We start from the raw sequence: 57671 nt of genomic DNA on the forward strand, positions 1-57671 counted from the left end.
ATTCAACATCAGTGACAGTTTTTGCATTGCTAATGGCAGTCTTGGCACTATCTGCAACTGTCTTAGCTTGACCCTTCACAGCTTTCTTTTCTTCATCAGTCAGGTTAGGAGCAGTATCAATTGAATTATTCTTTTCAGCCAGTGCTCCATCAATTGCGGCATTTGCACTTACCTTGTCGATTGCGAGCTTACCTGCAGCCTTTGCAGCTGCAACACCTGTGTCATCAGAAGCCTTCTTGATGTTGTCTTTAGCAGCAGTAACAGCTTGGTCAATTTGATCCTTTGCTGTTTTCTTTTGATCCTCAGTTAAACCTGAAGTTTCATCGATGGCATTCTTAGCAGCAGCTGCTGTGGTATCGAGATCACTATTAGCGTCATTCTTGGTCTTAGAAGATGTTGGAATTGGCATGTTCTTAATGTTTTCAACACCAGTGTTCTTAGCTGATTCAACATCAGTGCCAGTTTTTGCATTGCTAATGGCGGTCTTGGCACTATCTGCAACTGTCTTAGCTTGACCCTTCACAGCTTTCTTTTCTTCATCAGTCAGGTTAGGAGCAGTATCAATTGAATTATTCTTTTCAGCCAGTGCTCCATCAATTGCGGCATTTGCACTTACCTTGTCGATTGCGAGCTTACCTGCAGCCTTTGCAGCTGCAACACCTGTGTCATCAGAAGCCTTCTTGATGTTGTCTTTAGCAGCAGTAACAGCTTGGTCAATTTGATCCTTTGCTGTTTTCTTTTGATCCTCAGTTAAACCTGAAGTTTCATCGATGGCATTCTTAGCAGCAGCTGCTGTGGTATCGAGATCACTATTAGCGTCATTCTTGGTCTTAGAAGATGTTGGAATTGTCATGTTCTTAATAGCTTGAACACCATTTTCCTTAGCAATGTTTACTGCATCGTTAGTTGTTGCTTTATTGATGTTAGTAATTGCGTCATCAGCAAGTTTTTGTGCTTGGTTAACTAACGCGGATTTTTCTTCATTAGTTAAGATAGCAGAGTTATTAATGCTTGCTTTCTTAGCTGTTGCAGCATCATTAATAGCCTTTATTGCATCCGTAGCGTTCTTCTTGACACCATTAAGTTCGTTCCAAGCATTATTTTCAGCATCAGTAAGCGCTTTTACCGTCTTTAGATCTGCATAGGTACCATTACTTTTGTTAACTGTACCCTTTTCTACAGAAATTATATTACTTACTGCTTTTGTCGCATTGTCATAAGCTAATTTTTTATCTGAATCAGCATATTTATAACTATCTGAAGCCTTAGTTGTATCGACTTTATGATTAGTAAACTTGCCATCAGAATCATACTGTCCGATACTATTACCAAGCTTTTTCATAGCATCGTTTAAGGAATTTCCTTCACTAACAATGTTATTTAAAGCAGCAGGGTCTGTAATGTTATTTAGAATTTTATTCCGCAAAACATTAATTTGAGCATTATTTAAATAGTCTTGCTTAATCTTATCAATATAAGGCTTGACATCACCCCAATGAGGAATAATTTTGTTAGCTTCTACTGTTGCACCAGCTGGATCCAGTGCTCTCTGCTCACCATATAAGCGAGAAAACATGTTATAGTAGCCATTCTGATAAGAATAAATATTAGCTGAGATTCCTGAGAATTGTTGATTTTTCGAACCTGTAGATAAATCTACTTCATGAGAGTCTGTGTGTTGCGTAGTAAAGGAAATAACATAAGAAGAATGTTGTGATAGATCAACCCCAGCCCACGCAAGTTTACTTTGGTAACCATGTGACTTAAATTCCATTGCTTGGTTAAAGTTAACACTGTTAAATACGCCATTAGAATTAAATTCATTCCGTGTGTCATAAATGATTGGGATTTGGGCATTAGGGTCATTAAGGTCCTTAGAATCTAAACCGTCAACTCCAGTTTTATTTTTAATTATAAAATTATTAAAATGAAAGTCATGAACGTCACCTAGATAAGGGGTCGTCCCATCATATGCATTATTATAATAAACCTCATTACCATTATTGAAAAAGTAAGTCTGCCATAAGTTCGTTTTACCAGAACTAGTATCAGTAGTGAAATAGTATGAGGGTTGCAAATATCTATTGTCATAAGCTGGCAAGGTTTTACTATTATTAATTAAACCAGTATTTGGATCAACATCTGTCTTAGGATTAAATGAAAAGTCTACTTCAGCTGGTGGATTTTTTATTGTAATGTCAGTAGCGCTATTGCTACCGGGCTCAAATTTATAATATGTATATTTTTGATTAGGATCATTAATTACTTCCATATCAACATTATCAACGATTTGGTAGTCATTAGTGAGAGCAATACCAAATTTTGCAGAAACTAACCCACTTAGGCTACTGCCAACATTTTGTAATCCCTGATGAGGGAAGAAAACAACAGTCCAACGGGTCTTACCATTTCCTAAATCTTCTTTAGAAATATTGATATTATTTTTAGTATCTTCAGCTGTCGTTGCCGTTTGCCCACGAGCAGTACCATTAGCTTGAATATCAGCAGCATGGTAAACGTAGTCATTACCATAAATAGTTACAACCTTGTAATACTTTCCATCTTTACCTTGATAGATATTAGAACTGTAGTTATCTGAAGAAGTTAGATTAGTCTTATTGGCCAATTCTTGATTTTCTTTAGCTGGCTGATCATTAATGTTATTTTGATCTACATCTGCTCCACTTCTGTCAGTACCAGTACCATTATCAGTACCAGTACCAGTATCAGAAGCTGCCATTAAGTTCATAAATGCTAATTTTGCTGCTGATTTAGCTGCTAATGATTTAATATCAGTGTGAGCGCTGCCTTGCGTCTTTGGTGCAGATTGTGAGGTTGTCGCAGCTTCTGCAGAATTATTAGCTGTTACATCGTTACTTGCACTATTTTGTTGAACTTTTTCTGTTACATCGTTACTTGCACCATTTTGTTGAACTTTTTCTGTTGCACTAGTTGTTTTCTGAGTATTAGTGTTATTTTGATCTACTGTAGCTGCTGATTTTGCTGCTGATGATTTAATATCAGTGTCAACGCTACCTTGCGTCTTTGGTGCAGATTGTAAGGTTGTCGCAGCTGCTAAAGTTTGTTGCGAATTACTGTTTGGTGAACTATTGGTAACGCTTTCTGTGGTTGCTGCCTTTACAGAATGATTTGTAAAGTTAATTCCAAAAATGGTTACTCCTAATAATACCGAAGCCACACCAACGTTAAGCTTACGTAAACTATAACGCGGTGTCCGCTTAGTTTCTAAAAATTTAAATCGCTTCATCGTTATTCTTACTCCCCAATTTAATAACTAGTGGTGTATTGCAGTACACCAGAACAAGAGTGCTACCGTTAAGTTATCAGCCTAATTGTTGAATATAATATTTCTTCAATCTGATAATATTATAACACCGTTTAGCGACTTTGATGACCGCTTGGCCCTCGAGCCGGGCGGCTTTTCTGTTTGCAGTCAACTTACCAGATAGTAAAAGAGACTAACCGCAAAGGCTAATCTCTTTTCAAACACTAAAATTATTCAAGTTCGCGATTGAGAGTAGTGAGACGCAATCTCACTGCTCTCTTTTCATATATTGTGGTACTAGAAATAATGTTTAAATTTAAATTATAACTCTAAGTCGTTTCCTTCATGAAGTACTGACTTTTTAGCTTGAATCTTTGATACAGAGATGGTTCTTCATTGCCTTTTCCGCTTAATTTCGGTTTCCTTATCCCGTTCTAGTTGTTGACGGTGTAACTGAAGTTGATGAATCCTTTAACGGCTTCATCGTGCAATGACCCCCTCATGTTTGCCGTCCCGGCAAAATAAATTTTCAGCCTTCGGTTGCGACCGAAAACGGCTGACTAAATTTATGAATCGTCGGGTTAGTTTCTGCTCAGCATTAATTGGTATATACTAATTTGTTTATTATATTATATACTGCTTGAAAGGGCGGCCTGATGGTCTTCCCTTTATCCTAGCGACCGATCAGATATTGCATTCGAGAATGAGTACCTTGAGATTTCATTCAAGGTCATTTCGAGATTTCATATCTGATTTACTTATATTTTCGTCATAAGTAACAACAACGATCAAACAGACTGCTCCGTTTGGATTTCAGCATTTCTTTTGTGGCAACAAAGAGAAACAAAAATGCCCCACTTATCAAATGACAATAAGTAGGACAACAATCACTTACTTTTCAACAAAAGTAAGCAAAATATTCAATTTTCGGTAGACAACTTACTTTTAACCCGTGTTTTTTACTAATATTGACCCTCTTCAAATGCTGTCATATTGGGATTCCCTCTTCATGTTAATATATTAAATTACTCCCATTCAATCGTTGAAGGTGGCTTACTCGTCACATCGTAAACTACGCGATTAACGTTATCTACTTCATTGACGATTCTATCTGAAATGTGACCAAGTACATCCCATGGAATTTGGGCAAAATCTGCAGTCATCCCATCAATTGAGGTTACGGCACGAATACCAATCGTATAGTCATAAGTACGTCCATCGCCCATTACTCCAACGGAGCGAATACCTGGAAGAACAGTGAAGTATTGCCAGATCTTTTCTTGTAAACCTGCCTTCTTGATTTCTTCTCGTAAAATCGCATCAGAATCACGCACAATCTTAAGCTTGTCTTCAGTCACTTCACCAAGAACACGGATACCAAGACCAGGGCCTGGGAATGGCTGACGCCATACCAAGTCATGTGGAATGCCCAGCTTTTCACCAAGTTCACGTACTTCGTCCTTGAACAACTTACGCAGTGGTTCAATCAGCTTGAAATGCATGTCCTTAGGAAGACCACCAACGTTGTGATGGGACTTAATCGTTTGGGCAGTGTTGGTACCTGACTCGATAACATCAGTATAAAGCGTACCTTGAGCTAAGAAATCTACATCCTTTAACTTCTTAGCTTCTTCGTTAAAGACCTCGATGAATTCCTTACCGATAATCTTACGCTTCTTTTCAGGATCAGTTACACCTTTCAACTTATCTAAGAATCTCTTTTGGGCATTAACCCGAATGATGTTAACACCAAGATCCTTGTTCAAGGCTTGCATTACTTGATTGCCTTCGTCTTTACGCAGCATTCCGTGATCAACAAAAATTGCAGTTAATTGATCGCCGATTGCTTTGTGTAAAAGAGTAGCAGTAACGCTAGAATCTACACCACCCGAAAGACCTAAGATGACTTTCTTGTCGCCAACTTCCTTACGGATCTCATCAACCTTCATGTCGATGAAGTCGTTCATGGTCCAGTTAGCCTCAGCACCACAAACGTCAAAGGCAAAGTGCTTCAAGATGTCTAAACCGTATTCTGAATTGCGCACTTCTGCGTGGAATTGGATACCATAAAACTTTTTATCTGGATTAGCAATTGCCGCAATTGGACAGTTTTTGCTTGAGGCAGTTACTTCGAAGCCTTTTGGAGCTTCAGTTACTAAGTCGCCGTGGCTCATCCAAACGTATTGCTTTGAAGGCAAGCCATTGAACAAAATACTGTCTGGATCTTCAACCGTAATGTTGGCGCGGCCATATTCCTTGTTTTCAGCTTGTTCAACTTTACCGCCTAAGTCATGAGACATTAATTGCATCCCGTAACAAATACCCAAAATTGGAATACCCAACTTAAAGATTGCAGGATCAACCTTTAATGCACCATTATCGTAAACACTGTTAGGACCACCTGAGAAAATGATTCCCTTAGGATTGATCTGTTTAATCTTCTCCATGGAAAGATCGTGTGGTAAAAGTTCAGAATAGATGCCAAAATCACGAATGCGTCGAGTGATTAATTGATTGTATTGACTACCAAAGTCAAGAACAATAATCTTGTCAAAATCGTCTAGATTTTTAGCCACAAAAATTCTCCCTCTTTTCACTAAACATTTTTAACTAACTCTACTAGGAAAAATTAAAAAGGTCAATTAAAAAATCAGAAAACAAGACGTGATTGTTCGTCTTTAGCGACCGCAACTACTAGTTGCGCTAAATGCAATTAAAAAGTGGTGGTCTGCAACCGCAAATTTTCGTTAAATCAAATTATTTCAAAACGAAAGGACGATCAATCATGAGATTAGGTCAAAAAATTGCGGCATTACACAAGAAAAATCATCTTTTTCAAGAAGCACTAGCTGAAAAGATGAATGTCAGTCGGCAAGCTGTATCCAATCGGTGTGTTCTTCTTTGTCAAAAGTAATATCATTATGGACAGCTACAACATTTTATTACAAACAGATGATTACACTCCTAAGAAAAACTTGGTCGCAAAATTATGAACAAATACGCCACACTCTATTGGTTAATAGCAGTCTTACTTTATCTAGGATATAGCTTCATTACCAATGATTGGGAACGCAGCTGGATCATCTGGCCAATCGCGGGGATCTTATATGGCATTATCGAAAAGATCATCAGTCTGTGCCATAACGATATCGCAGCTGAATAATTTTTACTATAATCGAACATTAATCCTTAATTTTCCACTTGTGTTCGGCAATATATTCTGTTAAGATTAAGCCAACACAAATATCTATATATCGTCGAAATAAGGTCGACAGTCTCTACCCGGTACCGTAAATACCGGACTATAGGTGAATGAAAGTTAAGAATAATCTTAAGGACTTCTTTTACCTGCTCTAGGTAGAGGAAGTCCTTATTTCTTTCTTGAGGAGGATAATATTGAGGGAATTAGTAGATCGAATTAAACAAGATGGTGAAGTTTTACCCGGAAATGTGCTTAAAATTAATTCATTTTTGAATCACCAAGTTGATCCGCAACTAATGATGCATGTTGGTGAAGAATTTGCCCGCCTTTTTAAAGATGAAAAAGTCGATAAGGTCTTAACTTGTGAAGCATCTGGAATTGCCCCTGGCGTAATGGCAGCCTACCAACTGCACGTGCCAATGATCTTTGCCAGAAAGAAAAAGCCGTCTACTTTGAATGATGCAGTTTATTGGGCTGACGTCTTTTCTTACACCAAGAAGGTCAACAATAAGATCTGCGTTGAAGAAAAATTTTTGCACCCAGGCGAACATATCTTAATCATTGATGACTTCGTTGCCCACGGTGAAGCCGTAAAAGGCATGGTTAACATCGCCAAGCAAGCCGGCTGCGACATTGTTGGAGTTGGTGCCGTTGTTGCCAAAACTTTCCAGGGTGGTAGCGAATGGGTAGAAAAAGAAGGTCTACGTTTTGAAGCCCTAGCAAAAATCGATAGCTTTGAAAATGATCAAGTACACTTCGAGGGAGAAGAATAATTAAAAATGGCACAAAAAGAAGTTAGTCACAAAAAAGCTGCTGTCCTAGGTTTGCAACATTTGCTGGCAATGTACTCCGGTGCAGTTGCCGTTCCCCTTTTAATTGGTACGGCACTACACTTCAATAGCACACAGATGACTTACCTAGTTTCGATTGATATCTTCATGTGTGGTTTAGCCACTTTAATTCAACTATTCCGTAATAAATATTTCGGCATTGGCTTGCCAGTCGTTTTGGGCTGTGCAATTCAGGCTGTTGCTCCTCTAGAAATGATTGGGCAAAAATTTTCAATTAACACCATGTACGGTGCGATTATCGTTGCTGGAATCTTTGTTTTCTTAATTGCCGGATGGTTTTCAAAAATCAAAAAACTCTTCCCGCCGGTAGTTACGGGAACCTTAATTACAGTTATTGGACTAACTTTGATTCCCGTGGCCTTTCAAAACATGGGTGGCGGAAACGCACAAGCCAAAGACTTCGGTGATGCGAAAAATTTAATCGCTGCCTTTATTACCATCCTCATCATCATTGCCATCGAAGTCTGGGCTAAGGGATTTCTCCGCTCCATCTCTGTTTTAATTGGATTAATTGCTGGGACTATCATTGCTGGTTGCATGGGGCTTGTTTCATTAAAGCCAGTTGCCGAAGCTTCTTGGTTCCATTTGCCTCAATTTTTCTACTTCGGGGTGCCAGAATTCGAATGGTCATCTTGTTTGACCATGATCATCATTGCCTTAGTTTCCTTGGTCGAATCCACTGGCGTCTTCTTTGCCATTGGCGACCTACTTCATCAAGATATCACCGAAGAAGACCTCAAAAAAGGTTATCGTGCAGAAGGATTAGCACAAATCTTCGGTGGGCTTTTCAACACCTTCCCTTACACTACTTTTTCTCAAAATGTCGGCTTGCTTCAATTATCCGGCATTAAGACTAAGCGTCCGATTTACTGGGCTGCTGGCTTATTAATGGCCATGGGCTTACTTCCTAAAATCGGTGCTCTAGTTACCATCATTCCTGACTCAGTTTTAGGCGGAGCCATGTTGGTCATGTTCACAATGATTGCCGTGCAAGGAATCAAAATGTTAACCAAAGTTAATTTTGAGAACAACCGCAATATTCTAATTGTCGCCATTTCAATTGGTATGGGACTGGGCGTAACTGTCTATCCGCAAATCTTCCAAACTCTCCCCCAAACCATTCAATTGTTCTTAGGCAACGGTATCGTCGTAGCCAGCATTTGTGCAACTCTGCTTAACCTATTATTCAACGGAAGAAGTGGTGCCCATAAGTAAAATACCTTTTCATTTCATAATTCCATATCATAATTTTCTATAAATATTCACGAACGACCGCTTAATGTGGTCGTTTTTCATTCTTCACCTTTTAAGCAAATCTCTTCTATAATAGAAGTAACATAATTTTTCAACAGTGAGGAAGTCTATGCCTAACTTAAATAACCAAAATCTTGATAGCTACATCATGTTTTACGGCCGGCAAAAATGTCAGCCCGATGAATTCTTTCAAGGTGACAATCTTCGTAAGAACGATATTTTTTATTACATTATTAGCGGAACTGGTACCTTTACTTCTAGTAGACACCACGCAGTCAAATTAAAAGCTGGCGATCTTTTTTACGTCCCGCGCAATCAAACTTGTTCTTTCCAAGCTGACCATGATGAACCCTGGGAATACTTCTGGATTGGCCTAGCTGGCAACGGCGTTAATGAAAGCATCAAGGCATCAAATTTACCTAATAAAAATTTCTTGCGTCAAATTCAAAAAACTGCCTTTTATCAAACCCTAGATGACCTTTATCAATGTTTGGCGAAGAAAAAGACCTTATTAAACAATTTAAAAATTTCAGCTTTAACTTATCAACTTTTTTATCATCTAGTAAAAGACTTTCCTAACCATCCACCAGTCCGCAAAACACCTAAAAATGATCAATATCAAATCGCTATTAATTATCTTAATCAAAATTACACTGATCCTACCTGCAATATTGTTGAACTTTGTCATAGGCTAGGTGTATCACGCAGCTTTTTATATGCTTTGTTCAGAAAAAACACTAAATTATCACCTCAAAAGTACCTCATGCAATTGCGCATGGAAGCCGCTAAGAAAGAATTAACTAATACCACACACAATCTAAAGCAAATTGCCAAAAAAGTCGGCTACGGCGATGAATTTACCTTCTCCAAGGCATTTAAACGCTATAGCGGTGTTAGTCCAAATGCCTTTCGGGGAAATTAATTATATTCTTTGGCTTATCGGATTATTTTTGCATACAATATTATTAGGAAATAATTTAAACATAATAAAAGTAAAGGACTGATCCAATGAAACAAACAGAATGTACTACTATTTTAGTTGGTAAAAAAGCAACTATTGATGGCTCTACGATGATCGCTCGTAGTGAAGACGGTGGTCGCGTCATCATCCCTGAAGGCTTTAAAGCTGTTAACCCAGCTGACCAACCTAAGCACTACACTAGTGTTATTTCAAAGCAAAAGATTGATGACGCTGATTTAGCAGAAACACCATTACGCTATACTTCAGCACCTGATGTTTCAGGCAAAAATGGTATTTGGGGCGCAGCCGGAATTAACGCTGAAAACGTAGCTATGACCGCTACTGAAACTATTACTACTAATTCACGTATTCAAGGCGTAGACCCATTGCTTGACCCAAGTGAAGGTGGTCTTGGTGAAGAAGATTTCGTTACTTTGACCTTGCCATACTTGCACTCAGCTTTTGACGGTGTTAAACGTGTCGGCTATTTAGTTGAAAAATACGGTACTTATGAAATGAACGGTATGGCCTTTTCTGACAAGGACAATATTTGGTACCTCGAAACTATCGGTGGCCACCACTGGATCGCACGCCGTATTCCAGATGATGCTTATGTCATTGCACCAAACCGTTTGAACATTGATACTTTCGACTTCAACGATTCTGATAATTTTGCTTGTTCAGCAGACCTAAAGGATTTAATCGAAGAATATCACTTGAATCCAGACCGTGAAGGCTACAACATGCGCCACATCTTTGGTTCTTCAACTATTAAGGATGCTCACTACAATAATCCTCGTGCTTGGTATATTCACAACTATTTCGATCCAGACTTTGGTGGCACTCCAGCAGATCAAGATCAACCTTTTATCTGCCATGCTAATCGTTTAATCTCAATTGAAGATATTAAATGGGCCGAAAGCTCACACTACCAAGACACTCCTTACGATGCTTATGGCGATCAAGGTACTCCTGAACAGAAGAAGACCTTCCGTCCTATCGGTATTAACAGAAACTTTGAAACCCATATTTTGCAAATTCGTAATGATGTTCCTGCAGAAATTGCAGGTGTACAATGGTTAGCCTTTGGTCCTAACACCTTTAACTCAATGGTGCCATTCTATACTAATGTCACTACTACCCCTGAAGCTTGGCAAACCACTCCTAAATTTAACTTGAGCAAGATTTTCTGGCTTAACAAGTTAACTGCTCAATTAGGCGATACCAACTACCGTGTTTACGGCGAACTTGAAGATGCCTTTGAACAAAAGAGCTTGGCTCAATGCCACAAGATTCAACATGACACTGATAAGGAAGTCGCAAATCTTTCAGGCAAGGAATTGCAAGACAAGTTAATTGCGGCCAACCAAAAGATGTCTGACACTGTTTACAACAACACTGTTGAACTTCTTGGTCAAATGGTTGACGAAGGTCACGGTTTAATGACTTTGAAGTACGACTTGCTTGATTAATTAAAAAGGCAAAAATAATCCACATGGAATTCACACCCATGTGGATTTTTCATTACCTTAAATTCAACTCGTAAGCTATTCTACTTGAATCAACCGGATCTTCAGTTACTTGAATAATCCCTCGTTCAATAAAATTATGACTAACTGCAATGTGCTGGACAATTTTATTTTTCCGGCTTGTATCAATTCTAAAATTGTGAATTCCTTGTGCATAAGTTAGAGAAATAATATTGCTCAAGAAAAATTGACTCAAATGCATTCCTCTAAACTTACTAGAAACTGCAATGCGGTGAATTGTCGCATAGGTGTCCACATTATTTTCCCACTTACCTTCAATATCCGCATAAGTTGGCTCACGGCCAATTACCACTGCCGCATACCCTGCAACTTCATTATCCACAGTTAATACCCAAGCACACCCATTTTTAATATCATCTTCTACAGTTGCTCGATTAGGGTAGCCACTTTGCCACTGCGATGAGCCACTTTCCTTTAAAAAAGAAATCGCATCATTTAAAATTTGCACAATTTTATCCACATCTGAATTTTGTGCACGTCTTGTAAAAATTAAACTCATTTGTTCACCTACAAATCGACATATCATTACAAAAACCACACGGAGATTTTCCATGTGGTTTTTATTTACTAAATATTATCTAAAATACCCGGTACAGCAGGATCATCCTTGATAGTTACATCAGCTCCAAGTTGACGCAGCTTTTCTTGGACCCGATCATAACCACGCAAGATATTACCAGCCTTGTCGATCGTTGTTGTACCATCAGCCATCAGGCCTGCAATCATCAGACAGGCACCTGCCCGAATCTCACCTGCAGTTACTTCCGCACCATGAAACTGCTTAGTTGGATGGGCCAAAATAATATTATCTTCAACTTTAATATTGGCTCCCATCTTTTGCAACTGAGCAATATGACCAATCCGTTTAGGATAAATATTATCGATTACTACACCTTCACCGCTTTTAGCAGTTAATAAAAGTGGTGTAATTGGTTGCTGTAAATCTGTCGCAAAACCAGGATAAACATCTGTCTTCACCTGGACCATTTTTAGGTCGCCCGCTGGGTAAACATACAAAGAATCTTCATCTGAATCGATTACTACACCCATTTCTTCAACTTTAGCCAGGTATGAATCAAGGTGTTCTTCGATAATATTATGAATGCGAATGCCATTACCAATACAGGCAGCTAAAGCAACATAAGTCCCTGCTTCAATTCTGTCTGGAATAATCGTATGAGGAATCTGTGCTTTAAGCTGCTCCACCCCTTCAATTCGAATAGAGTCAGTACCAGCACCACGAATAACTGCCCCCATATTGTTCAAGAAGGTAGCTAAATCAATAATTTCCGGTTCCTTTGCGGCATTTTCGATTATAGTCTGGCCCTGTGCTGTCACACTAGCCATAATAATATTCATCGTTGCCCCAACTGATGGCATCTTTAAATGAATTTTTGCTCCATGCAAACCATCTTCTGGTGCAGTAATTATAATTTGATCATTTTCATTTTTTACGCTAGCGCCTAAGGCTTCAAAGCCCTTAATATGTTGGTCAATCGGACGTGGCCCAATATCGTCACCACCAGGGAAGCCCACTACTGCCTTGCCAAAGCGACCAAGTAGCGCACCCATAAAGTAATATGAAGCGCGCAAACTCTTAATCTTACCAGCTGGCAACGGACTCATTTTGATATCAGTTGGATCTATCCGCAAAGTGGTTTCACCGAAATCACAATGTACATCCATCTCACTCAATAAGTCCATCAAGTTAACCACATCAGCTATTCTTGGGACGCCTTCCAAGGTCACTGGTGTTCTTGATAAAATTGATGCCGGAATAAGAGCAACTGTTGAGTTCTTAGCTCCACCGATCCAAACATCACCCTGCAGGGGCTTTCCACCATGAATTATCATCTGCTTCATTGGCGAAAACAAATCCTTTTCTACTTTCAATTAATCATAATAATGTTAAAGGATATTTACAAAAAAAACAAGAGCTGAGGTCTCTCAGTTCTTGTTTTCTTAAGATTTTGTATAATCAAACTTTAATTACTTTAAAATTCTTGTGCTGGAAGACCACTAGCTGCACCAATAAATGACTTAAATAAGCCTTCTGGACGTTGTGGACGACTCAAAAATTCTGGGTGATATTGAGCTGCAACAAAGAATTTCTTCTTTGGTAATTCGATAATTTCAACTAAGCGGTTATCTGGTGAAACGCCTGAGAAGACCATACCAGCCTTTTCAAAGGCTTCACGGTATTCATTATTGAATTCAAAACGGTGACGGTGACGTTCTTGAATAACATCTTGATCATCGTAAGCCGCACGAGTCTTAGTTCCCTTCTTAAGAGTAGCAGGGTAAATACCTAACCGCAAAGTACCACCAATATTTTCTTCATCACGCTTATCAGCCATAATGTCGATAATATTATTCTTGCAGTTTGGCTCTGCTTCTGCAGAATTAGCATCCTCAAGGTTTAATACATCGCGTGCAAATTCAACACTAGCCATTTGCATCCCCAAACAAATACCTAAGAATGGGATGTCATGTTCACGAGCATACTTAATTGCAGTAATCATTCCTTCAAGACCACGAGTACCAAAACCACCAGGGACAATCAAACCATCTGAATCCTTCATGATTTCTGCAATATTATCTTCAGTTACGTCTTCAGCTTGTACCTTATCAACATCAATCTTAGTGTTGTAAAGATAACCAGCATGTTGCAAAGCATCAGTAACTGAAATATAAGCGTCTTCAAGCTCTACATACTTACCAACCAAGGTAATCTTAGTGTGATGTTTCAAAGTCTTAGCACGTTCATCAAGCTTCTTCCAAGCTTCCATGTCAGCTTCTGGCTTTGGACTCTCTAAGTGTAAGAAATCACAGACTTTTTGATCCATGCCTTGCTTTTGGAAGTTCAAAGGCACATCGAATAATGAAGGAGCATCAATTGATTCAATGATTCGATCAACAGGAACATCTGTAAAAGTAGAAATCTTATCCTTATGTTCTTGGTCGATTGGTTGCTCAGCACGAAGCACTAACATATTTGGTTGAATACCAATACTACGAAGCTCAGCAACTGAGTGTTGTGTTGGCTTAGTCTTCATTTCATGAGCAGCGTGAAGAAGTGGAACCAAAGTACAGTGAATGTACATTACATTTTCTGGACCAACTTCACGGCGCATTTGACGAATAGCTTCCATGAATGGAGTTGATTCGATATCCCCAACAGTACCACCAATTTCAGAAATAATTACATCTGAATCAGTAGTCAAAGCTGCACGCATGATCTTCTTTTTGATCATGTCAGTAATATGAGGAATTACTTGTACAGTAGCACCATGGTAGTCACCACGACGTTCTTTTTCCAAAACTTCTTGGTAAATCTTACCAGTAGTTACGTTAGAATACTTGCTAGTTCTAACATCTACGATTCTTTCATAGTGACCTAAGTCAAGGTCAGCTTCTGTACCATCGTCGGTAACATAAACTTCACCGTGTTGGTATGGATTCATTGTACCTGGGTCAATATTAATATATGGGTCAAACTTTTGCATAGTGACCTTCAAGCCACGATTCTTAAGAAGTCGACCTAAACTTGATGCAGTAATCCCTTTACCAAGTGAAGATACGACACCGCCAGTTACGAAGATGTATTTTGTCATGTTCTGCTCCTTTTAACTTATCCTTTAAACAAAAAAGCTCCCACTAACGGGGAGCTAAACGCACATAGGGTGCCCAACAAAAATATTATCTGCTTTTTCTTCTTAAGTCAAGCAAATTAATTATCTTCGTCGTCATCATCATCATCATTTAATTGTGACAATTGACCTTCAATGCCATCTGGCAATACATCATCAGTATCGTCGTTGTCTTCATCATAATCAGAATCTTCGTCGCCATAATCGTCATCAGTATCATCGTCTGTGGCGTCTAAGTCGTCATCTTCTGGATCATCGTTATCGTAGTCGATAATGTCATCATCACCAGTTGCACTAGCTAAGAAGGCATTAACCTTCTTATGGTGCTTACGTGAATCGTCTTCTTCTTCATCTTCAGGGTGGTTGACTTCTTCATCAACTGATTCATATGGGAACCATGAACGAAGTGCCCAAACATTTTCACCCATTGAGATAAATTCACCATCAGTGTTCATATTAGTATAAAATTGTGGTAAACGTTCACGAATTTCTTCGTCACTCTTATTCAAGTATTTTTGTACGGCATTAACAATATCGGCAAATGCCATTCTCTTGCCATTGTCTTCCAAAATTGCGCGAGCAACTTCGATCATTGACAATTCATCGCGATTTTTGTCTTTAAATTTGTCTAATCCCACAGCTGTACGTCCTCTCTTATACAATCTTTACTATTTTACTAGGCCTTTAAGTAAAAATCAACGTGACTGCATAGTTACCTATTAAGTATAGTCCATTAAAGAGGTCATATTCAACCCGAAGTTTACGTGAACCATCATCTTGACTCTGATATTCAAGCAAGTTAGTCACGCTGGTCATGTCCATGCGGCGCCCTTCAACTACATAGCGGCAGTTGCCTTTTTCACCCGGAATAAATTTCATTAAAGAATAATTATTGCTGTCAACGCCGCGGCGCATCAACAATTCATTCTCCTTTAGAAGCATCTTCACTGGAATTTGCCCTTCTTCGGCATAAGAAATTCGTGTGACGTCGCCTTCCTCAGTCAATTGCCCTTGCGCATGTCGCGTAAAAGTCTCTGTCTCATTGTCTTGAGTAATTTTACTAGTCAAATCAATCGTAATTGCTGTCAAACAAGCGCCCCCTTTAAACATTATTACTATATCTCTGATATAATTTTAGTTAGATATAATCTATTTTATTATATATAGTTCAAAAAATTAATAAATTAAACTTGGTGGATTTTTATGGCAAGATTTCAAAGCGAAAAATTAAAACAAGAGGTTGTTCTCCGTGATCCGGTTCACGGCTATATTCATATTGAAGATAAAGTTGTTTTGGACATACTGAAGTCTAAAGAATTTCAACGCATGCGTCGCATTAAACAGTTAGGTCCGGTTAGCTATGTTTTTCCAGGTGCAACTCACACTAGATTTGAGCACAACTTAGGCGTTTATGAATTAACGAGAAGAATTTGCGATATCTTTAGCAAAAAATATCCCTCAATTACGCCAGGAGACGGTCTTTGGAACGATGATAATCGATTACTGGTAGAATGTGCCGGATTGCTTCATGACATCGGTCACGGACCCTATTCGCACACATTCGAGCACCTTTTTGGCACCAATCATGAAAAAATTGGACAAAAGATCATTACTGACCCTAATACAGAAATTAACCATGCATTAAAACAAGTTGCACCTAACTTTCCTGAATTAGTCGCCAGCGTAATCGCTAAGACTTATCCTAATCCGCAAGTGGTTAAAATGATCTCAAGTCAAGCTGACGCTGACCGGATGGATTATTTGCAGCGGGATGCTTATTTCACCGGAGTTAACTATGGTAGGTTCGATTTATCAAGAATTTTACGGGTAATCCGTCCTTATCAAAATGGTATTTGTTTTACCAACAATGGGATGCATGCCGTTGAAGACTATATCGTGTCACGCTATCAGATGTACCAACAGGTCTACTTCCACCGCGTAGGACGCTCAATGGAAGTCATCTTGCATCACCTTTTAGAGCGCGCTCAAGCTGTTTATAAAAAGGGAAATCTGCAAGTTACACCTAGCTTGACTAAATTCCTTGAAGGCAATTGGACTTTAGACGATTATTTAAAGCTTGATGATGGAGTAATGGAAACTAATTTTTCTATGTGGACCCAGGCACAAGATCCAATCTTATCTGACCTAGCCAAGCGTTACTTGTACAGAAAACCGCTAGCTAGTGTCCGAATCGATGAAGAAACCAAAAATCTTTTACCTAAGCTCAAGAGCCTAATCAAGCAAGCTGGCTTTAATCCTGATTACTATACCGCTACCAATTCCGCATTCGATGAACCATATGATGCTTATAAGCCAACGGGGAAAAATGCTAATAGTCAAATTGAAATTATGCAAGACGACAGCAGCATGATTGAGTTATCCCAACTCAGCCCATTGGTTCGCGCATTAAATGGTACTTTCCAAGGAGATGAACGCTTCTTCTTCCCTAAAACTATGCTCAGTCACGATGAAGATCAGCCGCAAATTTTCGATCCACTTTATGAGCAATTTCAAAAATATATTAAGAATGGTGCCTTAAGATATTTGAGAAGACCAAAACGTGAGCAAAAGAAGTAAAATTAAGGTAAATCCTAGAATCGAGGTATTTATGATGAACAGACATGATTTAAATACAGATGTAAGAACTCAAATTAATCCAGAACTTGAAGAAAAAACTGCTAAGAGTGGTTATACTCAAGTAAAAGATTTAATGAACACAGTCCATGGTTACTGCATGGATTATACTAAGATGTCCTTTGACTTTATCCATGAAAATAAGGATTTAGTCAAAGATGTAGTTAAGATTAGCTGTAAAACCGCAATGGTTGCCTGTGTTGCTAGTGCCAGCGTGGCAATTGCCAAAGCTATTTCCAGCAAAGACTAGTTAATTAATCATTTCACACAAATAGGGATGCAGTAAATTAGCATCCCTATTTTTTTCGTCTAAAAAAACTAATTATTTTCTTTTTCCTTTAACTGCAACAATAAGGCATAAAGTGCACCATATAAGTTAGACTCATTCCCATGTTTAGCAGCAACAATCACTGGCTTGATCACCTGATTATTCAACATGGAGTTATTTTGTAAAATCTTATCGAATTGATTGTTAATTTCTTCAATCAAAATTGGTTGTGCACTAATCCCGCCACCAATAACCACCTTGGAACCATTAATAACCGTCTGAATATTAAGAATCATGATTGCCACATTACGGCAATAATGTTTAAAGACAGCCATTGCTCTTAAATCACCATTATTAATCGCCTCAAATGCAGTTACTCCATCATCCAAGTCAATGTTGCCGAGAGCTAAATTAACTTTTTTGATCATATTAACTGCTGAGCAGCTAAAACCAGTATAAGCCGCCATATTTTTGACTCCAATACTTGAATTAGTGATCATCCAGCTAAGTTCGCCAGCTTGAAAAGTCCAGCCATGTAAAATACGATTATCAACTATGACACCGCCGCCAACAGCAGTGCCTAAGGTAATTGCGATCCCAGTATTGACGTCATGCAATTCGCCTAGCCATTGCTCTGACAAAGCAGCTGCTTTACCATCATTTTCTACGCCAACTGGTACATTATATTTTTTACCTAAAGTCTCTTCTAAATTCAAGCCATCTAAGAATGGCAAGGCTCCACCAAAATAGATAATTTTATTCTTGGTATCAATCTTACCAGGAGCACAGACTGCAATGCCAGCGAACTTTCCTTGATACTTGTCGGCGACTTCATACATCGTCTGCATGAATGCATCTAGGTTTTCAGTATTAGTCTTTACCCGGTCTTTTTCAAGAATATGCCCTTCTTGATCAATTAATGCATATTTCAAGTTAGTCCCGCCAATATCGAATGATAAATATTGTGTCATAATTTTGTCCTCTTTAAATGAAAAACATCTATCTCTAATTATAGATGTTTCTCATGTGTATTTTAATACACTCTTATTTATTATAAATGGTGATGATTTTTTCCAAAAAAAATAAAATGACTAACCTCTCGGCTAGCCATTTTTTATTATCAAATTTTATCTTACTTGTTCTTGTCAGCTTCGTATCTGGTGTTGAACAATGGGCTAAGTGCTTCATGGTTTTGGATACACTTAATAGCATCGCCCATCAATGGACCAACTGATACCAAAAGCATCTTGTCAAGCTTCTTCTCTGCTGGTTGATTGATTGAATCAGTCAAAACCAAATTCTTGATTGGTGAATCGTTCAATCTCTTAATAGCTGGACCAGATAGAACAGCATGAGTTGCACTAGCATAAACTTCAGTAGCACCTGCATCAATTAAGGCTTGAGCAGCTAAAGTAATAGTACCAGCAGTATCAATCATGTCATCAATGATGATAGCACGCTTACCCTTAACGTTACCGATAATGTTCATAACTTCAGCAACATTAGCCTTTGGACGACGCTTATCAACGATGGCAATTGGGCAACCTAAGAATTCAGCAAGCTTTCTAGCACGAGTAACACCACCGTGGTCTGGTGAAACTACAACAGCGTCCTTCTCTAAGCCGTTACGCAAGAAGTAGTCTGCCAAAAGTGGAGCACCCATTAAGTTATCAACTGGAATATCAAAGAAACCTTGAATTTGTGGTGCATGTAAGTCAAGTGAAAGAATGCGATCAGCACCTGCAGCTTGAAGCATGTCTGCAACCAATTTAGCAGTAATTGGTTCACGAGCACGAGTCTTACGATCTTGACGAGCATAACCGTAGTAAGGCATCACAATGTTAATTGTACGAGCACTTGCACGACGTACAGCGTCAATCATAATCAACAATTCCATTAAATTGTCATTAACTGGCTTACTGGTTGATTGTACAAGGTAGACATCTTTACCACGCACAGTTTCATCAATATTAATTTGAATTTCGCCATCACTGAAACGTTCAACACTAGACTTGGAAAGTGGAACACCCACACGATCCGCAATCTTTTGTGCTAATGGTACATTTGAGTTAAGGGCGAAGATCATCATATCGTCTTTATAGGACATAATTTCCTCCGTAAAAATATTTAACCAGCTCTATTTTAGCAAAAGTTGCTCTAAAAAGAACCACATTCTCCTTAATTATAGCAAGAATTTTGCCGCAACCATAAAAAAGCACTAACTATTAATCGCTAAAAAAGTTAGAATATATTTGTACTTTCTAGTACAACGAAAATATCCTAAAAAATAAGACGTAGTGTCATTTTAGATACTACGTCTTATTTTATATATTTTTAGTTGTTTGCAACTGCAGCTTGTGTTACATAATCGCCTAAGTTCAAAATTTGTGCAGCTCCGTTAACACTAATTGATAAACTACCGTTAGTAGTTAATTGAACAGAACTTTCTGCTACATTATTAGCATTAGCTACAACCTTAATAATAGCTGCCATTTCATCTGAAGTTAAATTGGTCATGTTAGCAACAGCAACTCTCTTGCCATCAAGTTTAGCCTTTGCACTAACAATAGCAGCATCTGCTTCGTTAACTTGAGCAATAGTAGCTGTAGCATCGTTGTTAACAGTTGTACCATCACTGATTGCCTTGTCATATGCAGCCTTTACATCACTTGAAGCGAGCTTGTAAGCTTCTGAATTCTTAACGCTAGTTGCTTCATTAATGTCTTGGAGCAACTTAGCCTTGTTAGCTGCCGTGGCAACAGTAACGTCTTCTCTAGCTTGTTCTGGAGTGTTAACAGGAGTTAAAATCTTACCACTTACAGCAACGTCTGACCGCTTTAAATAGCCTCTACCGCTTGATAATTTATAGAATAATTCTGGAGTAGCAGTTGCAGAAGTTGCAATATATCTCAATTCTGAAACTTGTTGACTTTGACCTTCGCCAAATGCTCTAACGTTATCTGGTTGTCCCTTAATGTTGTAAAGTGGAGCAACATTAATCGTAGTTACCTTGGTTACGTTTGGATCTACAGTATTATCACCAGTATCAACAGTAGCAGCACCATCTGGTTCGTTAACTGGTTCTAGTTCTGGGCCTGAAATTTTACCTACATTAGCAGCCTTAACGAATTGATTATCACTAATCTTGTAGTAAAGCTTAGTACCAATGTATCTTGCTTCAGTAGCTTTAACAGTCTTACCCTTCTTAACTGTCTTCTTCTTGGTGTCACCGTTACCATTGTAGATGTAAGCATTCTTCTTCATGGTAATTGAAGTTGCCTTAACGGTTCTAGTTACATTACTTGCCTTAACAAAAGCAGTGCCTTTCTTGTCAAGTTGGTAGTAATCCTTACCCTTAATGGTTTCAATGCCATAAACATCAATTGCGGCACCCTTTAAAAGCTTAGACTTGCCTTGGTACTTGTTGATGCGCTTACCATTCTTATCATAAATATAAGCATTCTTCTTTAATGAGTAGTCATATTTTTTAGTTGATTCTGCATCATTTGAAACAGATGATTCTTGGTTTGAAGTGGTTTTACCATCAATGTTAACAGTTCGTACAAAAGCAGTACCCTTCTTGTCAAGTTGGTAATACTTCTTACCGTTAATGGTTTGAATACCGTAAGTAGTGACTGAATCACCCTTAACAAACTTAGATTTGCCTTGGTACTTGCTGATACGTTTACCGTTCTTGTCATAAATGTATGAGTTAGAAACAAACTTAGCCTTAGTACCCTTTGACAGTGATGAAGTTGATGACGCAGCTTTACCATCTACGTTAACAGCCTTGATATAAGCACCACCACCAAGATCGTAGTACTTTACACCATTGATAGTCTTAGTGCCAGTTGAAGTAACAGTTACGCCTTTAGCAATAGTAGTGTATTTTGCACTGCCCATGTACTTATCAAGACGCTTACCATTCTTATCGTACACATAAGCATTACGTACCAAAGTGATCTTGTTGCTTGCTGCCTTCTTTGAAGTAGTCTTCTTAGGAGCAGCTTGAACAGTGTTGACGTTTTCTGCAGTACCCAAAAGTGGAGCAACACTCATCAATGCAGCTGCTGAGACCATAACTAATTTATGACTTAATTTCATCGATAAATACCTCATTCTTACTAAACTTAAAGTTCATTTATATATTGTAGATCTAAAATATTTTTTTGCCAATTTAGAAACGAAAAAGACATCTTTTCATAACGAAAAAGTGTCTTTTTCCTATCAATTATTACTTAACAGTTACATCTGAAGCTTTAATGTAATAATGATTTGGTTGCAAAGCATAATACTTAACACCATTAATGGTCTTAGTACCTAAACCTTTAACAGTGATCTTTTTACCAATGTAACTAGTGCCTAAATAGTTTTTTACACGCTTACCATTCTTGTCGTAAACGTAAGCCTTATTCTTAGTAGTTATCTTAACTGCCTTAGCCACTGGCGTCTTCTTTGATGAAGTTTTCTTAGTAGTCTTTTCTGAGTTGCTTTTTTTAGTAGTCTTAGTGGCAGTTTTCTTAGTTGATTCTTTAACTACTTTTTTAGTGTTTTTATTTGAATTAGTCTTCTTAACAGCCTTCTTAGTTGAAGTAGAAGTTGTTACCTTCTTGCCATCACTCTTTAAAGTATAAGTAGTATTGCCTGACTTATAAGTTACTGTACCTTCAGTTGCAGTTGCAGGAATCCAGTACTTCAAATCAGTTTGAATACTGTAGTAAACTTGACCGTCGATATTCTTGACGTTCCAAATAGTGTAGCTACCACCCTTAGGAGCAGTCTTAGAAGTTTTCTTACCATTACGGTCGACAAACTTCATAGTCTTAGTTACTTTAACTTTGCTGTTTTTACCGTAAGTATTATGTACGCCATTAGTACTCTTAGTAGCAGCTTGAACAGATACAGTATTTTCTGCCATGCCTAATACTGGGCTAACACCCATCAAAACAGCTGCTGAAACCATAACTAACTTATGACTTAATTTCATAGTATTACCTACCTCATGTAAAAATTATTATTAGTACACCTTATTGTAGGTCTCAATTATTATTTTGCAATAAGTATTTAGCAATTCTTAACAAAAAAGCACTAGCTTGATACACTAGTGCCTTATTCTTAATCCCATTCTTCATCTTGAGAAAGAGGAAGCTTATGCCAATAATCTGGCTTATTAACTTGACGGCCACGGCCAATTGCCATGTCATATTTATTAACGTCCTTAGTAACAGTGGTATCAGCTGCAATAAAGGCATGGTCTGCCACATTAATTGGAGCGATTAGCGTTGAGCCAGCGCCAATAAAGGCATGATCACCAACATTAGTATGGAACTTCTTTACACCATCGTAATTAGAGAAGATCGTACCACAGCCAATGTTAATGTCTTTACCTAAGGTAGCGTCTCCAACATAAGTCAAGTGACCTACTTTAGTATTTTCACCAATCTCAGCCTTCTTAATTTCCACAAAGTTACCAATATGTGCACCTTTGCGAATAATTGCCTTAGGACGAAGGTGTGAATTAGGACCGATGTCAGTATTATCGTCCATTTCAGCTTCTTCAACAGTTGAAGAAGTAACAGTGACATTATTACCAATCTTAGAATCAACGATTCTTGAACCACTAGTAATGTAGCAATCACTACCGATTTCGGTGTTTCCTTTAATCACAACATTACCTTCAATTACAGTGTCGTTGCCAATCTTAACATCTGCATCAATATAAGCAGTATCAGGGTCGATAAATGAAACACCATCACGCATATGCTGTTCATTAATTCTTCTTTGCATAGTCTTAGTAGCTTGAGCTAATGCAATACGGTCATTAACGCCAAGGCTTTCACTAAAGTCAGGCATCTTGTAAGCACCAACGCGTTCACCACTATTGCGCAAGATTTCTAAAACATCAGTTAAGTAATATTCACCTTGAGCATTGTCATTATTAACGTGCTTCAATGCTTCAAATAATTTTTTATTGTCAAAGCAAAATACACCAGTATTGATTTCTTTTACTTTTAATTCTTCTGGTTTACCATCTTTTTGTTCTACAATTCGTAAAACATTGCCTTGATCATCACGAATAATTCGACCATAGCCAAATGGATTTGGAGCTTTCGCGGTCAATACAGTTGCAGCATTGCCTTTTTCTGCATGATACTTGAATAGTTCATTAAATGTATTAGTTGTGAAAAGTGGTGTATCACCAGTAACTACTAAAGTAGCACCATCTTTGTCACCCAATTCTTCACGCGCAGTCATTACGGCGTCACCAGTACCTAATTGCTTTTCTTGGAAAGCAAACTTAGACTTGTCTGCCAGTACTTTTTCTACATCGCCAGCACCTGTACCAACGATTGTAACGATTTCTGCAGGATTAACGCCTTGAGCTGCATCAACAACATGCTCAACCATGGTTTTACCACAAACTTTGTGTAAAACCTTGTACAACTTTGACTTCATTCGTGTGCCCTTACCTGCGGCAAGAACGACTACATATTTTTCCATTAATATTAACCTCTTAATAATCAAAACTTGATTCTAGTATACCATTTTAGAAACGGTCAAAATCAGTTTCAGTTAAGAAGTTACCAGGTTCTGCTACAATCAGCTTTTGGGCAGTATCAATTTCACTAATTTTTATTAATGAAAGATAGTTCTTAATCAGCTTTTCTTTGTCAAAATCGGCTTCACAGAGTACACAAACGCCGGCAATAGTACCATCGAATTCCTTAACTAATTCTTCCATTCCGGTTAGGGTACCGCCACCCTTCATAAAATCATCGACAATTAAAACTTTAGCTTCTTTTTTAAGAGCACGAGTCGGTAATTCCATCTTCGATACTCGAGACAACGATGAAGAAATATAGTTAACAGAAACAGTAGCACCTTCTGTTACCTTTGATCGCTTTCTAGCTGTAACAAATGGTACATCTAAAAAACGAGCAACTGCTTGGGCTAAAGCAATCCCTTTTGTTTCAACTGTCATGACAGCATCGATTTCTTCATAAGCATAATGAGTAGCTACTAATTCACCAATTTTACGTAAATCTTGCGTATTGCCTAAAATATCTGACAGATACACAAAACCACCGGCTAAAATTCTACTTGGATCCTTAATCCTAGTTGATAAATCTGACAAATATACTTCCGCGTGTTTTTTACCTAAAAATGGAATATAGCGCACGCCACCAGCTGCACCGGCTACAGTCTCCAAAATACCATCTTGATTGCTGGCAAGAGTGTGCTTCAAAATAGCTAAATCTTCTGAAATAGATGACTTAGCAGCGCCGTAACGCTTAGCAAAGAATGGTAGTGCAATTAAAGTATGGGGACGCTCCATTAAATATTTGGTCATGTCCACCAATCTTTCTGAACGTTTCATGAAATTTCCTTTCTAATGTTTGGTTTATACTTAATTAATATACTCTAAAGGGCAAAAAAAAGCACTAACATTTTAAATAAATGCTAGTGACAATTTCAAAAATTGTGTTTAAGCTTCAGCCTCTTCAGCTTCATCATCAAACTCTAATGCAATATTCTTAGTTAGTAAATCGGTATAACTGTAAGAAACATGTTTAAAATTATTTTGATGTTGGTCTAAATCAACCACAAACACTGCAGGGAAAGTCTCTCTTAGAATCCCCCGTCTCTTAGTAACTTTCTTACGACCCGCTTGAGCTACTACTGTTAAAGCATCACCTAAGTGAGAATCCAACTTATGTTTAATTGTGATAATTGATGTTGGCACTAAACAACAGCTCCTTTACGTAAATTATATCACAAATATATAATAAATTCAATATTAGGCATTACTTTGCAGGAATAAATTTAGCAATCTTAATGAATTGTTCAATTGTTAGGTCTTCAGGCCGAATTCGTGGGTCTACACCTAATTCTGTAATCAATTCATCTCGTTTGGTTTTATCTGGCAATAATGACTTTAAGTTATTGTTCAGTGTCTTTCTTCTTTGTGAAAAGCACATTTTCACAACCCAAATAAAGTGCTTGCGATCTTCAATAGCAGGCTTTTCTTTTAGCGGAGTCAAAACAACTACACTAGAATCAACTTTAGGTCGTGGCATAAAGGAATTACGCCCCACTTGTAAAGCAAGCTTAACTTTCATTTCTGTTTGAACAGAAATCGTTAATGGGCCATAATCCTTGCTACCTGATTGAGCTTCTAATCGCTCTGCCACTTCTTTTTGCATCATCAAGGTCAGTGAAGTAAAGTGCAAGTCAGATTCAGCTAAAGCAAAAATAATCGGTGTCGTAATGTAGTATGGTAAATTGGCTACAACTTTGATCGGTTTAGTGAAGTCAAAAAAGTCACCAATATCTTCTTTAAAATTAGCCTTTAATACATCCTTAAGCAAAATCTTAAAGCGACTAGCCAAAGGCTGATCATCAATTTTCTTAGGCAGTTCATTCTGTAAAATCGTAGGTAAGCTATCATCAACTTCATAAGCAAAAACTTTAGCGCCTGCCAACAGTAGTTGCTCAGTCAAAGAGCCAATACCTGGTCCAATTTCAATGACTTGATCATCTTTTTTTATCCCAGCAGCTTCAACAATACCTAAAATAGCAGTCTGATCAACTAAGAAATTTTGCCCTAAGTTCTTTTTAGCTTTGACAAAGTAACGGTTAACAATTGCTTGTGTTCTAACTGGAGAGCCAATTGGAATATTATTTGTCATTTTCTACCTCCTTGACAGCTGCCTTTAATTCAGCTAATGAAACGCCAAAAGTATGCAAGCGATTATAAAACTGCTTGGAATTGCCATAGCCAACTCGTAATTTAATGCCTACTTGTTCACGTAATTTTCGTGAGCCGCTACCACCAGCTAAACCTAATTGCCGATAAATTGCTGGAGTTAAATCACTTTTTTGCGGTTCAACCTCATGCAAATCACTTAGTGCATGCTCAAGTGCTTCTTTTGAAGCATGTTCTACACCTAGACTCCCCTTTTTATGAGGTTCGCCTTCCTTACGGGTAATAAAAGCTTGCTTTGCATCAGGAACAGCTTTAGTTACAATGCGCCGGATTCTTTCGCCATTAAAGTCAGGATCAGTAAAGACAATAATTTGCCGACTCTCACTTAATTTTTGGATTTGCTTCAATACTTCATCTGAAACGGCTGATCCATTAGTCTCAATTGTCTCGATTCCTGGGAAAAATTGTTTTAAACGGATGGTATCGTCTTTCCCCTCAACAACGATTACCGCATCAAAATTCTTTTTATTTAAGCCCATAAACTCTCACTGTGTTCTTATAAGTAGCATCCGCCACTTTCTCTAGTGGAATATCCTTCAACTTAGCAATTGCTTCTGCCACATAACATACGTAGCCAGTTTCATTTTGATGACCACGATATGGCTTAGGCGTTAAATATGGCGCGTCGGTTTCAACTAAAATTCGGTCAAGTGGCGCAGCTTTTGCACTCTCGTGTACTTCCGTAGCCTTAGTGAAAGAAACAACACCTGAATATGAAAAGTAAACATTCAAATCCAAAAACTTATTTAACCAGTCAACACCACCGTTAAAACTATGCAAAACAGCACCATATTCCAGATTGCTATTTTTCAAGATGTTATAACAATCTCCAAATGCATCCCTAGTATGGATATCAACCGGCATCTTCAAGTCATGTGCTACTTCAATTTGCCGCGCAAAAACATTACGCTGTACGTCGCGCGGCGATTCATCCCAATAATAATCTAGCCCGATTTCGCCCATTGCAACTACCTTAGGCTGCTTCAATTGTTCAATTAGTTTATCTTCAGCCTGTTGATCATAGTCTTTAGCCACATCGGGACAGTAACCGACCATCGCATAGACATTATCAAACTTTTGTGCTAAGTCAACCGCTCTTTGATTAAAGTCGGGATCTTGCCCCGCACAAATAACCTTGGTTACATCAAGTGCTTTTGCTCGTTCTAAATAATATTGTTCCTTGCCGCGAAACGGCTCGTCATTCAAATGAGTATGATTATCAATGATCTCCATTAGCCGAGTTCAGCCCCAACTGCATGTTCATCACCAACAAGAGCTAACTTAATTTTGCCATGCTTTTCACTTGATAAGAGCATCCCTTCACTAAGGTGACCCAGCATCTTACGTGGCTTTAAGTTAGTAACAGCTAAAACCTTTTTGTCTAACAGCTCACTTGCATCTGGATAAAACTTGCGGATACCACTCAAAATTTGGGTTTCCTTGCCATTACCAAAGTCCAGCTTGAACATGAGCAACTTGCTTGAGCCTTTAACTGGCTCAACTGACAAAATTTGGCCTACTTGGATCTTAACCTTGTCAAAATCGTCAATGGTGATTTCGTCATTCTTCTTTTGTTCACTTCTAGTGGTCTTCTTTGGCTTAGCCTTAGCCATTTCATCCTTAATGTACTTAACTTCTTCGTCCATCTTAAGTCTTGGGAAGATTGGTTGTGGCTTTTCAATTACCTTAACATCCCAATCAAAGTCACCAAAGGCCAAATGCTTAGCGTCTTCATTGTCCCAATTTAAACCAAGTTGCTTGAACATAATTGGTGCAGTTTCGGTCATTACTGGTTCAATCATAATAGCAATTAAGCGCAAACTTTCAGCCAAATTGCTCATTACCTTGCTAAGTTCTTCTTTTTTACCTTCTTTATTCAAAGCCCATGGAGTAGTTTCATCAATATACTTGTTAGCACGAGAAACCAACTTCCAAATATTGTCTAATGCCTTAGAGAAGTGAAGTGAATTCATATTTTCTCTGTAATCATTAATGACACTAGCAGCTGTATCTTGCAAGTCTTTGCCAAATTCAGCTTGAGCAACAGGAACTGCATCAACATGACCAGCTTGATATTGATTAATCATTGACACGGTTCTGTTAAGTAAGTTACCCAAATCGTTGGCCAAGTCATAATTAATTCTTTCAACAAAGTCTTCTGGTGTAAAAATACCATCATCACCAAATGGCAAGGCACGCATCAAGTAGTAACGAAGTGGATCAACGCCATAACGACTAGTAAGTGATTCTGGATAAACGGCATTTCCCTTTGACTTAGACATCTTGCCATTTTTCATTAATACCCAACCATGGCCGATAATGTGCTTAGGAAGTGGCAAATCAAGAGCCATTAACATAATTGGCCAATAAATAGTGTGGAAACGAACGATTTCCTTACCTACCAAGTGAACGTCTGCAGGCCAATATTTCTTAAACAATGAATCATCGTCTGAACCATAGCCCAAAGCAGTAATATAGTTAGACAAAGCATCGATCCAAACGTAAACCACGTGTTTAGGATCACTTGGAACAGGAATTCCCCAGTTAACAGTAGTCCGGGTAACTGATAAATCTTCCAAACCTGGCTTAATGAAGTTATTAAGCATTTCCTTTTCACGTGAATGAGGCAAAATGAAGTCAGGATGTTCCTTGTAGTATTCTACTAAGCGGTCTGCGTACTTACTCATCTTGAAGAAATAAGATGGTTCTTTAACTAGGCGTACTTCATGACCACTTGGAGCCTTACCGCCGATTACATTACCATCATCATCTTTATAGACTTCAGCTAATTGTGATTCAGTGAAGTATTCTTCATCTTCAACTGAATACCAACCAGTATATTCGCCTAAATAAATGTCGCCTTTCTTTAACAGCTTTTCAAAAATCTTTTGGACAGCTTGAACATGTTGTTCATCAGTAGTTCTAATAAACTTGTCATAAGAAATGTTAAGGCTCTTCCATAATTTTTTGTAAGAAGCAGCCATCTTATCAACAAACTCTTGTGGCTTGATTCCTTGTGCTTCAGCCTTTTGTTCGATCTTCAAGCCATGTTCATCAGTACCAGTTAAAAAGAAAGTATCATAGCCTTGACTACGCTTATAGCGAGCCATTGTATCAGCTGCGATAGTAGTATAAGCATTTCCGATCGTTAAACGACCAGATGGATAATAAATTGGGGTTGTAATATAAAAAGTATCTTTATCAGCCATTGATTAATCAAACTCCTTTAATCGTCTAAAATATCTATTTTATTTTAACATGCAAAAAAAGGAATTGGGCTAAAACCACGAATTCCTTTCAATATCAACTAAAATTTTTCTTTTCTCAAATATAAATGTTTTACTAAAGTTGTCAACAAAACATAAATTACTTCTAGCAAGAGGACTACACCCCAAAAGCTAAATGGCAACTGCATTAAGCCCAAACTTGGAGCAATGCTCGAAGATGGCAACATCGTTCCTAAAATTGCCAAACCAAAGGTTACTAAAAAGACAATTGGGGTTGCATGTTGCTTAAAGAATGGAAAACGCTCATCTCTTAAAGTATGAATAATCATTACCCTAGTCCACAGAGATTCCACAAAAATTCCAGAATAGAACAAAGAAATGAAGACCCAGTGGTGGTAATTAGAGCCAACCAAGTAAGGACAAATTACGTAAAACATTAAAGCCATCGCAATAAAGTCAACAATTGCCGGAATTGGACCAAAGTTTAAGACAAATTTTGGCCACATCCTGATTGACCACTTTTGCGGTTTTTTGACATAATTTTCTGAAACACTGTCAAAGGGGATAACTAAACAACTTAGACTAAAAAGCAAATTTAAAATTAGAACCTGCAATGGTAAAAGTGGCAAAAACGGCAACAGTAAGGAAGAAACAGCCATTGCGATAATACTGCCCATATTGGTAACCAAGAATGTTTTAATATACTTCATCGTATTAGAAAAGACTTTTCTGCCGACCATGATCATTTCTTCAAGCAGCTGCAAATCTTTTTGTTCAAATATAATATCAGCAGATTCTTTAGTGATATCAACCGAGCTATTCGAAGTTACCGTCACATCCGCCACTTTCATCGCTAAAGCGTCTTTATTGCCATCGCCCATATAACCGACAGTATGACCGTTGGTCTTCAATGCGTTAATAATCTTTACCCGCAGTTCTGGAGTCAAATGAACAAAAATATCACATTTTTCCACGATTTCTTTTAATTCTTCAGGACTGGCTTCATCGATCTGTTTTCCATCATAAACCGTATCGACGTTTAAACCCACCTGCAATGCGATCGCACGTGTAACTGCTTCGTTATCACCAGTAAAAATTTTCACGTCGACATTATCGTTCTTTAAATCCTCTAAGGCTTCCTTGGTAGTCTCTTTAGGCGGATCCAAGTATGCTAGATAGCCAATGATCGTCAAATCATGCTCATCTTTGGCAGAAAACTCACCTACTGGAGCAGGATTAAGCTTATAGCCGACAAGCAGGACTCGCAAGCCATCATCATTTAATTCATTGATCTGATTTAAAATTCTTTCTTTCCATTCAGAAGTTAAATCTTCAACTTTGCCGTTGAGTTCAACCTTATTAGAAATAGCCAGCATCCCTTCTGCTGCGCCTTTAGTTACTAATAAGTGCTGTCCATGGTGTTCATCATTATCAACGACCACAACGCTCATTCTTTTTCTAGTGTAGTCGAATGGAATTTCATCAATTTTGTTGTAGTCACGTTGAATTTCATTTACGTCTAATTCATCACCAGCGGCATCAATTACTGCCTTGTCAATTAAATCTTTGACCCCAGTTTGATAGTAAGCATTCAGATATGAAAACTTCAAAATCTGTGGCGTTTCTTGCATATCTAAATCGTAGTGGCGCTCTAACACAACTTGGTTTTGCGTTAAGGTGCCTGTTTTATCAATACAAAAAACATCGGTAGAACCTAAATTCTGAATTGCATTCATCTGCTTAACTACAGCACCACTTTTTGACATTTCCAGTGCGCCTTTAGTCAAATTAGAGTTAACAATAATCGGCAGCACCTCTGGTGTCAGGCCAACAGCCGCAGCTAAAGCAAAAATTAAGCTTTCTCCCCAATCGCCTTTAGTCAAGCCATTAATGACAAACAGTAGTGGGATGATAATTGCAGTAGCGACAATCAAGATCTTAGCTAGTTGTTTCATTTCACGATCAAACAATGTAGTTTTTACTTTTTTACGTGAAATGGCTTGGACTTCTTTACCAAAAACGGTGTGATTACCGATAGCAAAAACAATTCCGGTTCCAGAGCCAGACACAATCGTCGTCCCTTCATACAAGATGTTAGGATAGTTTAAATAATCATTGCTCATGCTCGGCTTAATTATTACATTCGCTACTTTTTCAGCTGGTTCAGGGTCACCATCTAAGTAACTTGATGAACAAAAGAGGTCCTTGCTAGTTAGCAATTTCATATCCGCTGGAATCATGTCGCCGGCCGATAAATTAATTACATCCCCAATCACTACTTCATCTGTGGGTAGCTCGACATTGTGTCCATCACGCCGAATATTCGTAGTAACCGATACCCGATTGAGCAACTGATCTGTTACTCTAGCAATCTTAATCTTTTGAATAAAATTAACCAGCACTGACACAATTAACATAATAACCATCACAATAATTGTGATTGAGTCACTATTGCCTTGTGGTATCAAAATATAACTGGTAAAAAGCGTTAGCAAAGTTAATACTAATAACACTACCGTAAATGGTGTCGCAACCGATTCCCAAAGCAAACGCCATTTAGAAGCATTGGTATTAGTAATAATCTCATTCTTACCGTATTCTCTTCTATTTTCTTCGGCCTTATTAGTAGAAAGCCCTTCCGCACTCGCCTGCAATCTGGCTAGTGTTTCGCTACGCGATTCACGTGCAATACGTTGAATACTCTGAATATCAATATTCGATCGCTTCTTGCTAGCTGCTTTTAACATCATTTGCTCCCTTCTTTAATTGGGACAAGCAAAACAAAAAAGCCACCTGTAATTTCTGCAGGTGACTTTTGCCAAACAAGGCTCTGTCATACTCGTCGTTCAGTTTTAACACTACGTGACGTAAGCACATGCTAGCTATCTGGATCTCGCCTTAAGTCGACGACACCTATTTAACCCGTTGGCATCTCTGGATGTTTCTGGGCGATAGCGTGTGTTCACGTAGGAGTCTCACCTAACAGTTTTTCGCTAATTATGTCTACAAAAAGTGTAAGGACAAAATGCAAATAAGTCAAGCCGACTATTTCTTAGAAATTGGATCACGATGACTAAATCTACGCAAGAAATAAGTAATTCCCGCAATTAAAAATGCCAGTGCCAGTGCGATTGGTAAAGCTACACTATGTGGACGCGCGACTTTATTTTGTTCTGCTTGCGTCAAATCATATTTATCAAGTGCATATTGATATTGTTGATCAACTCTAGTCGCACATGCCCGAAAGACGAAGCGAATTCCCTTGTTAAAAGTTGCATTATTTTGACTACGCAATTTATCTACTTCAGCACGCAAGATATTGCCCCGAGCGACCTCGGTGAAGGCACTATGCAAATCTTTAGTTGAATAAATTTGCACATTACGCTTTTTACCTTTCTGTCCTACCACAATAAAGACCGTTCGCTTAGAATGATCTAGCATCTTAGGTGTTAACTTATTCAGCCTTTTAACCGTTATAACGACAATTTGCGGTTGTTCTTTAGTCTGAAAATAGCGATTATTTTTTTCCGTAACCAAAGTGCGAGTTTCTTTATCTAAAATATGAGCATGATCTTCAATATTTGGCTGGACAAATCCTGTCGTTATTAAAAATACAGTTACTAGTCCCATTAACCAAATTAAATTAATTCTCGTCTTCTTCAAGTTTATGGGCCAAGCTTTCCACGTATTTGCGATTAATCTTAATCTGTTCATAAGGCACCTCGCTATCATGAAGTAGTTGCATCGCCAATGGATTATCGCGATAGTCAAAATAATAGTTAATTTTTTTCACGCCTGCCTGCAACAAGGATTTGCAGCAATTATAGCAAGGAAAATGTGTCACATAAATCTCAGTATTTTCTGTAGAAACACCAAACTTAGCACACTGAATGATCGCATTCATTTCTGAATGAATAGTTCTAACGCAGTGACCATCAACCATTTGATGACCCACATCGTCACAATGCGGTTGTCCTGAAACGGAACCATTATAACCAGTGCCAATAATCCGATTATTTTTTACTAAGACGCTACCAACTAATGCGCGATTACAAGTAGAGCGTTGCGCAATTACTAGCGCCTGCATCATAAAATATTGTTTCCAAGGAATTCGATCGTGCATAACTTTACCTCAGCCTTATCTATTCTTGAAATAGTTCAAACCAATTGCGTCACGGACTTGTTCAAGTGTTGCATTAGCCACTTTATTAGCCTTTTTTGAACCTTCCAGAAGCATTTCATAAACCGCATCTTCATCTTGAGCAAACTTTTCGCGACGTTCACGAATTGGTGCAAGCTCTGCTTCAAGGACCTTGTTTAAGTAACGCTTAATCTTAACGTCACCTAAGCCACCCTTTTGGTATTCTGCCTTAAGTTCTGCCACCTTGTCCTTATCTGGATCGAAGACATCAAGATATGTAAAGACAGTGTTACCTTCAACCTTACCAGGGTCTTCAACGTGAATATGGTTAGGATCCGTGTACATTGACATAACTTTCTTTTGAACTGTCTTTGCATCATCAGCAAGATAAATCGCATTGCCAAGTGACTTCGACATCTTCGCATTACCATCAAGTCCTGGCAAACGTCCTTGACCTTTAGGTGGGAAATAACCTTTAGGTTCAACCAAAACATCACAATTATAAACACGGTTAAAAGTCCTAACGATTTCACGTGTTTGTTCCAACATTGGTTCCTGGTCATCTCCAACAGGAATAACGGTTGCTTTAAAAGCGGTGATATCAGCAGCTTGAGAAACTGGATAGTTTAAAAAGCCAATTGGAATAGAGTCTTTGAAATCTTTTTGCTTAATTTCTGTCTTAACAGTTGGATTTCTTTCAAGCCGAGCCACAGTTACTAAATCCATGTAGTAAGCAGTCAATTCAAATAGAGCAGGAATTTGTGATTGAACATAAATAGTTGATTTAGCTGGATCAATACCAACAGCTAAGTAATCTAAAGCTACTTGGATCAAACTATTGCGAATTTTTTCCGGATTACGAGCATTGTCGGTCAAAGCCTGTGTATCCGCAATCATAATATATGGATCATATTTACCTGAATTTTGTAATTTTACTCTATTCTTTAATGAACCGATATAGTGACCAATGTGCAGCTTACCAGTAGGACGGTCACCAGTTAATAAAATTTCTTTCGTCATCTTTTTGCTCTTTTCTAATTTTTAAGTTTATTTTTTTATTAATATTAATTGTTTAATTACCTAATTTTAACAAAAAATAGGCTATGATTAAACTAGCCCTAAAGAAAGGAAATGCGTATGTGCAACCAGTTTCGTTTACCTAATTTAAAACAAATTCAACAATATCTCAAAAGCGATCTTGACCTGCCCTTAGTTACACCAAATTTTGACATTCAAGCACAAGATATTTTTCCTAACCAAGTAGCACCTGTTTTGCTTTATCAAAATGGTCAATTGCAATTAAGCAAAAAAAAATGGGGCTATCCAAGTCCCGTTGATCCAAAAAAGCCATTATTTAACGCTAGAATTGAGCGATTTTATGATTCAGCGCCTTCAATGTGGGACAAATCCTTTGCCAAGCAACGTTGCTTAATCTTAACCGAAAAATTCTTTGAATACGCTAAAACTACCCATATTGCTGAAAACGGTCGTAAATACCATGATCGCTACGCCTTCCGCACTAATCAACCACTTACCTTAATTGCAGGTATTTATGATCAGGATTATTTTTCAATGGTTACTACCGCGCCTAACAAAGATATGGCGCCAATCCATAATAGAATGCCTCTAGTTGTTATGCCCAACGAACTACGCCGCTGGCTTTTTCAAAATTTTACCAGCTTAATTGATCGTAAAAGTGTTGATCTTCAAATAGAAAAAATGCTAAAATAAAAACATATTGCGGGTATAGTTAAATGGTAGAACGACAGCTTCCCAAGCTGTAGATGCGGGTTCGATTCACGCTATCCGCTTTTTTTATACAAAAATAAGGATGAGAATTTTTCTCATCCTTTTGTTTTTAAATCATAATCACTGTAAGTACGCCACTAACTACAGCTAAGTAAATTGGCATCAATAATGTTTGTGTGTACATATAGCTCCAAGCAAACACCATGCCATAAATTGCATCAATAATAAAGAGTACTACTGAATTTTGAAAGTTCAGTAAGCTATAAATCAGACCTGAAACAATGATCCCCATAATTGCAACTTGCTTAGTATTTCGCCGAAAAGCATAATTGAACAAAAAGCCAGTCGCCAAAAATTCTTGTAGGATTGGTAATACAATTCCTTGGACAACGATTAAAAACCAAAACATGTTAACTGATTCACTTTTGGCATATATCAATTGGAAATCATAATGACTAATCCTGCCATATGATTGTAAGTATGAAATCGAAATCTGTGTAACTGTAATCACTAATGTTAATAGAACAACAGTTGACAAACTGCCCAACCATGGAAGTTTAAAATCACGGGCAAAAAAGCGTTGCTCTCGATTGAAACGATAAACATAAAACAACAGAATCATGGCTGCAACTAAGCCGAATAAAATCAAATCCCAAATATGAACCGGAGATTTTCTAGTAACTAGCTTTACTACTGCAAACACAGCGACATAGCCAGCTAAATAAACGGCATAGCGGATCACATTACCCTCTCTTGATTGTGGCGTATTCAAATTCTTCACTCCTACTCTGAATTGTATCCTACAAAACCCATATTATACCAGAAAAAGACAGTTTATTATAGTTCTCAACTTATTTAACTTCCACAATCGTTACTTGATATTCACCTGCTGGTGCAGCCACCGTTGCTGTTGTACCAGCCTCCTTTTTCATGATTGCTTGACCCAATGGAGAATCAAAAGAAACCTTGCCAGCAGCAAGATCCGCTTCCATTCGCCCAACTACTTTGTATTCTTCTGTTTCATCATCGTCATCAAACTTAAGCACAACGGTCTTTCCTAGATCAACCTTACCATCATCTTCAGCTTTAACAATTTCGGCATACTTTAATTGTTTGCCTAGGTAACGCAGACGACTTTGTAAGTGACCTAGATCACGTTTTGCTTCAGTATATTCAGTATTTTCCGAAAGATCACCTAAAGCTCGTGCAGCCTGCAAAATTTTAATTCTACGTGGCCGATCTTTTTTTAATCGAGCAATTTCATCCTCAATTTGTTGATAGCCTTCTGGAGTCATTTTCTGAAAATATACCATTTCTATTTCACAAACTTTCTTTATTTTTTTATACGTAATAATTATCTACAATCTCAGAATGTTATTGTAGCAGCGTTATCAGTCTAAAATTAGCACTATACATTTTTGAGTGCTAATTTGTGTCATTTCTATAAAAAGCGACTACAATAAACAGTGTAAGGAGAAAAGAGATCAAGAAATGAGTTGATCTTTTCCTTATATTCTAATTAAGCAAATACAAAAATGAAAGGAAGTTTTATTTATGGCAAACGATATGATGAATCGGCGCAACGACATGATGGATGCAATGAATGATTGGTTTGGTTTTCCAAGAAACTTCTTTGACGATAATGAAATTGAAAACATTATGCAATCTGATGTTGCAGAAACTGATAAGGACTATCTAGTTAAGATTGACATGCCTGGCATGGATAAGCAGGATATCAACGTTAACTATAATGACGGTACGTTAAATGTCAGCGGCACAAGAAAATCATTTAAGGACACTAGCGATAAAAATAGAAATATCATTCATAAGGAAAGAAGTGAGGGCGGTATTTCTAGAAGCTATAGATTACCAAATGTAGTTGCAAGTGAGATTCATGCAAAGTATGATAATGGTGTATTGACCATCACTTTGCCTAAGGAAACTGCCGGCGATGATGGCAATTCTATAAAAATTGATTAATTTATTAGGTTTATGCAAGAGGTCTAATAAGTTAACGGATTAATAATTCTCTACAAGCGAGTTCTAATTGAACCCGCTTGTATTTTGCTTTAAAATAGAGTTAGTTTAGAAAAAAATTATAAAATTAAAAAGGAGATTTTTTATGGCTCATGAATTAACTGTGCAGGAACTAGAAAAGTTCTCTGCCGAATTTAATAAAAAACCTGAAAATAAAGTCGTTGCTCGTGCAGCTCAACGCAGTGGTGTGCTTGAAGCATCTTATAACGACCGTGTTCAAGGACAATTAACCAGAGTATTCTCAACCGAACTTGACACCAACAACGTTACTAATCAAAAGCATTCAGGTCGTTGCTGGTTGTTCGCAACTTTGAACGTTTTACGTCATGCTTTTGGTAAAAAATACAAGGCTAAAGATTTCACTTTCTCACAAGCTTACAACTTTTTCTGGGACAAGATTGAACGTGCCAACATGTTCTACAACAGAATCTTAGACAGTGCTGATATGCCACTTGATTCACGTCAAGTTAAGGCTGACTTAGACTTTGCTGGTAGTGATGGTGGACAATTCCAAATGGCTGCTGCTTTAGTTGAAAAATATGGTGTTGTTCCTTCATATGCTATGCCAGAAACTTTTAACACCAACGATACAACTGGTTTTGCTACTGCTTTGGGCGATAAGTTAAAGAAGGATGCTTTAGTATTGCGCCATTTGAAGCAATACGGCAAAGATGATGAAATTAAAAAGGTTCGCGAAAAATTTTTAAGCGAAGTTTACCAAATGACTGCTATCGCAGTAGGTGAACCACCTAAGACTTTCGATCTTGAATATCGTGATGATGATAAGAAATATCATTTAGAAAAGAACCTTACTCCACTTGAATTCTTGCATAAGTACATGGGCGATGTCGATTTTGATGACTATGTTGTTTTGACTAATGCTCCAGACCATGACTATAACAAGCTTTATGGTCTACCAGCTGAAGACAACATTGAAGGCTCACTGAGAATCAAGCTTTTGAATGTACCAATGGAATACTTGTCCAGCGCTGCTATCGCTCAATTAAAAGACGGCGAAGCTGTTTGGTTTGGTAACGATGTTTTACGTCAAATGGACCGTAAAACTGGTTACCTTGACACTAATTTGTACAAGTTAGATGACTTATTCGGCGTTGACCTTAAAATGTCTAAAGCAGACAGATTAAAGACCGGCGTCGGTCAAGTGTCACATGCCATGACTTTAGTTGGTGTTGATGAAGACAACGGCGAAGTTCGTCAATGGAAAGTTGAGAACTCATGGGGCGATAAATCTGGTGTTAAAGGCTTCTACGTCATGAATAATGAATGGTTTAAGGACTATGTTTACGAAGTTGTAGTCCACAAGAAGTACTTAACTGAAAACCAAAAGAAGCTCGCTGAAGGTCCAATCACTGACCTACCAGCATGGGATTCATTAGCTTAACGAGCAATGATCATATAAAAAGGCGATCCATATCGGATCGCCTTTTTAGCATAAATATAATATTAATATAGAGAGAGTTGCATTAGATTTGGTATCTAATTTTCGTAGCTTGCCGCTACTTCTTCGTAATGCTTGACTTCATCGTCAGAGCAGCGTACGAAGTGTCCTGGACGAATTTCATGCATTGAGCGTTGCTTTCCGTCCATTTCTTCTTTTTGAGCGTCATAAGGAATCCTTGTCCGGCTCCGCTCAACTTCTGGATCAGGAATTGGCACTGCAGAAATCAAACTCTTCGTGTAATCATGAAGTGGTCGATCATAGACGTCATCGGCTGGACCTACTTCCAGTAGTTTACCGTAGTGCATTACACCAATTCGGTCAGAAATAAACTTAACCATTGATAAATCGTGGGCAATGAACAAGTAAGTTAAACCACGCTTTTTCTGTAATTCAATCATCAAGTTAACTACTTGAGCTTGAATTGATACGTCTAGAGCTGAAATAGGTTCGTCTGCAACAATAAATTTGGGCTCTACGGCTAAGGCGCGAGCAATCCCGATTCTTTGACGCTGACCACCTGAGAATTCATGTGGAAAACGGCTAGCATGACTTGCATTTAAGCCAACAGTTTCCAATAATTCCTCTACTCTCTCAGTTCGTTCATCTTTATTTTTAACCAAATGGTGAATATCTAATCCTTCAGCAATAATGTCCTCAACAGTCATTCTAGGATTAAGTGAAGCATAAGGATCTTGAAAGATCATTTGTGCATCCCGTGTAAAAGCTAGTTTGTCTGCACGACTTTTTAAATCTGCTACATTTTTGCCTTCAAAAATCACTTCGCCACTAGTTGGCTTATACAATTGCAAAATTGAGCGCCCAGTAGTTGTCTTACCAGAACCAGATTCACCTACCAAGCCGAAAGTTTCACCTTCATAGATATTAAAGCTTACATCGTCAACAGCCTTGGTGACATTACGACCATTTTTAAAGTATTGTTTTAGATGTTTTACTTCCAAAATTTTCTTTTTTTCTGGCATAAAAATCTCCTTTACCGCGACTAGTTAACCTCTGGCAGTTTATCTTCTTGTTTCATCAAGTTATATTTTTTCCAGCGACGTGTAATTTCAGCTGGTGGTTCCACTTTAGGTGCACCTGGTGCTAAAAGCCAGGTTGCAGCATAGTGAGTATCAGTTACCTTGAAAAATGGTGGCTTTCTTTCCACATCAATCTTCATGGCATACTTATTTCTTGGTGCAAAAGGATCACCCTTGGGCGGATCAAGCAAGTTAGGAGGCGTACCTGGAATCGACTCCAAAGTATCACTGTTTAAAGTAGGCATTGAATTGATTAAGCCCCAAGTATATGGATGCTGTGGATCATAAAAAATTTCATCAACACCACCGAATTCTAAGAATTCACCAGCGTACATTACAGCTACTCTATCTGCCATACCGGCCACTACGCCCAAATCGTGCGTAATGAAAATAATTGAGGTCTTTACCCGCTTTTGCAAGTCTTTCATCAAATCTAAGATTTCGGCTTGGACAGTTACGTCTAGAGCTGTAGTTGGTTCATCAGCTAGCAAAATCTCTGGTTCACAGATTAAAGCAATCGCAATCACGATTCTTTGTCTCATCCCGCCTGAGAATTGGTGCGGATATTGATTAATTCGTTCTTCTGCATTTGGGATTCCCACGGCCTTCATCATTTCCAAGGCTTTAGCCCAAGCTTCTTTCTTAGAGGCACCCTTATGTTTGATTAATGGCTCCGCAATTTGTTGCCCAATCTTCATAGTTGGGTCAAGCGAAGTCATAGGATCTTGGAAAATCATTGAAATTTCATTCCCACGAATTTTTTGCATTTCTTTTTCAGATAACTCTAGCAAATTTTTGCCGTGGAAATCAATCTCACCGTCTTCAATCTGAGCATTTCGTGCTAACAGACCGATAATACTTCTGGTAGTAACCGACTTACCTGAACCTGATTCTCCTACAATTGCGAGCGTCTCTCCCTTATTTAGGTGAAAGGAAACGTTACGAATAGCTTTAACCTCACCAGCATAAGTGTGGAAATCAATTTTTAAATTTTTAACATCTAAAACTCTTTCTTCTGGCATTTAGGTTAATCCTTTCTATCTTTGTCCCCGTGGATCGAAGGCATCACGCAAACCATCACCTAATAAGTTAAAGGCAATCATCAACACACACAATACGATTGCTGGATACCACATCTGATATGGCAAGAATTGAAAATTCTTTTGTCCTTCGTTCAAAAGTACACCTAGTGAAGTTTCTGGGGCTGAAATACCGATTCCGATGAAACTTAAGAAGGCTTCGAAGAAGATAGCAGTTGGAATAGTATACATCGTTTGAATAATGATGATACTTGAAAGGTTAGGCACTAAGTGTTTCCAAGCAATTTTCCAAGGTGATTCACCTAATGATCTAGCTGCCAAAACATATTCTTCATTCTTCAAACTCAACGTTTCAGCCCGGACCTGCCGCGCCATTGTTGTCCAACTTGAAATAGCAATCGCCAAGATAATTGATTTAATACCCGGCTTTAATACTACTAACATCAAAACTACAATGATTAAATTAGGCACGGAGGAGATAATTTCAATAATCCGCTGCATCACGTTATCGACTCCCCCGCCTTTCCATCCGGACACTATTCCGTACGCGACCCCGATAGTTAAATCGAAGAAGGCAGCCACTAAAGCAACAATTAATGAAATTTTAGTACCATAGATGATTCTCTGCCCCAAAGATCTGCCTAAATAATCTGTACCTGCGATAAAATACTTATCTTTAGGCACGCCATTCTGGGCATAAGCATCAACCCACTTGCCATTTTGCTTAATCTTACCGTTCAAACCATTAATTGCGCTCATTCCTGGCACTTTAGCAGGCAAATTGGCATATTGTGGGTGCGATTTAACTAAAGTAGATTTATTGATGAATGGGGTTGAACCAAAAGCTACTACAATCATCAAAATAACAATAATTGCAGAAATAATAGCTGCTTTTCTCTGCTTGAAGCGAAGCCAAACATTTTGTGCAAACGATAAAGATGGACCTGCAATGTTTTCGTTATCCTGTGCTTCATCTTTTGGTAAGGGTTCAAAGGCATCTACAGGAAGGTTTAATTTTTCTTCAGTCATATTGTCTTCTAGGCCTCGCTTTCATCTAATCTAATTCTTGGATCAATTAATCCATAAACAATATCAGTAATCAACAGAATTACTACTAATCCAATACAGTAAACCATCGTAATTCCCATGATTGTTGGATAGTCGTTAGTCAAAATCGACTTAACAAATTGTTCACCAATCCCAGGAACGTTAAAGATATTTTCAATAACCATTGAACCAGTCATCAAGGCTACAGCATAAGGACCAATCAGAGTTACTAATGGAATCATTGAATTACGCATTGCGTGTTTTCTAATAACTTCCATTCTGCTCAATCCCTTGGCCTTACCTAACTCAATATAGTCACTACTTAAGGTATCAACCATACTGGTTCGGATAAACCGAGCTGTTTCCGCAAATGGTCCAACTGCCAAAGCAATCGTTGGCATAATCGTTTGAGAAAATTGCCCCCAACCAGCAATTGGGAACCAACCTAGCTTTAAACCGATGTAGTATTGAAGCAAAACTGCTAAAACAAAGTTAGGAACTGATTTACCCAAAATAGAAATTACAGTAGCAGTTGAGTCAACCCAAGTACCCTGTCTCATAGCAGCAATTGCCCCAGCGATTACACCAAGGACAACTCCCAAAATTAATGCTTGTAAACCTAATTGTACTGACGCACCCAAACGCGCCCCAATTAATGAAGCTACCGGTTGGTTACTATATTGGAAGGATGTCCCAAAATCACCATGAAGCATCCCCGCAATATAAATCAAATATTGTTGCCAGATAGGTTTATTTAAACCATACTGTTGATCCATAATTTGCCGCTGAGTTAGCGTCATCTTTGCTTCATTAGCATAAGGTGAACCCGGCATCAATTTCATTAAGAAAAAAGTTACCGTAGCCACGACAAGCAAAGTGAGGATCATATAAAATATACGTTTTAATAGGTATCTAGCCATATTAATTGCTCCCTCATTTTATTTTATGCTTTCATTTACTTTTTAATGTTGTTTTAATTATACCAAAAGAAATAAATATATCTAGTGAAAATGTCCAAAAAATTAAAAAAATAAGAGAGAAATTTTGCTTTCTCTCTTATTTTTAACTTTTATTATATCTATTTTGCTTTACTTATAGTTTGGAGCAGCTTTGGTCATTTGAACATCATGTGGATGTGATTCACGTAAACCTGCATTAGTGATTTGAACAAATTGAGCTTTATCAATTAATTCCGGAATATTTGCAGCACCACAATATCCCATACCTGAACGTAATCCGCCATCAATTTGAAAGACTACATCAGATACATCGCCCTTGTATTCTACTCGGGCTTCAACACCTTCTGGAACAAGTTTATTAGCTTCGTTTACGCCACCTTGGAAGTAACGGTCACTTGAACCGTGTGCTTGGGCCATCGCACCAACAGACCCCATTCCGCGATAGCGCTTATACTTCTTGCCATTATCTTCAAAAATTTCGCCAGGTGCTTCAGTAGTACCTGATAGCATTGAGCCAAGCATGACAGCATTGCCACCAGCTGCTAAAGCTTTAACAACATCACCTGAATATTTAATTCCACCATCTGCAATGATTGGCTTGTGATATTCACGTGCAGCTGTAGCAGCATCATAAATAGCCGTGATTTGTGGCACACCAACACCAGCAACAACTCTAGTAGTACAAATTGATCCAGGGCCAATACCAACTTTGACGACATCAACACCAGCATCAAACAGTGCTCTAGTTGCATCCCCAGTCGCAACATTACCAGCAATCAAAGTTGCTTCTGGAAAATGATCGCGGATTTCTTTGATCTTGCGCAATACCCCAGCTGAGTGACCATGAGCAGTATCGATAACGATCGCATCAGCACCAGCTTCAAGCAATGCTTCTGCTCTTTCAAAAGTATCACTGGTTACACCAACTGCTGCAGCACAGAGCAGATGGTTTTGATCATCAGTTGCGGCCTTTGCAGCACTAGTTGGCACGACTACGCTCTTTACATTGGCTACTTCACTAGCCTGAGCTTGAATTGACATATTCTTATGTACAACGCCTAGCCCACCTTGGAGAGCCATTGCAATTGCCATTGCACCTTCAGTTACAGTATCCATCCCTGCACTGATCAATGGAATATTTAATTTAATGTTGTCTGCCAAAGTCGTACTCAAATCAACTTCGTTTGGCAAAACATGACTTTCTGCTGGAATTAATAAAACATCATCAAACGTTAAACCTTTTTTAGCGAATTTTGTATCCCAATTTGACATTTAAGCTCTCCTTTTCTCATTCAAAAAATTATTAGTTTTACTTTACTAGCCTAACTTGCTTTTTTCAAGCGAAAATCAAAAAGCAGACCGATTTTTTCGGTCTACTTTTTGATTACATAGAGGAGTTGTTTATTGTTATAAGTTCTATTATTTAGATATTTAGGATTTTAGTCTACTTTTCAACATAAGCATATTTGAAGTTATAGTTAGCTCCAGCACCATTATATACAACGCCCTTGACAGTTGGACGAACCATCCAAGCTTCTGCTGGCTGGTAAAGTGGTACTACACCTTGCTCAGTTAACAATACACGTTCAGCCTTAGCTAAGTCTTCAAAACGAGTATTTTCGTTTCCAGTAGTTTTAGAAGCTGCTACATACTTATCATATTCCTTATTAGCCCACTTGCCCCAGTTGTATGAAGCATTTGAGGTGTTCAAGTCAAGGAATGAGATTGGATCAGTAAAGTCAGCTTGCCAACCCATCAATAAAGCATCAAAGTTGCCATTTTGGCTACGAACTAAGGCAGTCTTTTTAGGTAAACTATTTACTCTGACATTAACGCCTTTCAAGTTTGACTCAATAGTACTTTGCAAGTATTCACCCGCTTTTTTGGCATCATCATCGTCATAGGTTAGCAAAGTGAAGTTAACTTTGCTCTGGCCTAAAGCCTTTTGTGCTTTCTTCCAATAACTTTTAGCTAAAGTAGGGTTATATGTCATTAACTTATCAGTTTCAGCAGTTTTGACTAATTCAGTATAATCTTTGCCATTTACTTCAGTCATACTATTTGGCGAAAAGGTAGTGACTGGCTTGTTAGCACCACCTACAGCTGAAACTAATGCTTTACGATTAACTGATAATGAAAGTGCACGGCGGAAGTCAGTATTTTGGAAAAGCTTGTTCTTTTCGTTTAATTGTAAATATTGTGTTGAAGAAGCTGGTCTAATTGTATAACCACTCTGGTTCTTCAATTGTTTTGTAGCTTGTGGTGCCAATAATGCTACATCTAATTTTCCAGATTGATACAAGTTGTAGTCGGTTGATGGTGTCTTTTGCACGCTGTAATTAATCTTGCTTAGTTTTACCTTGCTCTTGTCCCAGTAGTCCTTATTCTTAACTAGCTTCCAAGACAAGTTTGAACCGGTCCAGCCTTTTGAGACAAATGGTCCGTTATAAACCATTGTTTTAGATGAGGTACCATAGTTTTTGCCATATTTTTCAACAGCATGTTCATTTTGTGGGAAGAAAACTCCGAAGCCCATCAATAACTTAAAGTATGGAATTCTTCTATCCAAAGTAACGGTTAAATGTTGGTTATCATCTGCTTTAACACCGAGTGTTTCAACCTTCTTCTTTCCTGCTACTACATCATCCGCATTCTTTACTCCTGAGAAAAGATAAGCATATTGTGAGGCAGTCTTTGGATCAACAGTCCTACGCCATGAATAGACGAAATCTTTAGCAGTAACTGGATCACCGTTAGACCATTTGGCATTCTTTCTCAAAGTAAAATGCCACACTTTACCATCTTTTGAAACTTCAGTCTTGGTTGCTAAAGCATTTTCCACCTTAGAATTTTTACCTAAACGATAGAGTCCTTCCATCGAATTATTAATTTGATCTAAACTAGTTGCATCAGTCACCTTGGACAAATCTAAAGTTTGTAATTCTGATTTAGTCATCCAATTCAAGGTTTGCTTGGTACCAGATGACGAACTTTTATTTGAACAGGCTGCCAAAGTTGCAGCTGATACGACGGTTAATAAACTTGCACTAAAATACTTTTTCCACTTTTTCATTTTGATCCTCATTCTTTTTAATTGTTTTCTTAGCTGATGAACTTGACGAATTAGAATTACTACCACATGCTGCCAGCGTTGAACCGGCAATTAAAACGGTTGCTCCTGCAGCAAATAATTTGGTAAACTTCATACACATTGCTCCTCTCGTTTATGAGAAAAATAATAGAACTCTTTAAGTTGTTTATAAGTATAGCTAAATATTTTTTGCTTTGCAAGTTTTTTTAATATTATTTTTAATTTATTTAAAAAACAAGCCTCAATACTGATGTATCAAGGCTTATTCAAAATTAAATTATTCTAAACATTCCATTCTTGCATAAATTCACGTACAAAGTCGCGCATGTATGCAGTTCGTCTTTCCGCTTCTTTTTTGGCAGCAGGAGTATTCATTAAATCTTCTAAATGAAAAAGTTTCTCATAAAAGTGGTTGATTGTGGTTTCGACATGGTTACGATATTGATCATGACTAGTTAAAACGGCTGGCTTAATCTCTGGATCGTAAATCTTATTGCCATGTTTACCACCATACGTAAAGGCACGGGCAATTCCAATCGCACCTAAACTTTCTAGACGATCAGCATCTTGCACATATTGTCCAGATAAAGGCAAATGATAGTGATGCTCAATATTAGCTGAAAATGACATGTGTTGAATGGTGAATAAAATATCCCATGCCTCTAGTTCATTAAACCCTACTTGCGGCAATAACTCTTCAATTTCATCAATCACCTTTTGTGGGTCAGCACAGATTTTTTCATCAATCGTGTCATGCAAATAACCTGCTGTTTTAATAATAGCAACTACCCGGCTATCTTCATGAGCATCAGCATGATCTGCTAAATACATTTGACTAGCCAAATTAGCTACCCGTTCGCCATGATAAAAATCATGACCCGTTTTTTCATTCTTTAAGTGTGTTTGAGTAAAATCGATAACTTGTTTAATTTCCATTATGCCATTGAGTCCCATGCTTCTACCGGCGTTGCTTTGCCTTCCCAAATCTTAACTAGTTTTTCCGGTACATATTGTTTTTTAACAACTACTTTGAAGAGATATTCATCAAACCAGTTATCATCCATCACAAAGTAGCCTTTTTCACCGACCTTGCTTCCCCATGAGTTTTCAATTTTCCATTGACGTGGCTTTCCATTAACAACATCCACACCAACCATCGTCATGGCATGAGTTGAACCCGAAGCACCAGTTTCCAGTCTCTCTTTTTTGCTTAACTTAGTTTCAATATTAAAAATAGTATCAGTTTGATAGAGGTTATGAGCTAAAATTCCCTTTTGACGATCGCTATCTTTACCTACATCACAACCAAACCAAAAAGTTTCGCCTGCTTCAAGTTGCTTAATCGCAGCTTCTTTAAGATTTTCAATTTTAGTGTTTAAGAAATGAACTGGACTTCCGCCCTCTACATTGTCTTCAAATGGCAAAGCATACAGCTTATCAAATTCATGATCTGGTGCATTGAACAAAACAATATAGTCATCCAAGTCATCAGTAAAGTAGTCGTGAAAGAAATCAAGTGGAGCAAGATCACCATCAAAATGATACTTACCTTCATCATCCTTAAACTCAAGGTCAAATTTTTGTACTGGTTGACCGAAAGCAATTACTGCCATACGGTAAACCTCACTCAAAAATTCTTGACGTTTAGCTTCAATTTCATCATTTTTACCTGCTTGAGCTAACTTACGCAACACAAGTCCATCTTCTCGCAACTTATTATTCAAAATACGATTGAAGAAAACAGTATTGTTGGCAGTGAAACTTTCATCTTGAGCATAGGTTGGCACTAAGCCGTACTTCCTAATCAAAGAAACAGCCATAGCCCATTGGCCACCATCAGTATCAGGTCCCTGCATATAAGTATGCACTGTTCTGTCACTAAGTGGACGATCTGCGGTATTCAAAATATTATCAAAGAAAATATTTGCTCGTTCAATTCGATCCCAGAAGAATAAATAATTTTGTGAAAAAGTAAAGTTTTTAGCATTATACTTCTTAGCAAAACCATGACGCAATGTATTCAAGGCCGCAAATAGCCAGCAGCGACCCGATTGCTTTTGATCAGTAACATTATCAGTTGGGATTTCAATTGAAAAAGTGCGGTTCAATTTCCTAACCTTTTCTGAATCCAAACTAGCCTTAGCCACACCATTATTAACAACAGCCAATTCCGCAACCCGATTTTGTGGTTTTTGCTCATATTCTTTTTGAAATTTAGCAATTTCATTCATTGTAAGTTCATGCTTCATAAAATTTTTCCTTTCTTGCCAAAAACAACAACTAAGCCGCTTCCCAGGTTTGAACTGGGGACCTCCTCCTTACCACGGCGGTGCTCTACCTATTGAGCTAAAGCGGCGTCTATATTGTATCAAAAAAGGCGAAGACATTCATTTGAACATCCTCGTCCTTATTTATTCTCTCCAAGTATTTTTAGAAAATAAGTATTCAAAACGGTTATTAAATTTGCTTTTATTTAGTTCTTAACGACGTCTTTAATATTCAACCATTGACTCTTGTTGATTCTGACAATCTTCTTTTTATTAACTTTCTTAACGTCTTTTACGGTATAAGTAGAACCCATTGCAACTTTTTTGCTAGTTTTTTCAGCATTTTTATTGTAAACAGCTACTTTTTGATTTTTGGTGTCTTTAATAACAACAAAGATCTTATCACCCTTTTTAATAGCAGGATTGGTTGGAGCTTGTGTTGCAGTACCCAATTTAGGAGCAGTAAATGAAGTAGCTTGAGCAATAGGAGTAAGAACACAGCCTAAACTCAAACCGATTACCAAACTTGAAATAATCTTAATAGCTTTTTTAGATTCTAACATTTTAATAACCTCTTTTTATTTACTTACTTTCTCTTTACACTATTACTATAACACTGTTTGATTAGAAGTAAAGTAGATAGTGCTGCTTTTCACATATTTTTATTAAAAGTCAGTTTTTTCAATCAAGTGCTTTGCATCAGCATTTGCAAAAGGTATACGCAGCTATTTTATATTGGTATTGCACTTGAAATAACAAATTGTATAGTAATAATGTGAATTTGTGAATAACTTAATAAATAGATTGTAGCAATTGATTTTAGAAAATAAAATAACAATTTAAGAAGTAAAATATTATTTTACACAAATCATTATCTTTATCTTTTACAAATATTAGTTGGTAGTAAATATCTCCGATTATTAGCTAAAAAAATAGAGGAAAAAATCCCTCTATTTTTATATATAAAATGTTAAAATCATATATTTAATTATTTAATTGTAACTAAAGTATACTTTCTCTTTCCTTTACGAATAATAACGTACTTACCATCAAAGTCACTTGATGGATCAACTTCGAAATCAGTACTTTGCTCACGATCGCCATTAACATAAATGGCACCATTCTTTACATCTTCACGAGCTTGACGTTTAGAAGGTTCAATCTTAGTGTCAACTAAAAAATCAACAATATTCTTCTTTTCATTGCCAGCTTCCGCACTTGGAGCATTCTTCAAGCCTTGTTCAATTTGAGCAACTGATAAGTTCTTGATATTGCCCGAGAACAAGGCATCAGTAATCATTTTAGCTTCTTCAAGACCTGCTTCGCCATGAACAAACTTGGTAACTTCTTCAGCCAGCTTCTTTTGTGCAGCACGTTTCCAAGGTTCTTTCTCAGTCTTTTCAGCTAAATCTTCGATTTCTTCACGGCTAAGGAAAGTGAAATACTTCAAGTATTTCACCACATCACGGTCATCTTGATTAATCCAGAATTGGTAAAATTCATAAGGGCTAGTCTTTTCTGGATCAAGCCAAACAGCACCACCAGCAGATTTACCAAACTTAGTACCATCAGCCTTAAGCATCAATGGAATAGTTAAACCAAAGGCTGGACGATCTGCGCCTTCAAGCTTATGGATTAAATCAATACCAGCAGTAATGTTGCCCCATTGATCACTACCACCAATTTGAAGTTGAACACCATCATCTTTATTCAAGTGGTAGAAGTCAATTGCTTGCAAAATTTGATAAGTAAATTCAGTAAATGAAATACCATTTTCAAGACGGCTAGCTACAACATCCTTGTTAATCATATTGTTAACTTGGAAGAACTTGCCATAATCACGCAAGAAGTCGATCAAGTTAAGCTTGCTTAGCCATTCAGCATTGTTTCTAATTTCAAAATTTTCAGTACCAAATAACTTCTTCATTTGATTAGTTAAGCTTTCTTCATTGTGCTTAACTTGTTCCGCAGTTTGTAAAGTACGTTCAGTCTTACGGCCTGATGGGTCACCAATCGCACCAGTACCACCACCAATTAAAATTACTGGATGGTAGCCCGCCATTTGGAATCTCTTCAAGATCATGAACGGAATAAGGTGTCCAATGTGAAGGGAATCACCAGTTGGGTCAGTACCACAGTACAATGCCAAATCGTCATGTTCTGCTAAGTACTTTCTCAAACCTTCCTCATCAGTTTCTTGATTAATGGCACCACGCCATTTTAAATCTTCCAAAATATCAAATTTTGCCATAGTTTTTCCTCCAATAAAAAACGTCCCCTGGTCAAAAGACCAAGGGACGACTAAATTACATTATTAGCCGTGGTACCACCCACGTTTGCGCGTATCGCGCCTCTTAATAGTCTTTATGGAAACTACCCCATTAGTACTTCGTCAAAATCAGCCTGCCTAGCTCACACCACACCGCTAGTTCTCTGAACGCTGAGCTGATTTGCTACTTAGATAAGGATATCTTAACGTGAAGACCATCTTTCGTCAACTCTTTTTGCCACAAAAAAAGCCTGAGATTTCTCTCAAGCTTTCTTCTAGCTAGTCACCGATCTTGTAAAAGCCCTTAGCTTTTAGGCCATAAGCTTGACCAGCGGTCATATCATATTGAACCATTTCGTAATCATTCAATATAGCTTGTTGTTCTGAAGTCAACTTCTTAGGATCTACAAAGTGACCCTTTTGGTCAACCAATTGGAAGCCTTTGTCACCATTAAAGTTAATGGTAATTGCAGGAAGCTTCTCGTGAACTTCAGTCAAAAGTGCTTGGTAAGGAGTTACCTTAGTGTTAGTTTGTTCAAGCATCATAGCAGTGAAGTCACTAGTGTTGACGAAGTTAGTGTTGTGAGTCAACTTGTTCTTAGCACCGTGTTGTCTTGCGTACTTGTTTGAGTAAATGAAGTAGCGAGTTGAGTGCATTTGAACAGGATATTTGCCAGTGTAGTTTTGTGACAAGATACTTGGGTAGTGGTCACCGTAGAAGACAATGGTAATTGGCTTCTTGATCTTATCAATTTGACCAATAAACTTCTTAACAGCTTGGTCGGTGTATTGCGTACCCTTGATGTAAGTTGCCATTTGCTCACGAACAGCGGCAGTGTTGAAGAGTTCACCAGATACCTTGCCCATGTATTCATTGTTTGGATACCAGTTGTTGTAAGGCATGTGGTTTTGAATTGAGATCAAGTTAATAAATTGACCACCCTTCATGCTGTTGATTTGTCTCAAACCGTTAGCATAAGCAGTGAAGTCAGAGTTGTAAGTACTCTTACCAAGTTTCTTTTGATCAATGATCTTGTATTTAGAACCAAGGTAAACGAACTTGTTAAACTTAAATCTCTTGTAGTCTTCTACTCTTGAGTAGTAAGTACCAATGAATGGGTGAACAGCTGACTTGTAGTTGAAGTCCATACCAATGGTTGGGTAGAAGTCGTAGTTTGGTACGATTTGTACATATGGAGTCAAGGTTGACTTGAACATACCCATGTTGAATCCGGTCAAAGTTTCCCATTCCATGTTGGCAGTACCACCACCGTAACCGGCACTAAGCATGCTACCGTATGTGGCACGTTTCTTCATTGATTGGATAAACTTAACTGGGTTTGGAGTTTTTGGATCAATCTTAATTGTTGGGAAAGTATATGGATCAACAAAACTTTCACTCAAGTTGTAAACAATAGTTTGATTCTTTAGAGTATTCTTTCTTGTTTTGTTAATTTCATTAGCGATCTTGCTGTACTTCTCATTCAAATGTTGAATTGTAGATTTTGAATAGTTAGTTGGCTTATTCATAATCTGCAGGTCAAAGTAATTCAAGAAGTTCAATAATGGACCGTTAATTTGAATATCACGTTCAGGGTTTCTAAACGATTGCTTATTATCAAAGCCACGGTTAATGTGATAAATAATTCCGCCATCGTGGTTAAAGCGCACTGGTGTCATGAACAAAAGCAAACTCAACAATGCCCAAATACCACGGCGTTTCCATGAGCCCTTTTTCTTAATTGGAAACTTAATTTCAAGAAAGACAGTCAATGCAATGATAATTACTAAGGCAATAGCGATCATAATTATCTTTTGTTGGCCGACCATTGGCATCAAGGTCTTCCAGTTAACAATTTCGTCTAATTCAGTTGGATAAATTGGTTCCCCACGAAGATCTAATTTAATCTTGTTGGCAATAGCCCAACCAATTGTAATTACAGTTACTAAAACTGTTGAAGTCCAGTAACGCGTAGTAATGAAGTAGAAAATTGCAAACATTGCATCAAGGAAGATTGCTGTCAAAATAATAGCGAAGAATCTAGTCCCGAGCAAGAAAATTACGGCATTGATATCAGTTGCAGTCGTAATTTGGATCCGCAGATTATCTGATTCAATTAAGAATGAAGCAAAACTTAATACATAGAACCAGCCCCATGTAAGTAGTCGTACTCGATTTTCAACTATCCAAGCAGTGAAGTTAGTCCAAGCATCTTCAACAATTTCTGCTAAGTTATTATGTTGCTTGAAAAAAACAACCGTCCGTTTAACCGGCTTCACCTTGAATAAATAGCGCTCATATAGCCAGCTTAAGCCCCAGGCAGCTAGCATCATGATGACAATCATCAAGAACTTGTTAAATCCAGCGCTATTGGTAAAGCGGAACGATTTAACAAAACCACCAATAATTGGAGCGTCCATAAAAATAATTACTGGAATAAAGAAGTGCATCTGCTTAGCACTATAGCTAACAATCACTTTTCTAAAGATTAAGAAGGCTGCTAAAACCATTAAGAACAAAAATGGTGAAGCAATATTACTTAAAAATTTAGGATTCCAAGAATAAACGCCACTTCGACCAGATAATCGTTGGTACCAGTAAACCCCATTAAATCCGGGAACACCGATAAACATTACGAAGAAAGACATTACTCCAGCTGCAATTGACCAGCCAAAGACCTTTTTAGGAATTTTAACGTTAGCTAAAAACATCCCCCAAGCAAAGTACAAGATCAAATAAATGCCATAAATTGACTTGTTAAAGATCATTGTACCTGCACTAGTCGCAAAACCAGTCAAAGTTAATGCGCTAAGCAATAATACATTTTGCTTAGTAGTAATGCGATGTTGTAATTCATACAAGTATGGTTGAACTAGCATACTAAAAATCAAGCCAGCCAACAATACTGATGTACTAGTCAAAACTGGGAAAAATACTCCCCAGAGCTTCCACATATTAAAGGTACCTGGTCGTTTAAAGAAGTTCACCAAGTATAAAAGCACTAGTGTAACAACCGCTATAATCCAAAACTTAAAAGCTTCAGTTGGATGAACCTTTCTTTTGCTATAAACAGCACCAAAGACCATTGGTACTAGTACCATCGTACTGTGACCAAGTAGTCCTGGAATAAATCTCATTAGGGTACTTAATGGTAATCTACCAAAAGTGCTCCCCCAAGAATACATCTGCACTAGCATGAAAAATGCTGCGACAATCAAACAAATGATTTGAAGAGCATTTAGTGATTTTTTCTTGTTAATCTCACTCATTTTCTCTAGTCTGTGTCCTCACTAAAAATTTCTGTCATTACTTAATGATCCCTAGCTTCTTTTTAATTGAAAGCAGAATATCCACCTTTTTGCCATGACCGGTGAAAAAGTCTACGATATCATGCCAGAACTTAAAGCACATGATCAAAGTAATCACGATAAAAACAAATCCTGCTTCTTGATTATGCAAGAATGTATTTATACTGAATAAAAGCATAAACACTAAAGGCGGAATCGTCAAATTTTGCATAATTGCTGTTAATACCAAAGCCACTAATAAAGTAGCAAAGCCAACTTTCCAATTATAAAAAACTGCTACCTGAGCTGCAACCGCAACTCCTTTGCCACCTCGAAAATGATCCCAGATTGGAAAACAATGTCCTAAGATCAGGCCTAGCCCTGTATAAGCAATATTAATATGAGCTGGAAAAGCAAAATATACAATAAACAAGGCAATTAAACTTTTAAGCAAATCGCCTAAACAGGTTAAAATACCCCATTTTTTACCAAAAACAGCACCCATGTTAGCCGTTCCTGGATTATGTGAACCGTATTCAGTAGGATTTATTTTTAAAAAGATTTTGCCAACGATCATCGCCGTTAAGAAATTTCCAAAAACGTAGCCAATCAGAGTAGCCCAAATGCGCGCCATTAATTATCACCTTCTTCGGTGTAATCATAGATATGATAGTGCTGCGTTTTTTCGCTCTTAAAGCTAAAGCCATTTGCAATATTCTTTTCGTTTTGGAAAGTTTCATTATTTGAAATCGTTTCCTTAGGTAAACCTAATTCTTTGCGCACCAGGTTAGAAATCCGTTGCAATTCACTAGTTGGCTGTACTTGATAAGCCGCATCGTCGATCATTGCATTGTAACCATGTAGATAATCACTAGATGACGAATTGGCACAACTACGATAATTCATCGCAATCTGCTGCATCGCACTAAATGGCAAGTTAGTCCGAACATTGCTTGACACAGAAGTCAAAATTGAATCCAGATTTGATAATGAACTAATTGAAACTGCCTTCTTGATCAAGGTGGTAATTACCTGCCGCTGTCGTTCTTGACGACCATAATCTCCACGCGGATCATCATAACGCATTCTAGAATATGCTAGCGCACCTGCACCACCCATATGGGTCAGCTTGCCCTTTCTAAAAATATAACCGCCATATTCAAAGCTAAGCGTTGGTCTAATATTAATTCCGCCAACATAGCGAATCATCTTCATGATTCCACCCATGTTAACCACGGCATAATACTTGATTGGCACATTGATTAACTTAGAAACTGAATCCATTGACATCTTAGCCCCGCCTAATTCATAAGCGGCGTTAATCTTTTCTGTCTTGAAGCTCTCGCTTCCAACCATCTGTGCCATCGTATCACGCGGTGTTGAGACCAATGTGTAACGCTTCTTAGCAGGGTTAACTACAGCTAAAATCATGGTATCAGTCCGGCCGCGCTTTTCAGTTCGATCAAGGGCACCTGTATCAGTCCCCATCAGTAAAACAGCGAACTTCTTCTTTCCATCAAATTCACCTGTAGTTTTCACTGCAGTCTTAGGATCATAGGTCTTATCAACCGCTGACTTAGTACGGAAATAAACTGAGGCAAAGTACGCCGCTCCAGCAACCGCAAGCAAGGCTACGATACTAATAACCCAGACCCAAATATGACGATTTTTATAACTGTGTGTGTCTACCCGACTATTATGCGAGTGATTAGATCTTTGTTTTCTATCTTTCATAAAATATACCTATTATGATGTAAATTCACATTGAATGTATTATAACAAAAAAAGCAAATCATCGCTGACTTGCTTAGTATATCTTATTAAAATCGTTACTAATTTTTACTTCAAAGTCAAGCTTAACGCAAAATTATGGCTACTTTTTGCCTCTAATTCAATTTTATCCGTAAAAGCTGTAACGCTTCCTTCTTTTGCACTCAACTTAAAATCAGTTGAAGTAAGATCAATGCCATGTTCTTTGCCAGTCAAACTAATCTTATTGACCTGGCTTTCACTTTGCCAAGAAGTTGGTAAGATAAAGCCCAAAGAAAATGGCAGTTCCTTATTTGAAGAATTTTTCAAATAAAAGGATATGTTGACTTGATTACCCTCCAAAGCATAAGTAGTCATTACTTCAAAATGATATGGAAAACTCTTATAGCTCTCCGGCGTATCAATTAAAGTTAGACTTACGCGAGTATCACCTTTGTCAACAACGGTCCAAGGCAACTTGTTAGCCAAATTATCGGCTTGATCCATTACTGGAAAAGCAAGTGCCATACCTTCTTCACTTTCTTGCTCGCCGAGATAATTAAATTGATCTGTTAAAGACACCAGATGTGCCATCCGGGCCCCATTCTCATCGACAGAGACTTGAAAGAGAGAATTATCGATTGTTTGCATATTTTTCTCCCAATTTCTACACTCCTGTAACTCAAAATAGCACTTATCATATACAACTGTCAATTTTCACCACTTTCTTAGAAAAAAATGGCGATCTTTCTTTATTTATAATATAATGAAGTTGTTCCAAAAAAATTATGAAATCAAAGAAATAATTATAGTTTTTGGAGCAAGTTGATACAAAGAAGGCATCCCTTAACGGTGATGCCTTTTTTGGTGTATAAAAAAACTCCGACTTACGCCGAAGTTCTATTTGTGTGAATAACTACTTAATAAATTAGTCGTCCAACTTTTCCTTGTTAACAACATCCAAGTTTTCGTCGAATGTGTAAACAACTGGTTCACCGGTCTTCATTTCCAAGTTCATAATGTCTTCATCAGAAATGTTTTCGATGTACTTAGTCAAAGCACGAAGTGAGTTACCGTGAGCTGCGATAATTACGTTCTTGCCGTCAAGTAAATCTGGAGCAATGTGGTCTTCCCAGAATGGCATTACACGATCAAGACATACGTGTAAGTTTTCAGCCTTAGGAACGATGTGTGGGTCCAAGTTTGCGTAACGACGGTCATGTGCTTGACTGAATTCGTTGTCATCATCAATAGCTGGTGGCAAAACATCGTATGAACGACGCCAAATGTGAACTTGTTCATCGCCGTACTTTTCAGCAGTAGCCTTCTTGTTCAAGCCTTGTAAAGCACCGTAGTGACGTTCGTTAAGTCTCCAGGTCTTAGTTTCTGGAATCCAAAGTTGGCCACTTTCTTCAAGTGCAAAGTGCAAAGTCTTGATAGCACGAGTTAATAATGAAGTGTAAGCTTGGTCAAATTCAAGACCGTGTTCCTTGATTAAACGGCCAGCCTTCTTAGCTTCTTCAACACCTTTTTCTGAAAGGTTAACGTCAACCCAACCAGTAAATTGGTTTGAAAGGTTCCATTCACTTTGACCGTGACGGATTAAAACTAATTTTGACATGAAATATCTCCTTTTAAAATTCAATGTTTCATCCATATTTTACACATTTCACAAATTTTTTCATAGAGTTAAGGCTAAAAAAATCGTGTTTTTTCAATTTTGTAACGTTATTCTTGCTATACTAAAAGAAAAAATTTAATGAAAGAAAGTTATATATGAAATTTAAACACCAAAATATTATCATTACCGTTTTATTAGCACTACTCTTTTTAACAGCTTGCTCTAAAACAGATTCAAACAAAACAGCTAATTTACCTACTGCTA

General features: G+C 37.8%; 50 protein-coding genes, 2 tRNA genes, 2 pseudogenes and 2 riboswitches (1 of these 56 running past the window's edge). Of the genes and pseudogenes, 13 read left to right on the forward strand and 41 right to left on the reverse strand.

Annotation, left to right across the window (positions count from 1 at the left end; genetic code table 11):
- Positions 1-3268 (reverse strand): LEA family epithelial adhesin (locus tag CP363_RS10860; protein ID WP_233187118.1); only part of this gene is annotated, 3268 nt, incomplete at its 3' end.
- A 1043-nt stretch (positions 3269-4311) separates the two neighbouring features.
- Positions 4312-5862 carry a glutamine-hydrolyzing GMP synthase gene (gene guaA, locus CP363_RS00020; RefSeq protein WP_098035664.1) on the reverse strand — a complete coding sequence of 517 codons (1551 nt, stop codon included), beginning with the start codon at positions 5860-5862 and terminating at the stop codon, positions 4312-4314.
- Between the two features lie 209 nt (positions 5863-6071).
- Here guaA and CP363_RS10630 point away from each other — a divergent pair.
- The 6 genes and pseudogenes from CP363_RS10630 to CP363_RS00045 form a co-directional block, all read left to right on the forward strand.
- A pseudogene (locus CP363_RS10630) lies at positions 6072-6170 on the forward strand (XRE family transcriptional regulator); the annotation flags it as partial.
- Between the two features lie 96 nt (positions 6171-6266).
- A pseudogene (locus CP363_RS10865) lies at positions 6267-6449 on the forward strand (XRE family transcriptional regulator); the annotation flags it as partial.
- 64 nt (positions 6450-6513) lie between these two features.
- Positions 6514-6611, forward strand: a riboswitch (purine riboswitch).
- Positions 6612-6682: 71 nt separating this feature from the next.
- Entirely contained in the window at positions 6683-7261 is a 579-nt protein-coding gene (locus CP363_RS00030; protein WP_098035665.1) for a xanthine phosphoribosyltransferase, read from the forward strand.
- A gap of 6 nt (positions 7262-7267) precedes the next feature.
- On the forward strand, positions 7268-8554 hold the full coding sequence (locus CP363_RS00035) for a nucleobase:cation symporter-2 family protein (protein WP_098035666.1): 1287 nt from the start codon (positions 7268-7270) through the stop codon (positions 8552-8554).
- A 148-nt stretch (positions 8555-8702) separates the two neighbouring features.
- Positions 8703-9515 (forward strand): helix-turn-helix domain-containing protein, encoded by an 813-nt coding sequence (locus tag CP363_RS00040; RefSeq protein ID WP_098035667.1) that lies wholly within the window; start codon positions 8703-8705, stop codon positions 9513-9515.
- An 86-nt stretch (positions 9516-9601) separates the two neighbouring features.
- Positions 9602-11026 carry a C69 family dipeptidase gene (locus CP363_RS00045; RefSeq protein WP_098035668.1) on the forward strand — a complete coding sequence of 475 codons (1425 nt, stop codon included), beginning with the start codon at positions 9602-9604 and terminating at the stop codon, positions 11024-11026.
- 52 nt (positions 11027-11078) lie between these two features.
- Here the strand turns inward: CP363_RS00045 and CP363_RS00050 are convergent, their stop codons facing one another.
- From CP363_RS00050 to CP363_RS00070, 5 genes are all read right to left on the reverse strand, one after another.
- Positions 11079-11603, reverse strand: a complete 525-nt coding sequence (locus tag CP363_RS00050; RefSeq protein WP_089145710.1) for a GNAT family N-acetyltransferase — start codon at positions 11601-11603, stop codon at positions 11079-11081.
- Positions 11604-11671: 68 nt separating this feature from the next.
- Positions 11672-12967, reverse strand: coding sequence for a UDP-N-acetylglucosamine 1-carboxyvinyltransferase (locus CP363_RS00055; protein ID WP_005725365.1), 1296 nt, complete (start codon positions 12965-12967; stop codon positions 11672-11674).
- 131 nt (positions 12968-13098) lie between these two features.
- Positions 13099-14718 (reverse strand): CTP synthase, encoded by a 1620-nt coding sequence (locus tag CP363_RS00060; protein ID WP_098035669.1) that lies wholly within the window; start codon positions 14716-14718, stop codon positions 13099-13101.
- Positions 14719-14834: 116 nt separating this feature from the next.
- Positions 14835-15392, reverse strand: coding sequence for a DNA-directed RNA polymerase subunit delta (rpoE, locus tag CP363_RS00065; protein ID WP_060462412.1), 558 nt, complete (start codon positions 15390-15392; stop codon positions 14835-14837).
- A gap of 46 nt (positions 15393-15438) precedes the next feature.
- Complete coding sequence (locus tag CP363_RS00070) at positions 15439-15843, reverse strand: DUF1934 domain-containing protein (RefSeq protein ID WP_098035670.1); 405 nt, start codon at positions 15841-15843, stop codon at positions 15439-15441.
- Positions 15844-15957: 114 nt separating this feature from the next.
- On the opposite strand from CP363_RS00070, the gene CP363_RS00075 reads away from it, so the two are divergent.
- Both CP363_RS00075 and CP363_RS00080 read left to right on the forward strand, forming a co-directional pair.
- Positions 15958-17331 carry an HD domain-containing protein gene (locus tag CP363_RS00075; RefSeq protein WP_013085764.1) on the forward strand — a complete coding sequence of 458 codons (1374 nt, stop codon included), beginning with the start codon at positions 15958-15960 and terminating at the stop codon, positions 17329-17331.
- A 34-nt stretch (positions 17332-17365) separates the two neighbouring features.
- Positions 17366-17638: a hypothetical protein gene (locus CP363_RS00080; protein ID WP_089145427.1), complete on the forward strand. Its 273-nt coding sequence runs from the start codon at positions 17366-17368 to the stop codon at positions 17636-17638.
- Between the two features lie 68 nt (positions 17639-17706).
- On the opposite strand, the gene CP363_RS00085 is transcribed toward CP363_RS00080, so the two are convergent.
- The 15 genes from CP363_RS00085 to trpS form a co-directional block, all read right to left on the reverse strand.
- On the reverse strand, positions 17707-18627 hold the full coding sequence (locus tag CP363_RS00085) for an ROK family protein (protein ID WP_098035671.1): 921 nt from the start codon (positions 18625-18627) through the stop codon (positions 17707-17709).
- Between the two features lie 161 nt (positions 18628-18788).
- Entirely contained in the window at positions 18789-19763 is a 975-nt protein-coding gene (locus CP363_RS00090) for a ribose-phosphate diphosphokinase (RefSeq protein ID WP_005724087.1), read from the reverse strand.
- A gap of 227 nt (positions 19764-19990) precedes the next feature.
- Positions 19991-21760 (reverse strand): SLAP domain-containing protein, encoded by a 1770-nt coding sequence (locus CP363_RS00095; RefSeq protein WP_098035672.1) that lies wholly within the window; start codon positions 21758-21760, stop codon positions 19991-19993.
- A 130-nt stretch (positions 21761-21890) separates the two neighbouring features.
- Positions 21891-22643, reverse strand: coding sequence for an SLAP domain-containing protein (locus tag CP363_RS00100; RefSeq protein WP_005718484.1), 753 nt, complete (start codon positions 22641-22643; stop codon positions 21891-21893).
- 128 nt (positions 22644-22771) lie between these two features.
- A complete protein-coding gene (gene glmU / locus CP363_RS00105) occupies positions 22772-24157 on the reverse strand; it encodes a bifunctional UDP-N-acetylglucosamine diphosphorylase/glucosamine-1-phosphate N-acetyltransferase GlmU (protein ID WP_089147029.1) in 1386 nt (461 codons plus the stop codon).
- A 46-nt stretch (positions 24158-24203) separates the two neighbouring features.
- On the reverse strand, positions 24204-25034 hold the full coding sequence (purR, locus tag CP363_RS00110) for a pur operon repressor (RefSeq protein WP_089145431.1): 831 nt from the start codon (positions 25032-25034) through the stop codon (positions 24204-24206).
- A 108-nt stretch (positions 25035-25142) separates the two neighbouring features.
- A complete protein-coding gene (locus CP363_RS00115) occupies positions 25143-25400 on the reverse strand; it encodes a Veg family protein (protein ID WP_013085757.1) in 258 nt (85 codons plus the stop codon).
- 61 nt (positions 25401-25461) lie between these two features.
- Positions 25462-26346: a 16S rRNA (adenine(1518)-N(6)/adenine(1519)-N(6))-dimethyltransferase RsmA gene (rsmA, locus tag CP363_RS00120; protein WP_089147030.1), complete on the reverse strand. Its 885-nt coding sequence runs from the start codon at positions 26344-26346 to the stop codon at positions 25462-25464.
- Positions 26336-26902 carry a ribonuclease M5 gene (rnmV, locus tag CP363_RS00125; protein WP_005718476.1) on the reverse strand — a complete coding sequence of 189 codons (567 nt, stop codon included), beginning with the start codon at positions 26900-26902 and terminating at the stop codon, positions 26336-26338. Before rnmV ends, rsmA begins: the two co-directional genes overlap by 11 nt.
- Positions 26889-27656 (reverse strand): TatD family hydrolase, encoded by a 768-nt coding sequence (locus tag CP363_RS00130; RefSeq protein WP_089147031.1) that lies wholly within the window; start codon positions 27654-27656, stop codon positions 26889-26891. The genes rnmV and CP363_RS00130 overlap by 14 nt, the downstream gene beginning before the upstream one ends.
- On the reverse strand, positions 27656-29632 hold the full coding sequence (gene metG / locus CP363_RS00135) for a methionine--tRNA ligase (RefSeq protein ID WP_065989842.1): 1977 nt from the start codon (positions 29630-29632) through the stop codon (positions 27656-27658). The genes CP363_RS00130 and metG overlap by 1 nt, the downstream gene beginning before the upstream one ends.
- Positions 29633-29730: 98 nt before the next feature.
- Entirely contained in the window at positions 29731-32397 is a 2667-nt protein-coding gene (gene mgtA / locus CP363_RS00140) for a magnesium-translocating P-type ATPase (RefSeq protein ID WP_089145704.1), read from the reverse strand.
- 83 nt (positions 32398-32480) lie between these two features.
- A riboswitch (M-box (ykoK) riboswitch) is annotated at positions 32481-32644 on the reverse strand.
- Between the two features lie 51 nt (positions 32645-32695).
- Positions 32696-33280: a TPM domain-containing protein gene (locus CP363_RS00145; protein ID WP_065989890.1), complete on the reverse strand. Its 585-nt coding sequence runs from the start codon at positions 33278-33280 to the stop codon at positions 32696-32698.
- Between the two features lie 13 nt (positions 33281-33293).
- Positions 33294-33773 (reverse strand): deaminase, encoded by a 480-nt coding sequence (locus CP363_RS00150; protein WP_013085750.1) that lies wholly within the window; start codon positions 33771-33773, stop codon positions 33294-33296.
- A gap of 15 nt (positions 33774-33788) precedes the next feature.
- Complete coding sequence (gene trpS, locus CP363_RS00155) at positions 33789-34811, reverse strand: tryptophan--tRNA ligase (protein ID WP_089143457.1); 1023 nt, start codon at positions 34809-34811, stop codon at positions 33789-33791.
- 117 nt (positions 34812-34928) lie between these two features.
- On the opposite strand from trpS, the gene CP363_RS00160 reads away from it, so the two are divergent.
- Together CP363_RS00160 and CP363_RS00165 are read left to right on the forward strand one after the other, a co-directional pair.
- Positions 34929-35522 carry an SOS response-associated peptidase gene (locus CP363_RS00160; protein WP_098035673.1) on the forward strand — a complete coding sequence of 198 codons (594 nt, stop codon included), beginning with the start codon at positions 34929-34931 and terminating at the stop codon, positions 35520-35522.
- A 9-nt stretch (positions 35523-35531) separates the two neighbouring features.
- Positions 35532-35602: transfer RNA gene (locus CP363_RS00165), tRNA-Gly, on the forward strand.
- A gap of 47 nt (positions 35603-35649) precedes the next feature.
- Here the strand turns inward: CP363_RS00165 and CP363_RS00170 are convergent.
- Positions 35650-36312, reverse strand: a complete 663-nt coding sequence (locus CP363_RS00170) for a CPBP family intramembrane glutamic endopeptidase (protein ID WP_005725384.1) — start codon at positions 36310-36312, stop codon at positions 35650-35652.
- Between the two features lie 79 nt (positions 36313-36391).
- Positions 36392-36853, reverse strand: a complete 462-nt coding sequence (gene greA / locus CP363_RS00175) for a transcription elongation factor GreA (protein ID WP_005724077.1) — start codon at positions 36851-36853, stop codon at positions 36392-36394.
- A 241-nt stretch (positions 36854-37094) separates the two neighbouring features.
- Here greA and CP363_RS00180 point away from each other — a divergent pair, with 241 nt between their 5' ends.
- Together CP363_RS00180 and CP363_RS00185 are read left to right on the forward strand one after the other, a co-directional pair.
- Positions 37095-37520: an Hsp20/alpha crystallin family protein gene (locus tag CP363_RS00180; protein WP_089145438.1), complete on the forward strand. Its 426-nt coding sequence runs from the start codon at positions 37095-37097 to the stop codon at positions 37518-37520.
- A 142-nt stretch (positions 37521-37662) separates the two neighbouring features.
- The gene (locus CP363_RS00185) at positions 37663-38979 is read left to right on the forward strand and encodes a C1 family peptidase (RefSeq protein WP_005724073.1); all 1317 of its coding nucleotides are present in this window, start codon (positions 37663-37665) and stop codon (positions 38977-38979) included.
- A gap of 95 nt (positions 38980-39074) precedes the next feature.
- Here the strand turns inward: CP363_RS00185 and CP363_RS00190 are convergent, their stop codons facing one another.
- From CP363_RS00190 to CP363_RS00265, 17 genes are all read right to left on the reverse strand, one after another.
- Positions 39075-40019 (reverse strand): ABC transporter ATP-binding protein, encoded by a 945-nt coding sequence (locus CP363_RS00190; RefSeq protein WP_005718459.1) that lies wholly within the window; start codon positions 40017-40019, stop codon positions 39075-39077.
- Between the two features lie 20 nt (positions 40020-40039).
- Positions 40040-41098 (reverse strand): ABC transporter ATP-binding protein, encoded by a 1059-nt coding sequence (locus CP363_RS00195; RefSeq protein WP_005725387.1) that lies wholly within the window; start codon positions 41096-41098, stop codon positions 40040-40042.
- Positions 41099-41113: 15 nt separating this feature from the next.
- The gene (locus CP363_RS00200) at positions 41114-42145 is read right to left on the reverse strand and encodes an ABC transporter permease (RefSeq protein ID WP_089145439.1); all 1032 of its coding nucleotides are present in this window, start codon (positions 42143-42145) and stop codon (positions 41114-41116) included.
- A gap of 8 nt (positions 42146-42153) precedes the next feature.
- Positions 42154-43083 (reverse strand): oligopeptide ABC transporter permease, encoded by a 930-nt coding sequence (opp3b, locus tag CP363_RS00205; protein ID WP_089143460.1) that lies wholly within the window; start codon positions 43081-43083, stop codon positions 42154-42156.
- 168 nt (positions 43084-43251) lie between these two features.
- Positions 43252-44394, reverse strand: a complete 1143-nt coding sequence (locus tag CP363_RS00210) for an IMP dehydrogenase (RefSeq protein ID WP_089143461.1) — start codon at positions 44392-44394, stop codon at positions 43252-43254.
- Between the two features lie 172 nt (positions 44395-44566).
- Positions 44567-46195, reverse strand: coding sequence for a peptide ABC transporter substrate-binding protein (locus CP363_RS00215; RefSeq protein WP_089143462.1), 1629 nt, complete (start codon positions 46193-46195; stop codon positions 44567-44569).
- Positions 46170-46328, reverse strand: coding sequence for a hypothetical protein (locus tag CP363_RS10690; RefSeq protein WP_158227352.1), 159 nt, complete (start codon positions 46326-46328; stop codon positions 46170-46172). Before CP363_RS10690 ends, CP363_RS00215 begins: the two co-directional genes overlap by 26 nt.
- Before the next feature lie 167 nt (positions 46329-46495).
- On the reverse strand, positions 46496-47149 hold the full coding sequence (locus tag CP363_RS00220; protein WP_013085744.1) for an HD domain-containing protein: 654 nt from the start codon (positions 47147-47149) through the stop codon (positions 46496-46498).
- Positions 47149-48462: a C1 family peptidase gene (locus CP363_RS00225; protein WP_089143463.1), complete on the reverse strand. Its 1314-nt coding sequence runs from the start codon at positions 48460-48462 to the stop codon at positions 47149-47151. Before CP363_RS00225 ends, CP363_RS00220 begins: the two co-directional genes overlap by 1 nt.
- A 34-nt stretch (positions 48463-48496) precedes the next feature.
- Positions 48497-48569, reverse strand: a tRNA-Thr gene (locus CP363_RS00230).
- 117 nt (positions 48570-48686) lie between these two features.
- Positions 48687-49043 carry a hypothetical protein gene (locus CP363_RS00235; RefSeq protein ID WP_013085742.1) on the reverse strand — a complete coding sequence of 119 codons (357 nt, stop codon included), beginning with the start codon at positions 49041-49043 and terminating at the stop codon, positions 48687-48689.
- 425 nt (positions 49044-49468) lie between these two features.
- Positions 49469-50731: a tyrosine--tRNA ligase gene (gene tyrS / locus CP363_RS00240; RefSeq protein ID WP_005724067.1), complete on the reverse strand. Its 1263-nt coding sequence runs from the start codon at positions 50729-50731 to the stop codon at positions 49469-49471.
- Between the two features lie 297 nt (positions 50732-51028).
- Positions 51029-54019, reverse strand: coding sequence for an LTA synthase family protein (locus CP363_RS00245; RefSeq protein WP_098035674.1), 2991 nt, complete (start codon positions 54017-54019; stop codon positions 51029-51031).
- Between the two features lie 37 nt (positions 54020-54056).
- Positions 54057-54671 (reverse strand): glycerol-3-phosphate acyltransferase, encoded by a 615-nt coding sequence (locus tag CP363_RS00250; RefSeq protein WP_013085739.1) that lies wholly within the window; start codon positions 54669-54671, stop codon positions 54057-54059.
- The gene (locus CP363_RS00255; RefSeq protein ID WP_098035675.1) at positions 54671-55771 is read right to left on the reverse strand and encodes an LCP family protein; all 1101 of its coding nucleotides are present in this window, start codon (positions 55769-55771) and stop codon (positions 54671-54673) included. Before CP363_RS00255 ends, CP363_RS00250 begins: the two co-directional genes overlap by 1 nt.
- A gap of 105 nt (positions 55772-55876) precedes the next feature.
- Positions 55877-56437: an aldose 1-epimerase gene (locus CP363_RS00260; protein WP_023488455.1), complete on the reverse strand. Its 561-nt coding sequence runs from the start codon at positions 56435-56437 to the stop codon at positions 55877-55879.
- A 277-nt stretch (positions 56438-56714) separates the two neighbouring features.
- On the reverse strand, positions 56715-57407 hold the full coding sequence (locus tag CP363_RS00265; RefSeq protein WP_005721679.1) for a 2,3-diphosphoglycerate-dependent phosphoglycerate mutase: 693 nt from the start codon (positions 57405-57407) through the stop codon (positions 56715-56717).
- Between the two features lie 155 nt (positions 57408-57562).
- On the opposite strand from CP363_RS00265, the gene CP363_RS00270 reads away from it, so the two are divergent.
- A protein-coding gene (locus tag CP363_RS00270) for a DUF6612 family protein (RefSeq protein WP_013085736.1) crosses the window boundary here: on the forward strand, positions 57563-57671 show its beginning. The gene runs 647 nt beyond the window's last position; the window shows 109 of its 756 coding nt (coding positions 1-109); the start codon lies at positions 57563-57565; its stop codon lies off the right edge, out of view.

The sequence above is a fragment of the Lactobacillus sp. UMNPBX12 genome, assembly GCF_002553955.1.
Taxonomy (GTDB): domain Bacteria; phylum Bacillota; class Bacilli; order Lactobacillales; family Lactobacillaceae; genus Lactobacillus; species Lactobacillus crispatus.

Excerpts from the sequence above, each read along its gene's own strand:
- CP363_RS00035 (WP_098035666.1), top strand. The coding sequence starts at position 7,268 with ATGGCACAAAAAGAAGTTAGTCACAAAAAAGCTGCTGTCCTAGGTTTG.
- CP363_RS00040 (WP_098035667.1), top strand. The coding sequence starts at position 8,703 with ATGCCTAACTTAAATAACCAAAATCTTGATAGCTACATCATGTTTTAC.
- CP363_RS00045 (WP_098035668.1), top strand. The coding sequence starts at position 9,602 with ATGAAACAAACAGAATGTACTACTATTTTAGTTGGTAAAAAAGCAACT.
- CP363_RS00050 (WP_089145710.1), bottom strand. The coding sequence starts at position 11,603 with ATGAGTTTAATTTTTACAAGACGTGCACAAAATTCAGATGTGGATAAA.
- CP363_RS00055 (WP_005725365.1), bottom strand. The coding sequence starts at position 12,967 with ATGAAGCAGATGATAATTCATGGTGGAAAGCCCCTGCAGGGTGATGTT.
- CP363_RS00060 (WP_098035669.1), bottom strand. The coding sequence starts at position 14,718 with ATGACAAAATACATCTTCGTAACTGGCGGTGTCGTATCTTCACTTGGT.
- CP363_RS00075 (WP_013085764.1), top strand. The coding sequence starts at position 15,958 with ATGGCAAGATTTCAAAGCGAAAAATTAAAACAAGAGGTTGTTCTCCGT.
- CP363_RS00080 (WP_089145427.1), top strand. The coding sequence starts at position 17,366 with ATGAACAGACATGATTTAAATACAGATGTAAGAACTCAAATTAATCCA.
- CP363_RS00085 (WP_098035671.1), bottom strand. The coding sequence starts at position 18,627 with ATGACACAATATTTATCATTCGATATTGGCGGGACTAACTTGAAATAT.
- CP363_RS00090 (WP_005724087.1), bottom strand. The coding sequence starts at position 19,763 with ATGTCCTATAAAGACGATATGATGATCTTCGCCCTTAACTCAAATGTA.
- CP363_RS00095 (WP_098035672.1), bottom strand. The coding sequence starts at position 21,760 with ATGAAATTAAGTCATAAATTAGTTATGGTCTCAGCAGCTGCATTGATG.
- CP363_RS00100 (WP_005718484.1), bottom strand. The coding sequence starts at position 22,643 with ATGAAATTAAGTCATAAGTTAGTTATGGTTTCAGCAGCTGTTTTGATG.
- glmU (WP_089147029.1), bottom strand. The coding sequence starts at position 24,157 with ATGGAAAAATATGTAGTCGTTCTTGCCGCAGGTAAGGGCACACGAATG.
- purR (WP_089145431.1), bottom strand. The coding sequence starts at position 25,034 with ATGAAACGTTCAGAAAGATTGGTGGACATGACCAAATATTTAATGGAG.
- rsmA (WP_089147030.1), bottom strand. The coding sequence starts at position 26,346 with ATGACAAATAATATTCCAATTGGCTCTCCAGTTAGAACACAAGCAATT.
- rnmV (WP_005718476.1), bottom strand. The coding sequence starts at position 26,902 with ATGGGCTTAAATAAAAAGAATTTTGATGCGGTAATCGTTGTTGAGGGG.
- CP363_RS00130 (WP_089147031.1), bottom strand. The coding sequence starts at position 27,656 with ATGGAGATCATTGATAATCATACTCATTTGAATGACGAGCCGTTTCGC.
- metG (WP_065989842.1), bottom strand. The coding sequence starts at position 29,632 with ATGGCTGATAAAGATACTTTTTATATTACAACCCCAATTTATTATCCA.
- mgtA (WP_089145704.1), bottom strand. The coding sequence starts at position 32,397 with ATGTTAAAAGCAGCTAGCAAGAAGCGATCGAATATTGATATTCAGAGT.
- CP363_RS00145 (WP_065989890.1), bottom strand. The coding sequence starts at position 33,280 with ATGGGACTAGTAACTGTATTTTTAATAACGACAGGATTTGTCCAGCCA.
- CP363_RS00150 (WP_013085750.1), bottom strand. The coding sequence starts at position 33,773 with ATGCACGATCGAATTCCTTGGAAACAATATTTTATGATGCAGGCGCTA.
- trpS (WP_089143457.1), bottom strand. The coding sequence starts at position 34,811 with ATGACGAAAGAAATTTTATTAACTGGTGACCGTCCTACTGGTAAGCTG.
- CP363_RS00160 (WP_098035673.1), top strand. The coding sequence starts at position 34,929 with ATGTGCAACCAGTTTCGTTTACCTAATTTAAAACAAATTCAACAATAT.
- greA (WP_005724077.1), bottom strand. The coding sequence starts at position 36,853 with ATGGTATATTTTCAGAAAATGACTCCAGAAGGCTATCAACAAATTGAG.
- CP363_RS00180 (WP_089145438.1), top strand. The coding sequence starts at position 37,095 with ATGGCAAACGATATGATGAATCGGCGCAACGACATGATGGATGCAATG.
- CP363_RS00185 (WP_005724073.1), top strand. The coding sequence starts at position 37,663 with ATGGCTCATGAATTAACTGTGCAGGAACTAGAAAAGTTCTCTGCCGAA.
- CP363_RS00190 (WP_005718459.1), bottom strand. The coding sequence starts at position 40,019 with ATGCCAGAAAAAAAGAAAATTTTGGAAGTAAAACATCTAAAACAATAC.
- CP363_RS00195 (WP_005725387.1), bottom strand. The coding sequence starts at position 41,098 with ATGCCAGAAGAAAGAGTTTTAGATGTTAAAAATTTAAAAATTGATTTC.
- CP363_RS00200 (WP_089145439.1), bottom strand. The coding sequence starts at position 42,145 with ATGACTGAAGAAAAATTAAACCTTCCTGTAGATGCCTTTGAACCCTTA.
- opp3b (WP_089143460.1), bottom strand. The coding sequence starts at position 43,083 with ATGGCTAGATACCTATTAAAACGTATATTTTATATGATCCTCACTTTG.
- CP363_RS00210 (WP_089143461.1), bottom strand. The coding sequence starts at position 44,394 with ATGTCAAATTGGGATACAAAATTCGCTAAAAAAGGTTTAACGTTTGAT.
- CP363_RS00215 (WP_089143462.1), bottom strand. The coding sequence starts at position 46,195 with ATGAAAAAGTGGAAAAAGTATTTTAGTGCAAGTTTATTAACCGTCGTA.
- CP363_RS10690 (WP_158227352.1), bottom strand. The coding sequence starts at position 46,328 with ATGAAGTTTACCAAATTATTTGCTGCAGGAGCAACCGTTTTAATTGCC.
- CP363_RS00220 (WP_013085744.1), bottom strand. The coding sequence starts at position 47,149 with ATGGAAATTAAACAAGTTATCGATTTTACTCAAACACACTTAAAGAAT.
- CP363_RS00225 (WP_089143463.1), bottom strand. The coding sequence starts at position 48,462 with ATGAAGCATGAACTTACAATGAATGAAATTGCTAAATTTCAAAAAGAA.
- CP363_RS00235 (WP_013085742.1), bottom strand. The coding sequence starts at position 49,043 with ATGTTAGAATCTAAAAAAGCTATTAAGATTATTTCAAGTTTGGTAATC.
- tyrS (WP_005724067.1), bottom strand. The coding sequence starts at position 50,731 with ATGGCAAAATTTGATATTTTGGAAGATTTAAAATGGCGTGGTGCCATT.
- CP363_RS00245 (WP_098035674.1), bottom strand. The coding sequence starts at position 54,019 with ATGAGTGAGATTAACAAGAAAAAATCACTAAATGCTCTTCAAATCATT.
- CP363_RS00250 (WP_013085739.1), bottom strand. The coding sequence starts at position 54,671 with ATGGCGCGCATTTGGGCTACTCTGATTGGCTACGTTTTTGGAAATTTC.
- CP363_RS00255 (WP_098035675.1), bottom strand. The coding sequence starts at position 55,771 with ATGAAAGATAGAAAACAAAGATCTAATCACTCGCATAATAGTCGGGTA.
- CP363_RS00260 (WP_023488455.1), bottom strand. The coding sequence starts at position 56,437 with ATGCAAACAATCGATAATTCTCTCTTTCAAGTCTCTGTCGATGAGAAT.
- CP363_RS00265 (WP_005721679.1), bottom strand. The coding sequence starts at position 57,407 with ATGTCAAAATTAGTTTTAATCCGTCACGGTCAAAGTGAATGGAACCTT.